Annotated in this window: 54 protein-coding genes (2 of these 54 cut by a window edge); 20 read left to right on the forward strand and 34 right to left on the reverse strand. The window is 66.7% G+C overall.

The features are described from left to right. Together AC1ROX_RS10530 and AC1ROX_RS10535 are read right to left on the reverse strand one after the other, a co-directional pair. Nucleotides 1-119, reverse strand: the start of a protein-coding gene (locus AC1ROX_RS10530; protein ID WP_493125143.1) for an aspartate-semialdehyde dehydrogenase. 901 nt of this gene lie to the left of the window's left edge; 119 of the gene's 1020 nt are visible here — the first part of the coding sequence; the start codon lies at nt 117-119; its stop codon lies off the left edge, out of view. A 235-nt stretch (nt 120-354) separates the two neighbouring features. Then, a complete protein-coding gene (locus AC1ROX_RS10535) occupies nt 355-1194 on the reverse strand; it encodes a TauD/TfdA dioxygenase family protein (RefSeq protein WP_493125145.1) in 840 nt (279 codons plus the stop codon). A gap of 132 nt (nt 1195-1326) precedes the next feature. Between AC1ROX_RS10535 and AC1ROX_RS10540 the strand changes: the two genes are divergently transcribed. Further along, nucleotides 1327-2349: a J domain-containing protein gene (locus AC1ROX_RS10540; protein ID WP_493125147.1), complete on the forward strand. Its 1023-nt coding sequence runs from the start codon at nt 1327-1329 to the stop codon at nt 2347-2349. A gap of 17 nt (nt 2350-2366) precedes the next feature. Here AC1ROX_RS10540 and AC1ROX_RS10545 read toward each other — a convergent pair whose 3' ends face one another. The 3 genes from AC1ROX_RS10545 to AC1ROX_RS10555 all read right to left on the reverse strand — a co-directional run bounded on the left by AC1ROX_RS10545 (nt 2367) and on the right by AC1ROX_RS10555 (nt 5332). Then, a complete protein-coding gene (locus AC1ROX_RS10545; protein WP_493125149.1) occupies nt 2367-3173 on the reverse strand; it encodes an enoyl-CoA hydratase/isomerase family protein in 807 nt (268 codons plus the stop codon). A gap of 10 nt (nt 3174-3183) precedes the next feature. Then, nucleotides 3184-4005 carry an alpha/beta fold hydrolase gene (locus tag AC1ROX_RS10550; RefSeq protein ID WP_493125151.1) on the reverse strand — a complete coding sequence of 274 codons (822 nt, stop codon included), beginning with the start codon at nt 4003-4005 and terminating at the stop codon, nt 3184-3186. Nucleotides 4006-4090: 85 nt separating this feature from the next. After that, a complete protein-coding gene (locus AC1ROX_RS10555; protein WP_493125153.1) occupies nt 4091-5332 on the reverse strand; it encodes a CinA family nicotinamide mononucleotide deamidase-related protein in 1242 nt (413 codons plus the stop codon). Between the two features lie 48 nt (nt 5333-5380). On the opposite strand from AC1ROX_RS10555, the gene AC1ROX_RS10560 reads away from it, so the two are divergent. Beyond that, nucleotides 5381-6097, forward strand: coding sequence for a ribonuclease activity regulator RraA (locus AC1ROX_RS10560; RefSeq protein ID WP_493125155.1), 717 nt, complete (start codon nt 5381-5383; stop codon nt 6095-6097). 15 nt (nt 6098-6112) lie between these two features. Here AC1ROX_RS10560 and AC1ROX_RS10565 read toward each other — a convergent pair whose 3' ends face one another. The 3 genes from AC1ROX_RS10565 to selD are packed head-to-tail and all read right to left on the reverse strand — an operon-like array spanning nt 6113 to nt 8994. Then, nucleotides 6113-6508, reverse strand: a complete 396-nt coding sequence (locus AC1ROX_RS10565; RefSeq protein ID WP_493125157.1) for an OsmC family protein — start codon at nt 6506-6508, stop codon at nt 6113-6115. 54 nt (nt 6509-6562) lie between these two features. Next, nucleotides 6563-6706, reverse strand: a complete 144-nt coding sequence (locus AC1ROX_RS10570) for a hypothetical protein (RefSeq protein ID WP_493125159.1) — start codon at nt 6704-6706, stop codon at nt 6563-6565. Nucleotides 6707-6765: 59 nt separating this feature from the next. Next, nucleotides 6766-8994, reverse strand: a complete 2229-nt coding sequence (gene selD / locus AC1ROX_RS10575; RefSeq protein WP_493125161.1) for a selenide, water dikinase SelD — start codon at nt 8992-8994, stop codon at nt 6766-6768. A gap of 317 nt (nt 8995-9311) precedes the next feature. Here selD and AC1ROX_RS10580 point away from each other — a divergent pair, with 317 nt between their 5' ends. From AC1ROX_RS10580 to AC1ROX_RS10610, 7 genes are all read left to right on the forward strand, one after another. After that, a complete protein-coding gene (locus AC1ROX_RS10580; RefSeq protein WP_493125163.1) occupies nt 9312-10841 on the forward strand; it encodes a hypothetical protein in 1530 nt (509 codons plus the stop codon). Between the two features lie 3 nt (nt 10842-10844). Continuing rightward, entirely contained in the window at nt 10845-11261 is a 417-nt protein-coding gene (locus tag AC1ROX_RS10585) for a VOC family protein (RefSeq protein WP_493125166.1), read from the forward strand. Nucleotides 11262-11426: 165 nt separating this feature from the next. Then, a complete protein-coding gene (locus tag AC1ROX_RS10590) occupies nt 11427-12383 on the forward strand; it encodes an ABC transporter substrate-binding protein (RefSeq protein WP_493125339.1) in 957 nt (318 codons plus the stop codon). Beyond that, nucleotides 12380-14137 (forward strand): cache domain-containing protein, encoded by a 1758-nt coding sequence (locus AC1ROX_RS10595; RefSeq protein ID WP_493125168.1) that lies wholly within the window; start codon nt 12380-12382, stop codon nt 14135-14137. The genes AC1ROX_RS10590 and AC1ROX_RS10595 overlap by 4 nt, the downstream gene beginning before the upstream one ends. Nucleotides 14138-14218: 81 nt before the next feature. Further along, nucleotides 14219-14731 (forward strand): sigma-70 family RNA polymerase sigma factor, encoded by a 513-nt coding sequence (locus AC1ROX_RS10600; protein ID WP_493125170.1) that lies wholly within the window; start codon nt 14219-14221, stop codon nt 14729-14731. A gap of 100 nt (nt 14732-14831) precedes the next feature. Then, complete coding sequence (locus tag AC1ROX_RS10605) at nt 14832-15800, forward strand: FecR family protein (RefSeq protein ID WP_493125172.1); 969 nt, start codon at nt 14832-14834, stop codon at nt 15798-15800. 114 nt (nt 15801-15914) lie between these two features. After that, on the forward strand, nt 15915-18425 hold the full coding sequence (locus AC1ROX_RS10610; protein WP_493125174.1) for a TonB-dependent siderophore receptor: 2511 nt from the start codon (nt 15915-15917) through the stop codon (nt 18423-18425). A 25-nt stretch (nt 18426-18450) separates the two neighbouring features. On the opposite strand, the gene AC1ROX_RS10615 is transcribed toward AC1ROX_RS10610, so the two are convergent. Further along, nucleotides 18451-19176, reverse strand: a complete 726-nt coding sequence (locus AC1ROX_RS10615; RefSeq protein ID WP_493125176.1) for a hypothetical protein — start codon at nt 19174-19176, stop codon at nt 18451-18453. A gap of 117 nt (nt 19177-19293) precedes the next feature. Between AC1ROX_RS10615 and AC1ROX_RS10620 the strand changes: the two genes are divergently transcribed. Next, nucleotides 19294-20505 (forward strand): MFS transporter, encoded by a 1212-nt coding sequence (locus AC1ROX_RS10620; protein WP_493125178.1) that lies wholly within the window; start codon nt 19294-19296, stop codon nt 20503-20505. A gap of 136 nt (nt 20506-20641) precedes the next feature. Next, nucleotides 20642-21205, forward strand: a complete 564-nt coding sequence (locus tag AC1ROX_RS10625) for an HNH endonuclease (protein ID WP_493125180.1) — start codon at nt 20642-20644, stop codon at nt 21203-21205. An 85-nt stretch (nt 21206-21290) separates the two neighbouring features. Here the strand turns inward: AC1ROX_RS10625 and AC1ROX_RS10630 are convergent, their stop codons facing one another. The 3 genes from AC1ROX_RS10630 to AC1ROX_RS10640 are packed head-to-tail and all read right to left on the reverse strand — an operon-like array spanning nt 21291 to nt 22945. Beyond that, on the reverse strand, nt 21291-21854 hold the full coding sequence (locus tag AC1ROX_RS10630) for a demethoxyubiquinone hydroxylase family protein (protein ID WP_493125182.1): 564 nt from the start codon (nt 21852-21854) through the stop codon (nt 21291-21293). Continuing rightward, on the reverse strand, nt 21851-22354 hold the full coding sequence (locus AC1ROX_RS10635) for a disulfide bond formation protein B (RefSeq protein ID WP_493125184.1): 504 nt from the start codon (nt 22352-22354) through the stop codon (nt 21851-21853). Before AC1ROX_RS10635 ends, AC1ROX_RS10630 begins: the two co-directional genes overlap by 4 nt. A 9-nt stretch (nt 22355-22363) precedes the next feature. After that, on the reverse strand, nt 22364-22945 hold the full coding sequence (locus AC1ROX_RS10640) for a YqaA family protein (protein ID WP_493125186.1): 582 nt from the start codon (nt 22943-22945) through the stop codon (nt 22364-22366). 115 nt (nt 22946-23060) lie between these two features. Between AC1ROX_RS10640 and AC1ROX_RS10645 the strand changes: the two genes are divergently transcribed. After that, nucleotides 23061-23516: a YccF domain-containing protein gene (locus AC1ROX_RS10645; protein WP_493125188.1), complete on the forward strand. Its 456-nt coding sequence runs from the start codon at nt 23061-23063 to the stop codon at nt 23514-23516. Between the two features lie 153 nt (nt 23517-23669). Then, nucleotides 23670-28175 carry an ATP-binding protein gene (locus AC1ROX_RS10650; RefSeq protein WP_493125190.1) on the forward strand — a complete coding sequence of 1502 codons (4506 nt, stop codon included), beginning with the start codon at nt 23670-23672 and terminating at the stop codon, nt 28173-28175. Nucleotides 28176-28258: 83 nt separating this feature from the next. On the opposite strand, the gene AC1ROX_RS10655 is transcribed toward AC1ROX_RS10650, so the two are convergent. From AC1ROX_RS10655 to AC1ROX_RS10670, 4 genes are all read right to left on the reverse strand, one after another. Beyond that, entirely contained in the window at nt 28259-28522 is a 264-nt protein-coding gene (locus tag AC1ROX_RS10655; protein ID WP_493125192.1) for a hypothetical protein, read from the reverse strand. An 11-nt stretch (nt 28523-28533) separates the two neighbouring features. Continuing rightward, a complete protein-coding gene (locus AC1ROX_RS10660; protein ID WP_493125194.1) occupies nt 28534-29535 on the reverse strand; it encodes an NAD(P)H-dependent flavin oxidoreductase in 1002 nt (333 codons plus the stop codon). An 82-nt stretch (nt 29536-29617) separates the two neighbouring features. Further along, the gene (locus AC1ROX_RS10665) at nt 29618-30283 is read right to left on the reverse strand and encodes a glutathione S-transferase family protein (RefSeq protein WP_493125196.1); all 666 of its coding nucleotides are present in this window, start codon (nt 30281-30283) and stop codon (nt 29618-29620) included. Nucleotides 30284-30285: 2 nt separating this feature from the next. Further along, nucleotides 30286-31719 carry a carotenoid oxygenase family protein gene (locus AC1ROX_RS10670; protein WP_493125198.1) on the reverse strand — a complete coding sequence of 478 codons (1434 nt, stop codon included), beginning with the start codon at nt 31717-31719 and terminating at the stop codon, nt 30286-30288. An 88-nt stretch (nt 31720-31807) separates the two neighbouring features. On the opposite strand from AC1ROX_RS10670, the gene AC1ROX_RS10675 reads away from it, so the two are divergent. The 3 genes from AC1ROX_RS10675 to AC1ROX_RS10685 all read left to right on the forward strand — a co-directional run bounded on the left by AC1ROX_RS10675 (nt 31808) and on the right by AC1ROX_RS10685 (nt 33755). Further along, nucleotides 31808-32173 carry a hypothetical protein gene (locus AC1ROX_RS10675; RefSeq protein WP_493125200.1) on the forward strand — a complete coding sequence of 122 codons (366 nt, stop codon included), beginning with the start codon at nt 31808-31810 and terminating at the stop codon, nt 32171-32173. Between the two features lie 108 nt (nt 32174-32281). Continuing rightward, nucleotides 32282-33109: a class I SAM-dependent methyltransferase gene (locus AC1ROX_RS10680; RefSeq protein WP_493125202.1), complete on the forward strand. Its 828-nt coding sequence runs from the start codon at nt 32282-32284 to the stop codon at nt 33107-33109. Nucleotides 33110-33143: 34 nt separating this feature from the next. Then, nucleotides 33144-33755, forward strand: a complete 612-nt coding sequence (locus AC1ROX_RS10685; protein WP_493125204.1) for a GNAT family N-acetyltransferase — start codon at nt 33144-33146, stop codon at nt 33753-33755. A 12-nt stretch (nt 33756-33767) separates the two neighbouring features. Here the strand turns inward: AC1ROX_RS10685 and AC1ROX_RS10690 are convergent, their stop codons facing one another. Genes AC1ROX_RS10690 through AC1ROX_RS10705 form a run of 4 tightly spaced genes read right to left on the reverse strand, consistent with a single transcriptional unit; the run spans nt 33768 to nt 37650 of the window. Next, a complete protein-coding gene (locus AC1ROX_RS10690) occupies nt 33768-35066 on the reverse strand; it encodes an MFS transporter (protein WP_493125206.1) in 1299 nt (432 codons plus the stop codon). A gap of 33 nt (nt 35067-35099) precedes the next feature. Beyond that, a complete protein-coding gene (locus AC1ROX_RS10695; RefSeq protein ID WP_493125208.1) occupies nt 35100-36320 on the reverse strand; it encodes a serine hydrolase domain-containing protein in 1221 nt (406 codons plus the stop codon). Beyond that, a complete protein-coding gene (locus AC1ROX_RS10700) occupies nt 36317-36988 on the reverse strand; it encodes an alpha/beta hydrolase (RefSeq protein ID WP_493125210.1) in 672 nt (223 codons plus the stop codon). The genes AC1ROX_RS10695 and AC1ROX_RS10700 overlap by 4 nt, the downstream gene beginning before the upstream one ends. Then, complete coding sequence (locus tag AC1ROX_RS10705) at nt 36985-37650, reverse strand: DNA-3-methyladenine glycosylase family protein (protein WP_493125212.1); 666 nt, start codon at nt 37648-37650, stop codon at nt 36985-36987. Before AC1ROX_RS10705 ends, AC1ROX_RS10700 begins: the two co-directional genes overlap by 4 nt. A gap of 46 nt (nt 37651-37696) precedes the next feature. Here AC1ROX_RS10705 and gluQRS point away from each other — a divergent pair, with 46 nt between their 5' ends. From gluQRS to AC1ROX_RS10720, 3 genes are read left to right on the forward strand one after another with little or no spacing between them, the layout of a single operon-like run. Further along, nucleotides 37697-38560: a tRNA glutamyl-Q(34) synthetase GluQRS gene (gluQRS, locus tag AC1ROX_RS10710; RefSeq protein ID WP_493125214.1), complete on the forward strand. Its 864-nt coding sequence runs from the start codon at nt 37697-37699 to the stop codon at nt 38558-38560. Nucleotides 38561-38570: 10 nt separating this feature from the next. Beyond that, nucleotides 38571-39728 carry an aromatic ring-hydroxylating oxygenase subunit alpha gene (locus tag AC1ROX_RS10715; protein WP_493125216.1) on the forward strand — a complete coding sequence of 386 codons (1158 nt, stop codon included), beginning with the start codon at nt 38571-38573 and terminating at the stop codon, nt 39726-39728. Between the two features lie 5 nt (nt 39729-39733). Next, nucleotides 39734-40141, forward strand: coding sequence for a hypothetical protein (locus AC1ROX_RS10720; RefSeq protein WP_493125218.1), 408 nt, complete (start codon nt 39734-39736; stop codon nt 40139-40141). A gap of 114 nt (nt 40142-40255) precedes the next feature. Here the strand turns inward: AC1ROX_RS10720 and AC1ROX_RS10725 are convergent, their stop codons facing one another. The 13 genes from AC1ROX_RS10725 to AC1ROX_RS10785 form a co-directional block, all read right to left on the reverse strand. Then, nucleotides 40256-40819 (reverse strand): hypothetical protein, encoded by a 564-nt coding sequence (locus tag AC1ROX_RS10725; RefSeq protein WP_493125219.1) that lies wholly within the window; start codon nt 40817-40819, stop codon nt 40256-40258. Next, the gene (locus AC1ROX_RS10730) at nt 40816-41910 is read right to left on the reverse strand and encodes a hypothetical protein (RefSeq protein ID WP_493125221.1); all 1095 of its coding nucleotides are present in this window, start codon (nt 41908-41910) and stop codon (nt 40816-40818) included. Before AC1ROX_RS10730 ends, AC1ROX_RS10725 begins: the two co-directional genes overlap by 4 nt. Before the next feature lie 14 nt (nt 41911-41924). After that, nucleotides 41925-43346, reverse strand: a complete 1422-nt coding sequence (locus tag AC1ROX_RS10735) for an amidase (protein ID WP_493125223.1) — start codon at nt 43344-43346, stop codon at nt 41925-41927. After that, complete coding sequence (locus tag AC1ROX_RS10740; protein WP_493125225.1) at nt 43343-44752, reverse strand: amidase; 1410 nt, start codon at nt 44750-44752, stop codon at nt 43343-43345. The genes AC1ROX_RS10735 and AC1ROX_RS10740 overlap by 4 nt, the downstream gene beginning before the upstream one ends. Beyond that, nucleotides 44749-46158 (reverse strand): tetratricopeptide repeat protein, encoded by a 1410-nt coding sequence (locus tag AC1ROX_RS10745; protein WP_493125227.1) that lies wholly within the window; start codon nt 46156-46158, stop codon nt 44749-44751. Before AC1ROX_RS10745 ends, AC1ROX_RS10740 begins: the two co-directional genes overlap by 4 nt. A gap of 69 nt (nt 46159-46227) precedes the next feature. Further along, nucleotides 46228-47043 carry an ABC transporter permease gene (locus AC1ROX_RS10750; protein WP_493125229.1) on the reverse strand — a complete coding sequence of 272 codons (816 nt, stop codon included), beginning with the start codon at nt 47041-47043 and terminating at the stop codon, nt 46228-46230. After that, complete coding sequence (locus AC1ROX_RS10755; protein WP_493125231.1) at nt 47040-47822, reverse strand: ABC transporter ATP-binding protein; 783 nt, start codon at nt 47820-47822, stop codon at nt 47040-47042. The genes AC1ROX_RS10750 and AC1ROX_RS10755 overlap by 4 nt, the downstream gene beginning before the upstream one ends. A 10-nt stretch (nt 47823-47832) precedes the next feature. Then, nucleotides 47833-48825 (reverse strand): ABC transporter substrate-binding protein, encoded by a 993-nt coding sequence (locus tag AC1ROX_RS10760; RefSeq protein ID WP_493125233.1) that lies wholly within the window; start codon nt 48823-48825, stop codon nt 47833-47835. 49 nt (nt 48826-48874) lie between these two features. Then, nucleotides 48875-50488, reverse strand: coding sequence for an acyl-CoA carboxylase subunit beta (locus AC1ROX_RS10765; RefSeq protein WP_493125235.1), 1614 nt, complete (start codon nt 50486-50488; stop codon nt 48875-48877). Between the two features lie 8 nt (nt 50489-50496). Continuing rightward, nucleotides 50497-50718: a biotin/lipoyl-binding carrier protein gene (locus tag AC1ROX_RS10770; protein WP_493125237.1), complete on the reverse strand. Its 222-nt coding sequence runs from the start codon at nt 50716-50718 to the stop codon at nt 50497-50499. Nucleotides 50719-50729: 11 nt separating this feature from the next. Then, nucleotides 50730-52259: an acyl-CoA carboxylase subunit beta gene (locus AC1ROX_RS10775; RefSeq protein ID WP_493125239.1), complete on the reverse strand. Its 1530-nt coding sequence runs from the start codon at nt 52257-52259 to the stop codon at nt 50730-50732. Then, the gene (locus AC1ROX_RS10780) at nt 52259-53485 is read right to left on the reverse strand and encodes a CaiB/BaiF CoA transferase family protein (RefSeq protein ID WP_493125241.1); all 1227 of its coding nucleotides are present in this window, start codon (nt 53483-53485) and stop codon (nt 52259-52261) included. The genes AC1ROX_RS10775 and AC1ROX_RS10780 overlap by 1 nt, the downstream gene beginning before the upstream one ends. A gap of 14 nt (nt 53486-53499) precedes the next feature. Continuing rightward, a complete protein-coding gene (locus tag AC1ROX_RS10785; RefSeq protein ID WP_493125243.1) occupies nt 53500-54204 on the reverse strand; it encodes a GntR family transcriptional regulator in 705 nt (234 codons plus the stop codon). A gap of 188 nt (nt 54205-54392) precedes the next feature. Here AC1ROX_RS10785 and AC1ROX_RS10790 point away from each other — a divergent pair, with 188 nt between their 5' ends. Continuing rightward, nucleotides 54393-55376: a Bug family tripartite tricarboxylate transporter substrate binding protein gene (locus tag AC1ROX_RS10790; RefSeq protein ID WP_493125245.1), complete on the forward strand. Its 984-nt coding sequence runs from the start codon at nt 54393-54395 to the stop codon at nt 55374-55376. 112 nt (nt 55377-55488) lie between these two features. On the opposite strand, the gene AC1ROX_RS10795 is transcribed toward AC1ROX_RS10790, so the two are convergent. Beyond that, nucleotides 55489-55631, reverse strand: the end of a protein-coding gene (locus AC1ROX_RS10795; protein ID WP_493125247.1) for a hypothetical protein. Its footprint extends 226 nt past the window's final position; only the last 143 of its 369 coding nucleotides appear in the window; its start codon lies off the right edge, out of view; its stop codon occupies nt 55489-55491.

The raw sequence follows: 55631 nt of genomic DNA on the forward strand, positions 1-55631 counted from the left end.
GAGGCGAGCAGGCGCAGCTCCTTCACCGGGAAGCGGCGCTCCGCCAGGCAGCGCAGGAACTCGACGCCGACGGCGCCGGTCGCGCCGACGATTGCCACTGTGAGAGGTCTCGAACTCATGTCTGTCTCCTTCGTTGAAGCCGGGAGACGGACGCCTGGAAAGACAAAGGCCCCGTCCGAAACCGGCGGGGCCTGTGAGGTTGTCCTATGTCACGTTCGACTTTACGCGCACGTCCTCGCCGGCCCACCGAAGGTGGTCGTTTTGGTGGTCGTGGTCGTTTTGGTCGCGAAACGCATCATGGTGCCGAGGATATAAGGCAGGGACCGGGCGGGTGTAAAGTCCCGGCAATTCCACCTAGTTCACGCGCAGGAACGGCTTGTCGCCGCAGACCGTGACCCGGTGCCCGTACCTTCGGTGCGGGAAGTAGTCGAACATCGCGTGGTGCTGGACGCAGCGATTGTCCCAGAAGGCCACGGAGTTGGGCTGCCACTTGAAGCGGCACTGGAACTCCGGCGTCTCGATGTGGCGGTAGAGCATCTCGAGCAGGGCGTCGCTCTCGTGCTTGCGGAGCTGCGGGATGCGCAAGGTGAAGCCGCGATTGACGTAGAGGCCCTGCTTGCCGGTGACCGGATGGGTGCGCACGATCGGGTGCTCGGCGTTGGGGAACTTGATGTCGTCGCGGTCGGTGGCCTTGACGCGATAGTAGTGCGCCTTGGAGCTGTCGTGCAGCGCGGTCAGCCCCTGCAGCATCGCCTTGATCGGCCCGGAGAGCGTGTCGTAGGCGCGGTACATGTTGGCGAACAGCGTGTCGCCGCCGCCCTCGGGTGGCACCTCGGTGAGATGGAGGATCGAGCCCATGGGCGGCTCGAGATCGCACGAGACGTCGCTGTGCCATTCCTCGCCGGCAACGTGCCGCGAGTTCTCGTCGGCCTTGATCACCAGGATCTCGGGATGCTCGGGGAAGGTGATCGGGGCGTTGGGATGGACATGCAGCGGCCCGAAGCGCCGGCCGAACTCCTTGTGCTGCTCGATCGACATCTTCTGGTCGCGAAAGAAGATCACCAGGTTCTCCATCAGCGCATCGTGCACTTCCTGGAACTGCTGGTTGCCCAGCGGCTTGCCGAGATCGACACCGAAAATCTCCGCCCCGATGCACGGCGTCAGCTTGCGCACTTCGATCGACTGATAGGCCATTGGTGTTTCCTCCGTTGCCGAAAGGATAGGCCGGGAGACCTCGCCCGTCCCGCGCAAAAACATTCGATACCTCAAGGCCCTGAGCGAAAAGTGAACCGACGGCGGGCGGAATCCGTTTAGACTACACAAGCGATGAGCATCGACGTCGACCACTACCTGGTGCTGGGCGTGCCGCGGACGGCCGATGCGGCGACGATCCGTGCCGCCTATGTGGGGCTGGCCAAGCGCTATCATCCCGACGTCGCGGTGGGGAATCCCGAGCTCGCGGCCTTCAATTTCCGGCAGATCACCGACGCCTACCAGACGCTGGCCGACCCGGAGAGCCGTGCGCGCTACGACACCAGGCTGCAGGCGGCGCTCGCCGCGGAGCGTGCCCGTCGCGAGCAGGCGGCCCAGGCGGCCGCTGCAGCCCGGGCGGCGAAGGCGGCGCCCAAGGCGAAGATGGCGGAGAAGCTGTTCGGCAAGCTGGCGCCAAAGGCGGTCGCGACACCTACGCCTGAGCCGGTGGCAAGGCGTTCACCCAAGCCGTTCCTGCCGCCGAGGCCCGTGCCACCGCGGCCGGCCCACTTGCTGCATGCCGAAGCGATGGCGCGCCGCCGTGCGGCAATGGTCGTCGCCGTCGTGCTGCTGAGCTTCATCGGGGTCGCCGGCTATCTCGCCACGCGTGCGGTGAAGGGGCCGGGCCTTGAGGCGATGGCGGCCGAGACATCGCGGCCGGTCGAGGCGAAGCCGCCGGCCCGGCCGAAGCCCAAGCCCGTGCCGCCGGTCAACCAGCCGAGCCAGCTCGGTCCGTCCACCTTGCCGTCCCTGGCGCCCATATCGGGCGCATTGGCGGGCCGCCCGGCGGGGCCGAAGCCCGCACCGGCCGAGATCACCGACGGCCAGTCGGTCTGCATCGCCGACGACGGCGCCAAGTTCGCCATCATCAACCGCCGCGGCGAGCCCGCCGTGATCTACAACGGCGCGCCGCCGGTGCGCGCCTCGGTCCAGTTCTCCGACCGCTATCTCGTCCTGCTGACCGGCATCGTGCCCAGCGACACGATCATGATCGGCATCCAGCGCGGCCAGGAAAACGGCACCCACGTCTATTACGCCGATCCCCGCGGCGCGATCGTCCAGACGGTCGGCGCGCGATGCGAGGGACAGGTCTATTAGCGGACCGGCGCGAAGCGCTACTTCTTCTTCACGCTCTCCAGCGTCGGCAGGCGATAGCGGTCTTCCGGATCGTTCCAGCCCTTGAAGTTGGGCTTGCGCTTCTCGGCGAAGGCGGCGCGCGACTCCATGAGGTCGCTCTTGGCGCCGTGATCGTGCAGCGCGTCAGCCAGTTGCTGCATCTCCGGGCCAGGCGCCGGACGCATCTGGCGCATCATGTGGACCGTGTTGACGCGTGATGCGGGCGGCAGCGTGAGCAGGTGCTCGGCCATCGACATCGCCGTCGGCATCAGCTCGGCGGCATCGACCAGGCGGTTCACGAAACCGATCTCGTAGAAGCGCTGCGCGGTGAAGCGGAAGCCCAGCGCCATTTCCATCGCCACCGGATAGGGCAGGTTGGCGATGTGGCCGTGATTGTAGCCGCCCAGCAGCCAGCGCTTGGCCTCCGAGACCTCGAACACCGCTTCGCGCACGGCGACACGAAGATCGGTACGCTCGACCAGCATGAAGCCGCCGCCCATGGCGAAGCCGTTGACCGCGGCGATCACCGGCTTCTCGAGCTTGCCCGTCATGAACGGATCCTCGATCTCGGGACGGCGGCCGCCCGGCGCGCCGTCCTTCAGCGATTCCTTCATGTCCTCGCCGGCGCAGAAGCCACGGCCGGCGCCGGTGAAGATCGCAACCTCGAGGTCCTTGGCCTTGCGGAACTCGTTCCACGCCGCCGACAGCTCGGTCCTCATCTCGTGATTGAGCGCGTTCAGCCGGTCCGGCCGGTTCATGCGCACGACGAAGATCTGCCCGTGCTTCTCGGTTTCGACGACAGCCATGTTCTGTTCCCTATCCCTTGATGAACGCCAGAAGATCGGCGTTGAGCTCGTCCTTGTTCTGGGTCGCGAGCCCGTGACTTCCCTTCGGATAGACCTTGAGCGTCGCGCCCTTCACGATCGTGGCCGACGAGCGGCCGCCGGCATCGATCGGGACGATCTGGTCGTCGTCGCCGTGGATGACGAACGTCGGCACGTCGAACTTCTTCAGGTCCTCGGTGAAGTCGGTCTCGGAGAAGGCCTTGATGCAGTCGAGCAGCGGCTTCAGCCCGCCCATCATGCCCTGCAGCCAGAAGAAGTCGCGCGTGCCCTGGCTGACCTTGGCGCCGTCGCGGTTGGCGCCGTAGAACGGCGTCGTCAGGTCCTTGAAGAACTGCGAACGGTCGTCGCTCACGCCCTTGCGGATGCCGTCGAACACCTCGATCGGAAGACCGCCGGGATTGGCCGCGGTCTTGAGCATGAGGGGCGGCACGGCGCTGACCAGTACGGCCTTCGAGACGCGCTTGGTGCCGTGGCGGCCGATATAGCGGGCGACCTCGCCGCCGCAGGTCGAATGGCCGACCATCGCCGCGCCCTTGAGGTCGAGTGCCTCGAACAATGCCGCGAGATCGTCGGCGTAGGTGTCCATCTCGTTGCCGTCCCAGGTCTGGCCCGAGCGTCCGTGGCCACGGCGATCGTGCGCGATCACGCGGAAGCCGTGACTGGCCAGGAACACCATCTGGTCTTCCCAGGCATCCGCCGTCAGCGGCCAGCCGTGGCTGAAGGTGACGACGGGACCCTTGCCCCAGTCCTTGTAGTAGATGTCAGTGCCGTCGCGTGTCTTGATGAAGGGCATGTGACGCTCCTCTCGCTGCGGGATGGATTTCGACGCGGGAGAATGCACCAGCCGTGAGGCCGGTGCGAGTAGACGTTGGGTGGAGCTAGCGCCGCTCGAAATCGATGCGTTCGTCGACCGGCAGGCCAAGCAGGTGACGGCGCAGGCAGTCGAGGCCGAGTTCGGTCGCGCCGATGCGAACCCAGTCGCGGCCGCCGACCAGGCGGGCCTGGCGTGTGACGGCGCCGTTGGTGTCGGCGAGGCCGATGCAGATCGTGCCACCCATGTCCGGCCGGTCGGCGCCCTCGTCGAGTTCGAGCAGTACGACAAGCGCGTGGCTGGCGCCGCTCGATGCGCGCAGCGATTTGGCGACGGATGCCGCTGCGTCGGGCGTGACACCGGTCGCGCCAAGCTCCGAGAGGTCGCGCGCGATGACACCGCGGCGGAAGGCGCGCTCGGCGCCGGCCAGCGGGGCGAGGCGGGCGGCGAGGTGGCCGCCGGTGATCATCTCGGCGGTGGCGAGAGTCGATCCGCTTTCCAGCAGCTTGCCCAGGATCACGCCTTCGATGGTCTGTTCGTCCTCGGCGACGATGAAGTTGCCCAGCCGCTTGCGCACCTCGGCCTCGGCCGGGTCGAGCAGGGCCGCCAGCGCCGTCTCATTGTCAGCGCGCAAGGCGAGCTTGGTCTCGAGCTGCGGGTAATGCGCCTGGAAGCCGAGCTTGATGCCGCCTTCCTCCTTGAACACCTCCATGTCGCCCAGCATCTGGTCGGCGCGCGATTCGCCGATGCCGAATGTGTGGAAGCGCTTCAGCTTCGTCACGCCCGTGATGCCGCTCATCGCCAGGATGCGCGGGATCACCTGTTCGTCGACCATGCGGCGCATCTCGCGCGGCACGCCGGGGGTGAAGAAGAAGCGCGCCTTGCCGATGGTGACCGCGAAGCCGCAGGCGGTGCCGATGGGATTGTCGATGAACTCGGCATTGGCCGGGAGCATCGCCTGCTTCACGTTGTTGGGCGGCATGACCCGGCCGCGCCGCGCATAGGATTCCTCCATGCGCGTCATCCAGTAGTCGCTTCGCACCAGCTCGACGCCGCAGGCTTGGGCCGCGACCTCCTGCGAGAGATCGTCGACCGTGGGCCCCAGCCCGCCGTTCACGATCACCGCATCGGCACGCTCGCCGGCCTGGTGGAAGGCCTTGAGGAGACTCTCGCGATCGTCGCCGACCGTGCTGCCCCAGTGGACGCCCAGCCCGACCTCGACGAGGCGGCGGGCCATGTGGCTGTAGTTGGTGTTGATGGTTTTGCCGGTGAGGATCTCGTCGCCGGTACAGAGGATTTCAACGCGCATGCCTGGAATTATCGGCTAACGTTTGGCGGAAAGCGAGGGAGAGAAACCATGAACGTCCTGTCATCCGATCTGCGAGAGGCGTTGGCCAAGGTCGGCACCTCGACTCTGACCGGCGTGCTGAACAAGCGCGGCCTGCGCAGCATGACCCTATATGACGTGTGGCCGATCCGCCCCGAGCAGCCGCGTATGGTCGGCCTCGCCTTCACGATGCGCTTCATCCCCTCGCGCGAAGACAAGGACGGGCCGACCTCGACCAACCGGTCGATAGTCCAGCCTCAGGCAATGGAGGAGTGCCCGCCGGGTCACGTGCTGATGATCGACTCACGCGGCGATTCGCGGGCGGCGTCGGCGGGCGATCTCTATGTCGGCCGGTTGAAGGCGCGTGGCGCGGCGGGCGTCGTCACCGACGGCGGCTTTCGCGACACCGACGGGGTGCACAAGACCGGCCTGCCGGCCTATCACCGCCGCCCGTCCTCGCCGCCCAGCCCGATCGCGCATCGCCCGGTCGACCTCAACCTGCCGATCGCCTGCGGTGGGGTCGCGATCTATCCCGGCGACGTGATCGTCGGCGACCGCGACGCGGTGCTCGTGATCCCGCCCGACATCGTCGAGGCAGTCGCCCAGGAAGCGCTCGACGCCTATCACTACGAGGAATTCGCCGAAGCCGAGGTGGCGCGCGGCCGCTCGCTCAAGGGCCTGTTCCCGGTGGCGGGCGAGGAGGCGAAGCGCGACTACGAAGCGTGGAAGGCCCGGGGGAAGAAATAGCCCCGTCTTCTCGGGCTATGCCAGCGACGTCCTGATCTCCAGCCCGTTCTTCAGCGTGAGTGTGACTGGTGTGCGCTCGGCGATGTCGGCCATGCGCTTCTTCTGTTCGTCGTCGACGGCGCCCTCGATGGTCAGCACACGGTCGATGCGCTGCTTGTCGCCGTCGCGGCTGAAATGGATGTCGGCGTGGACGGCCGTCACCGGCCACTGCTTGCGCTCGGCATACATGCGGAGCGTGATGACGGTGCAGGCGCCCAATGCCGAGGTCAGGAGATCGTAGGGGGCGGGGCCGGCATCCTTGCCGCCCAGCTCCGGCCCTTCGTCAGCCGTGAGCTTGTGATGTCCGGCATGGCCGGTTGCGATGGCGGTTGCGTAGTTGGTCGAGCCGATGCTTGCCCTTGCGTGTGCCATGTCGTGGCCTCCCGATGCGTTGAGGGCCCGATCACGGGCCCTCTTCGCATCAGCCTAGCCGCGCTTGCGACGGGAAGCTGCCTTCTTCACGGCCTTCTTTGCCGCAGTCTTCTTCACGGCGGTCTTGGCCTTGCCGACGGCCTTCTTCACCGCCTTCTTGGCGACCTTCTTCTTCGCAACCTTCTTCTTCGCAGCCATTCAATTCTCCCTGTGCAAATCGCGAGAGGGCAAACGCCGCACCTCGCACAAGGTTGCATCTAGCGCGCGAGTCGTATGCTTGTCTCGTTTTCTTTGCGTATGCGTACCGTCCCGACATGAGTCATGTCGTCGCTGATCGGCGCATCGTGCGGCAGTGCAGCAAGCAGACCGCCGGCGGTTTGCGGATCGAACAGCAAGGGCAACTTCGCATGCGATGACGCGCGCTCGATGCCGTCGATGAGATGACGTGCGCGTAGATTCTCCGGCTGCAGCGAACTCGCGAAGCCTTGCGCGAATAGCTCGATTGCACCGGGAAGCACCGGCAGCGCGTCGAGATCGAGATCGACAGCGACATTGTCGCCGCTGGCGCGGATCATTTCGGCGAGGTGGCCGGCGAGACCGAAGCCCGTCACATCGGTGCAGGCATGCGCACCGGCAGCGACGAGCGCGTGCGCAGCAGCGCCCGACGGCGTGCGCATCGACGCGAGCGCACTGTCGATCCAGCTCGCTTTCGCCATGCCACGCATCGCGGCGGCGAAGATCACGCCGGTGCCGAGCTTCTTGGTCAGCACAAGCTTGTCGCCGGGTTTCAGCCCGCCCTTGCGCAGCGCCTGCGAGGCGACGACGAGCCCGTTCACCGAAAAACCCAGCGCCGCCTCGGGGCCTTCGCCGGAATGGCCGCCAATCAGTGCGCAGCCCGCGCCGTCGAGGATGCGTCTCGCGCCTGCGAGCATCTGGAAGAGATCCTCTTCCATCAGTCGCTCGGCCGCCGCCGGCACGACCGCGAGCGCGAGCGCGCTGTGCGGCTTGGCGCCCATCGCCCACACATCGCCCAGCGCATGGACGGCTGCGACTTCACCGAAGGTGAAGGGATCGTCGATGAAGGTGCGGAAGAAATCGACCGACTGGACCAGCGCCTGTCCCGCCGGCACCTCGATCATCGCTGCATCGTCGGGCGCGTCGAGGCCGATGGTGACGCTGGAAGCGGGGGACGGACCGAGCCGCTGCAATACTCGGTCGAGCGTGCCCGCGCCGACTTTCGCGCCGCAGCCGCCGCAGCGCATGCCGATATCGGCCAGCAGGCGCTTGGCCTCGGCATCGGCCAGCGCCGGATCGGGCGGTGCGGTGCGGGCCGTCATGTCCATCGGCTTCGCCGGCGGCTCGCGATACATGCGCATCCACTTGCGATCGATATGGTCCTTCCAGCGCCACACCCAGGCGCCCTCGATGGCCCACGAGCCGCGCGTCGCCACTGCGTGTCCGTCGCCGGTGCCGAGGATCGAGAGGTAGCGGCTCTGCGGCGTGAAGGGCTGCGGCGTCTGACCGAGTAACGCACGACGCAGGTTCTCGGCCAATGGCGGACCATGGCGCACGGCGAAGACGCCGGCCTTGGGACGCGGATGCGCGGTCACACTGGCGCAGTCGCCGGCTGCGAACACGCTGGCATCGCCGCTCGATGCCAAGGTCGGCTCCACGGCGAAGAAGCCGCGATCATCGAGCGGCATGCCGGTGCCGGCGAACCATTCGGCCGCGCTGGCCTGCGTCACCACGAACACGTCGTCGACCGGCACGCTCTCGCCGGTCTCGAGATGAATCGCATCGGCGTCGATGCGGGTCGTGGCGGCATTCTCCAGCAGCCGCACCCCGCGTCGCTTGAAGATCGCGCGCATGCGTTGCCGCGCGGCTTCCGCCTGGCCCGACAGGATCTCGCCCTTGGTGGCGAGCGTCACCGAGACCTGGGCGTTGCGTGCCACCTCGCGCAGGCGATGATCGATGGCCAGCGCCAGCTCGACGCCGCCCGCGCCACCGCCGATCACGGCGATGCGCAGCGCCCCTTGCCAGTCCTTCACCCGTTCGAGGAAGCCCAGCCACCGCCGGCCGAGTTCGGCGATCGGCTTCACCGGCGTCGCATGCTCGGCCGCGCCGGCAATCGCGCCCATGCTGGGCGAGGAGCCTACATCGAGCGAGACGAGATCGTAGGAGACCGGCGGGCGATCCTTCAGCAACACCTGCCGGTTGATGCGATCGAGTCCGACCGCCTCGGCATGGATCAGCCGCGCGCCGCTCCAGGCGCAGAGCCGCGCCAGGTCGATATGGCACTCGTCGAAGGAATAGGTGCCGGCCACGAAGCCCGGGATCATGCCGGAGTAGGGCGTCTCGATGTCCCGTCCGATCAGCGTCACCCGCACACCGGGCATCGGCTTCATGCCGAAGCTCTTCACGACATGGACATGCGAGTGGCCACCGCCCACCAGCACGAGATCCTTGAGAAGGGGCGCCGCCTGCATCGTGATTTCCTATAGCGCATAGCCCCCGGAATCGCTCCCGGAGTGGGGGAGGGCCTGTCCGTTTCGTTCGTTTCGTTTATTTCGTTTATTTCGTTTGTGCTTCTCGACGATGTCGCTGGCGCAGGGTCGGAACGAGCACACGATCGATGCCAAGGAAGGTCATGGTCGTGCAGCGTCCATGCGGCACCTTGGGAGCAGGCGCTGGCCATCTCTTCGATTCCTTTTCAAATCATGTCGCTCTAGTAGCGTTTCCGGAAATTATGATGTATATCAATTGATTAGGGGCGGTTGTTGCCCTCGTTTCGGAGCGCGTCTGTATGGCCGTCACCTCGGGCGTCTCGGTTTCTCCCGACCATCATGAGGACGGTACGGCGCTGTCGGCTCCGCGGACGGCCTGGTCGCTCTCCTGGCCGCTGGTGCTGGGACTTCTCCTCTTCATCTGTCTCGCCAACGGCAGCGGGCTGCCGCTGCTGGCCGATCCCGACAGCCATTGGCACATTGCCGTCGGCAACTGGATGCTGGCCAAGGGCGCCGTGCCGACGGCCGATCCTTTCTCCTTCACCTTCGCGGGCCAGCCATGGATCGCGAAGGAATGGCTGTCGCAACTGCTGATGGCCGTTGCCTTCAAGCTGGGCGGCTGGGGCGGCGTCACCGTGCTGGCCGCGGGCGCGCTCGCCGTGTCCTTCGCGCTGATGCTGCGGCTGCTGCTGCGCGACCTGCGTCCGCTGCCGGCCGCGGTGTTTGCGCTGGCGGCCATCGCGATGACCTTGCCGCACTTCCATGCGCGACCCGCCGTGCTGGCCTTTCCGTTCATGCTGATCTGGATGGCGGGTCTCGTGCGCGCCGTCGAGGAACGCCGCGCGCCCGCACCGCTGCTGCTGCTCGCCATGCTGCTGTGGGCCAATCTCCACGGCAGCTTCATCATGGGCCTGCTGCTGGGCGGCGCCTTCGCGGTCGAGGCGTTGCTGGGCGCGCGCGACGACCGTGAGCGCAAGACACTGTTCGCCGGCTGGACGAAGTTCGGCGCGGCCTCGTTCCTCGTGGCCTGCCTCACGCCCTACGGCCCGGAATCGATCTGGGTGACGCTGCGCATCTTCGCGATGGGCGACACGCTGGCCTTCATCTCGGAATGGCGGTCGCCCGACTTCCAGAAGGCGCCGCTGCAGGAGCTGGTGCTGCTGATCGCGCTCTACGCCGCCCTGTCACGCGGGCTGAAGCTGCCGTTGCTGCGGCTGCTGATCGTGCTGGGCCTGCTGCATCTCTATCTGCGTTACGCCCACAATGCCGAGCTGCTGGCCATGCTGGCGCCGCTGGCGCTGGCACCCTTGCTGGCGCGGCAGTGGCCGGCGCTGCGGCCCGATCCCACCGCCGGCAACGGCACGTCGCTCGGCGAGCAGGCCGCCGCGCTGGCGCTGCCGGCCGGCCGGGCCGCTGTCGCCATGGGAGTCGCCTGCTGCGCGCTGATCGCACTCGGCCTCGTGCGCTATGGCGGCATCGTCCCGCCGCTCTCGACCATGCCGTCGACGGCCATGGCCTATGTGAAGCAGGCCGGGATCGGCGGCCGCGTGCTCAACCACTACGACTTCGGCGGCTATCTCATCCATGCCGGCGTGCCGACCTTCATCGATGGCCGCGGCGAGCTCTATGGCCGCGACTTCATCAAGCGCTATGCCGACACGATCGGCCTGCGCGGCGGCGAATCGCTGGAGCAGCTGCTTGAGCGCAACCGCATCGACTGGACCTTCATGCCGCCCGACCAGCCGGCCAACCGCTTGCTGGCCCGCCTGCCGGGCTGGCGCCAGGCCTATGCCGACGAGGCGGCCGTGATCTTCGTGCGGGAGCGCTGAGCCGTGAACTTTCCGGCGATGTGTCCCGACATTCCCGTCGCCGACCTCGCCGCCGCGCTCGCCTATTACCGCGACAAGCTCGGCTTCACCGTCGACTGGTCGGCCGACGGGATCGGCCTCGCCTGCGTCTCGCGCGGCGCCACGCGGATGTTCCTGTCGAACGCTGCTTTCCGCAGACCGCTCGGCGTGCGCGGCCCGATCCTGCTGTGGCTGAACCTCGACGGCCGCGCCGAGATCGACGCGCTTTACCGCGAATGGCTCGCCGCCGGCGCCAAACTCTCCGGCTCGCCCGCGTCACATCCCGACGCCAAACTCTACGAATTCTTCGCCCAGGACATCGACGGCAACTACATCCGCGTCTTCTACGACTATGCCTGGGAAGGACGCGAGGGCGACTCCGAAAGCCGCACGCTTCAGTAGAACGCCGCTTGATTTCTCCGCCCCTTTGCGCGAAGGGGCTGCTTTCCGAGGCCCGGCCACGTCGCTATCGTTCCGGGTGACGGCGCGACGTTGATGGGAGAATCGACCGTGCGTGTCAGGCAGCCAGCGGCAGACGGCGGAGCGCGACTGAGACGGCGCGCGGCGATGGTGCTGTTCGGCGGCGTCGCCGGCTGGACGGTCGCCGCGCGCGCCCAGTCCATGCCCGTCATCGGCTATCTCGGCTCCGAGACCCAGGAACGCTACCGCAGCCGCCTCGAGGCCTTCCGCCAGGGGCTGGCGGAAGCGGGCTATATCGAGGGGCGCAACGTCGCCATCACCTACAAGTGGGCGGAGGGCCGGTACAGCCAGTTGCCGGCGCTGGCGAAGGAGCTGGCGGCGCAGAACGTCAACGTGATCGTGGCGGCGGGCGGCGCCGAGGTGGCGCTGGCGGCCAAGGCTGCAACCTCGACCATTCCCATCGTGTTCGAGATGGGCGGCGATCCCATCGCGCTCGGCGTGGTCACGAGCCTGTCGCGGCCGGGCGGCAACCTTACCGGCGTGTCGAGCCTCAGCGTCGAGGTTTCGCGCAAGCGCCTGGAGTTCATGCGCGAGCTGCGGCCGGTCACCAGGAAGTTCGCCGTCGCGATGAACCCGACCAGCCCGACCTCGGGCGCGCAGCTCAAGAACCTGCAGGCGGCCGCGGAAGCGCTGGGCGTCGAGCTCCTCGTGTTGAACGGCAGCAGCGAGGCGGAATTCCCCGGCATGTTCAGCGCCGTGCGCGAAAGCGGGGCGGGCGGGCTGGTCTTCAGCTCCGATCCCTATTTCGCCTATCGCAGCCCGCAGCTTGCGGCGCTCTCGGTCCGCCATGCCGTGCCGGCGATGACCCAGTCGCGCGACTTCCCGCTGGCCGGCGGCCTGATGAGCTATGGCGGCGACTTCAGCCAGTCGCATCGCCAGACCGGGCTCTATGCCGGCCGCATCCTGAAGGGCGAGAAGCCGGCCGAGCTGCCGGTGCAGCGGGTCACGCGGGTCGAGCTGTTCATCAACATGAAGGCCGCCGACAATCTCGGCATCTCCTTCCCGCCCTCGATCCTGGGCAGTGCCGACCGGGTGATCGAATGACCCTCCAGCCGACCGGGGCGCCTGCGAAGCACCGGTCGCTCTTCTGGAAATATTTTCGCGCGCTGTTCGCCGCGGTCGTCGCGCCGCTGATGATCGCGGGCGCCGGCGAAGCCTGGTTCGGCTATCGCGACCAGCGCACCCGGCTGAGCGAGCTGCTCGATGCCGAAGCACGCCTGGCCGCGGTCAAGATCCACGACTTCATCGAGGGCATCCAGGAGCAGCTCGGCTGGACCGTGCAATTGCCGTGGACCGGCAATGCCGACGACAGGCGCATGCTCGACGCGATGCGCCTGCTGCGCCAGGTGCCGGCGGTCGAAAGCCTCACCCTGGTCGACGGCACCGGCCGCGAGCGGCTGTTCGTGTCGCGCATCGGCCTCAACCGGGTCGAAGGCGGCGCGGACCGCGCCTCGACGGCGGCGGTGACGGGCGCGCGCGTGGATCGCGTCTGGTTCGGCCCGGTGACGTTCCAGAACGATTCCGAGCCCTTCATGACCATCGCCGTCGCCGGCAACCGCGCTGCCGTCGGCGTGGCCATTGCCGAGGTCAACCTGAAGTTCATCTGGGAGGTCGTCTCCGGCATCGGCGTGGGGCGCACGGGCGAGGCTTTCGTGCTCGACGGGCCGGGCCGCCTGGTGGCCCATCCCGACATCAGCCTGGTGCTGCGCGCCGACCGGGCCGCGCAGGCGCCGCTCCAGGCGTTGCGAACCGCCATCCAGGCCCGCGCGCCGGGACAGGCCGCGGCCGGTCAGGACATCACCGGCAAGACGGTCATCGCGGCGATGGCCCAGATTCCCGGCGTCGACTGGCAGGTCGTCGTGAAGCAGCCGATCGCGGAGGCCTACGCGCCGATCTATGCAGCCCTTTGGCGGCTGGGCTTCCTGATGGTCGCCGGCGGGCTGATCGCCGCCGCGCTCGCCTCCTGGCTGTCGCGGCGCATGGTCGAGCCCATCCGCGTGCTGGAGGACGGTGTCGCGCGCATCGGTGCCGGCCAGTTCGACCATCGGATCAGCCTCGCGACCAGCGACGAGTTCGAGCGGCTCGCGACGCGGTTCAACGAGATGGCGGGGGAGCTGGCGGTCTCGCGCGAGCGCTCGGAACGGATCAGCCGGCTGAAGCGCTTCCTCGCCCCGCAGGTGGCCGAGCTGATCGACCGCACCGGCGACGAGCATGTGCTCGACGGCCGCCGGGTCGAGGTGGTGGTGATCTTCTGCGACCTGCGCGGCTTCACCTCGTTCTCGGCCCATGCCGAGCCCGAGGAGATCATCGACGTGCTGCGCGAATACTACGACGCGCTGGAGAAGGTGGTGAGCGCGCACGGCGCGACCCTGGTCAATTTCTTCGGCGACGGCGTGATGGTGCTGCTCAACGCGCCGGTCGCCTGTCCCGATCCGGAGCTGCGCGCCGCCCAGCTGGCGATCGACATGCAGGCCAGCGTGCAGAAGCTGCTGGTGCAATGGCGGGTGCTGCATCCCGAGCTGGGCTTCGGCATCGGCCTGGCGATGGGCCCGGCCACGGTCGGCCGGATCGGCTCCGGCGGCCGCCTCAACTACACCGCGATCGGCAACGTCGTGAACCTCGCCTCGCGCCTCTGTTCGAGCGCCGCCGATTCCGAGATCCTCGTCGACCTCGTCGCCGCCGCCGCGATCGGCATGCGGGTGCCGCTGATCCAGAAGGACTCGCGGATGATGAAGGGCTTCGACCGGCCGGTGCCGGTGTTCGTCGTCGATGTGAGTGCTGCGCAGCGCATCACGTGAGAGAGATCCTGTGCGCTTGTCTGGAGATCGCGCGCCGCTTATAGAGTCGGCTAATGCGAACCATTCGCAATATGGAAAGCGATGCCGCCGGCTGAGCAGGCCCTGGCCATCTACATCGAGCATCGGACCGACCTGCTGAACTATGCCAGCGGGATCGTGCGCGATCGCGCGAGCGCCGAGGATGTCGTGCAGGAAGCGTGGCTGCGCTTCTCGGCGCGGGCCCGCGAGGGCGACGACATCGCCCAGCCGACCAATTATCTCTACGCGATCGTCCGCAATCTGGCGCTCGACTGGTTGAGCCGCGCCTCGCGCAACGCCCCGCAGGCTGTCTCGGAGAGCATCCTCGAGAGCGTGCCGTCCGACGCACCCTCGGCCGAAAGCGTCCTCTATTATCGCGACGAACTGCGCGTGCTCGAAGAGCTGGTGTCCGAGCTGCCGGAGCGTACGCAGAGCGCCTTCAGGATGTACCGGGTCGAGCGGCGCCCGCTGAAGGACGTCGCCGAACGGCTGGGCGTTTCGATCCCGCGGGCCCACAAGATGGTGCAGGATGCCGTCCTCCACTGCACGCTCCGCATCAACGGGCCGGAAGAGTGAAAGGGCATTTTCGGGGCGGCGCATTAAAACGCCGGGATGCCGACCGTCTAGTCAGAGAGCCGCGCGCCTGTCGCGTGTCGTTGTCGAGGAGCCAGGGGTCTTGAACGCAACGCCAGCCAGGAGCCAACCGCTGCGGGCCGAAGTGGTCGAGTGGTTGATGCGGCTCGACGCGGCGCCGCAGGATGCGAACCTGCGTGCGCAGTTCGAGGCGTGGCTGGCGGAGAGCGACAAGCGCCGTGCGGCCTATGCCGTCGTGGAGCCGGTCTGGCGCCTGTCGACCAACCTCGCGCCGCCGGTGGCGCCCGCTGCCGTTTCACCCCTCGTGGAGGCCCGGCGCGTGAAACGGCCGTGGCGCCGTGCCGTCGCCGTCACGATGGGGGCGATGGCGGCAGGTCTTGCGCTGATCTTCCTGCCGGCGATCCAGCTTCACCTGCGTGCCGATCATCTCACGGGCATAGCCGAACAGCGCGACCTGACGCTCGAGGACGGCAGCAAGGTCGCGCTCGATGCCGGCAGCGCCATCGCCGTGCGCTATGTCGCTCAGCGGCGCGAGATCGAACTGCTCTCCGGCCAGGCCTTCTTCGAGGTCATGCCAAACCGGGAACGTCCCTTCGTGGTGACGGCTGACGGCGTAACCGTGACGGTGACGGGCACCGCGTTCAGCGTAGGCACATCCGGCAGCGGCATCACGGTCGCGGTGCGGTCCGGGACTGTCGACGTTGCGGCTGATGGAAGCCGGGGATTGATCGCCAGCCTCTCACGCGGCGAGCGCCTGCAGGTGAGCGCAGATCGCAAGATTGCGAGAGGGCAGGTCTCGGCGGACGATGTTGCCTCCTGGCGCGGCCGCCAACTCGTCGTCTACGACACGCCCGTGCGCGAGGTCGTCGAGCAACTCGGTCGCTATCGCCGCGGTGCGATCGTGTTCCGCGACGGCGCCATCGCAAATCGTCTCGTCACCGGCATGATCGACCTGCGCCGGCCCAGCGAGGCCCTGCAGGCGCTCGTCGACCTGCAACAGGGATCGTTGATCGAGATCACACCGTATCTGTCGATTATTTCTTCGCGCTGATCGCGGCGGACGATTGCGTCGCTCGAAGTTTTTTTGAGAGCACTCGTTAATTCGCGCAAGGCTTCTCCGTCGTTCCCCCGAAGGCCGCTTCGTGCCGGCCATCCGACGTTACCCGTGATCCCACCGGCACGGCTTTCGGGGGAGTGTGCCTTGCGTTCGTCTACCGGTATGTCGCGCGTTGCGGCGTTGTCGTTTGTTGCCACCCTTGCGGTTGCTGCAGGTGCGAGTGGCCAGGCTGTGACGCAGGAAGAACCCTTGGCCGCGAGCCTTCTGGTTGCGCAGAACGCCACGATCAATTTCAACATTCCAGCCCAGAGCCTCGCAACGGCACTGACGACCTTTGGCCGGCAATCCGGCATCCAGGTTTTGGTCGATTCGTCTTCGGTGTCGGGCAAGACGAGCGCCACCGTTACCGGCGCGATGACCGCTGCTCAGGCATTGCAGCAACTGCTCGAAGGCACGGGCGTGACCTATCGCTTCACCTCGCCGACCGCCTTCACCGTCGGCGGTGCCGGGCCGGCTGGATCCGGTGCGCTGCAGCTCGACCCGTTGCAGGTGCAGGGCGTCTTCCCGATTCCGTCACAGGCGATGATCGACAATGTGCCGCCGCCCTATGCCGGCGGGCAGGTTGCGACGGGCGGCCAGCTCGGCTTGCTGGGCAATCGGGGTGTGATGGACACGCCCTTCAATCAAACCAGCTACACGGCCAAGAAGGCGAAGGACCAGCAGGCGAAGACGGTCGTGGATGTCCTGATCGACGACCCTTCCGTCCGCATCACACGCGCCGAAAACTCGCCTGGCGGCGACAATATCTCGATCCGGGGCTTCAACGTGCCCTCCAGCTCGTGGTCGTATGGCGGGCTCTACGGCATGCTCCCGGCCTATACGCAGTCGGCTGAAATGGCGGAACGTATCGAGGTCCTGAAAGGCCCGAGCGTCCTCCTGAACGGCATGCCCCCCGGAGGCGCCATCGGCGGCACGGTCAACGTCGTCCCGAAGCGAGCCCCGGACGAGGAGCTGAGTCAGGTGACGGCCAAGTACCTGTCGGCCGGCCAGTTCGGCGGGCATGTCGATGTCGGACGACGGTTCGGTCCGGAGAAGGAGTTTGGCGTTCGCTTCAACGGCGTTTTCAACGCGGGCCAGACGGACGTTAGATACAGCGCCGATCAAAGGGCACTCGCGTTGCTCGGCCTGGATTATCGCGGCAGCGGCTTCAGAGTGTCGGCGGATCTGGGCTTCCAGTCCCAGTACACGTCCGGCGTTACGCCCTACCTCAGCCTCGGTGCCGGCGTGCAGTTGCCCTATGCGCCGAATGTCCGAAGCAATCCCACGGCCCAGCCCTGGGGCTTCGTGGCCCGCAAGGATGCCTTTGCCGTCGGCCGTGTCGAAGTCGACATCGAGGAAAACGTGACCGCCTACCTGAATGTCGGCGTGCACGATTTCCGGATCGGAGGCCTTTATTCGGCCCTGACGACGATCACCAATTTCAACGGCGCTGCGACAGGCAACAACCCGTTCAACATCAGCGTCTACCAGCAGTATTTCACCGCAGAGGGCGGCATCCGCGCCATCGCCGACACCGGCCCCATCAATCATGAGATGGCCATTACGGCGACGACCTACACGCAACGCAACGGTTCGGGAATCTCGCTCGGCTCCGGCACCTATTCGACCAACATCTACAATCCGACCGTGCTTGCGCAGCCGTCCATCACAGGGTCGGCGGCTCCATTGGCATCGACCCAGAGCCTGTCGAGTTTTGGGATTGCAGACACCCTCTCTGCCCTGAACAAGCGGGTTCAGTTGACAGTCGGCGGGCGCATCCAGCAAGTCGCCTCCGCGAACTACAATGTCGCCGGTGCACAGACGCAGTCGTACAGCCAGGATGCGTTCAGCCCCGCCGTGGCCTTCGTCGTGAAGCCCCTGGAGAACGTTTCGATCTACGGCAACTATATCCAGGGTCTGCAGCAAGGCGCCGTCGTGGCGCCGCCCTTCGCCAACGCCGGCACGGCGTTCCCACCTTATATGTCGACCCAGTTCGAAGCCGGCGTGAAGGTCGATTGGGGCAAGCTCACCACGACGGCGAGCCTCTTCCAGATCACGCAGCCCAGCATCCTGACCAATCTGGTGAGCAACACGCAGTTCCTCGGCGGCCAGCAGGTCAATCAGGGCCTGGAGCTCAACGTGTTCGGCGAGCCGGTAAAGGGCGTGCGCCTGCTCGGTGGCGCAATGTTCCTCAATCCCGTCCTGACCCAGACTCAGAACGGGACGTTCAACGGCTGGATCGCGCCTTTCTCTCCGCAATTCACGTTGAACCTGAGCGGGGAGGTCGACATCCCTTATTTGCCGGGGCTGACGTTGACGGGGCGCGCGATCTACACGGGCGAGCAGTATATCGACGCGACGACCTATCCGCGCCGAACCATGCCGAACTGGACGCGATTCGACATCGGCGCGCGCTACGCCTTCGACAATCCCGGTGCCAAGGGCAAGTTGCTGGTGGCGAGGCTCGACGTGCAGAACCTGCTGGATGCCAACTACTGGGCCGGTAGCGACACGTCGTCGACGTTCATGCTCCTTGGCGCGCCGCGGTCGTTCCGCCTTTCGCTGACGGCGGATTTTTGAGAGGCGACGACGGGCTCAGCGCGCGCTACTCCCTCAGCACGATCCACGTGCAGTGGCCGAGCGCGCACAGTCGTCCCGACTCCGTGTAGAGCGCCGTGCCCGAATAGAGCTTGCGGCCCTCGGCGCCGATGCGCCAGCCGACGACGGCGCAGCGTTCGCCGACCTTTGGGCGGTCGAGCACCTTGGCGGTCATGCGGCCGGTAAGGGCCGGCCGCACGTCGTCGGGATCCTGGGCGGCCCAGGCGCCCGGACAGTCGAGCGTGCCCCACAGGAACTCCGGGCGGATGCGGCCGTCGCTGTCGGCGTGGTTGGCGTGCGGCACGTAGCAGGAGAGGGAGGTGCCGTTGCCCGAGCTGCTGCCGAACACGCGCAGGCCGTCGCCCACGCCGCGGCTGCGGCCACAGACGAGGCACCATTGGAAATCGCTGCCCTCGCCACTGCCGCCCACCGCGTCCTGGTGCATCACCTCGGACCAGTCCGACGGGAGTTTCGGCGGATCGAGATGGTCGACCTTGCCGGCGCGCGCCTCGCAGATCAGCGTGTCGCCCTCGCGCAGCATCAGCGCCGCGTCCTCGCGCACGAGGTGCATCTTCGTCTCGATGGGGATCGGCGCGCGGAGCGTGATCTCGACCGCACCGTCGCCGCCGAACGCCTTGGCGTAACGCTCGGCCAGCATGCCGGCGACATAGCCACCATTGCCCGAGAGACGCGGGCCGTTGAAGCCGATCGGGATGATGAGAGAGTCGTCCACCTTGGCTCCTCGCAGCGTGAAATGGCCGCCGAAGCTGCCGCGCGCATGCGGAGAATGCAAGCCTGCCGGGCCGTCTCTCGGCTTGCATCGCAGGCTGCGCTCGTCGAGGTTGGGACGATGGGTTCGGCTTTGCCGTGGGCGCTCGTGGCGCTGTGTTTTGCGCTCGGCGTGGCTAGTCGCTCGATCAGCGACACATTCCTCGTCTTCGTGCCCGCCCTTCAGCACGCCTTCGATGCCAATCGCGGCTCGGTCACGCTGATCTACAGTTTCGCCTTGTTGGTCGGCGGCACCGCCGCGCCGATCACGGGCTGGATCCTCGATCGCTTCGGGCTGCGCGCGCTGACCGTGTTCGGCGTGATCGCGGCCGCGGCCAGCACCGCCGTCGCCTCGCAGGCCACCCATCTCTGGCATCTCTACCTCTCGCTCGGCGTGATGATGGGTTTCGGCGCGGCGTCGCTGTCGGGCATTCTCTCGTCGTCGCTGATCGGCCGCTGGTTCCCGGCCAATCGCCTGGGCGTGCCGCTGGCCGTCTCCTGGTCCGCGTCCGGCGTCGGCGCCATGGCGACCTTCCCGGCGGCGCAGTACCTGATCGAGACCGATGGCTGGCGCCATGCCTATCTCGTCTTCGGCGCGGTGAGTGCGCTGTTCATCCCGCTGCTGCTGGTGCTGCCATGGAAGAGGATCGAGCGCGGCGCACCAGGCCTCGCAAAGCTGCGCGAGACGGCGGCGCCCGGCATCACCGTGCGCGAAGCGCTGCGCGACTGGCCGTTCTGGGCACTCACCTCGTCGTTTGCGTTGACCTCGATCGGCATCTTCTCGCTGATGCCGCAGACCATGGTCTATCTGCTCGAGCGCGGCATGGAGGGGCCCTATGCGGCACGGGCGATGGCGGTCGCGGGCTTCCTGACGCCGCTCGGCATGATCGGCTTTTCGTGGCTGGCCGACCGGGGCGGCCGCCGGCTGGCGGCGATCCTGGCCTATGCCTGCTCGATCGCGGGCGTCGGCGCGCTCGCGATGGTGCGCGGGCCGGGCGACGATTTCTGGCTGTGGACCTTCGTCTTCCTGTTCGGTGGCAGCATGGGCTCGCGCGGGCCAATGATCTCGACCCTCGCGACCCTGCGTTATCGCGGCGCCCATTTCGGGCGCATCTACGGGTTGATCGCCATCGGCATGGGGTTGGGCGGCTTTTTAGGCGCCTGGATCGGCGGCGTGCTGCACGATCTTACCGGCGGCTATGCCGCGGTCATGGTGCTCTCGGTGCTGGCACTGGCGACGGCCGCTGCCACCCTGGGTTCCGAGGCCGGGGCCCGGGAGCGTCTCAGTCGATAGGAAGAGACGCCGCATGACATGTCGGTGACGGTGGCCGCAGCATATTGTGTTTTTCCGCAAGTCCGGCCACTATGGCCGGCATGTTGGACCGGATGGATTTTCCAAGTAGTCCCACTCTGCGGCGGCGGGCCTAGCCGTGACGCCCGGCCTTGAGTCCTGCCATGCGCTGGTGCTCAACGCCGATTTTCGGCCCCTGTCGTATTTTCCGCTGTCGGTCTGGTCCTGGCAGGATGCTGTGAAGGCCGTCTTCCTCGACCGGGTCTGCGTCGTCTCCGAATACGAGCGCAAGATCCACAGCCCGACCTTCGAGATGCGGCTGCCCAGTGTCATCGCGCTGAAAGAATACGTGCCGGCGGCGCGCCGACCGGCCTTCACGCGGTTCAACGTCTTCCTGCGCGACCGCTTCTGCTGTCAGTATTGCAGCGGCGACTTCGCCACGAATGAACTCACCTTCGACCACGTGATCCCCAAGTCGCGCGGCGGCCGCACGAGCTGGCAGAACGTCGTGACGGCGTGCAGCCCGTGCAATTTGCAGAAGGGCAACATGCTGCTCAAGGAGAGCGGCCTGGTCCTGCGCACCGTGCCGGCCGAACCCTCGACGCAAATGCTGCAGGAGCACGGCCGTGCCTTCCCGCCAGGATACCTGCACGAGAGCTGGCGCGATTTTCTCTACTGGGACAGCGAGCTGGATCAGGGCTAAGTCATTGGAGCGCGCAACTCCAGTTGCGCTCAAGCTCGGTCGACGGCCAGCATATGAGCGCAACTGGAGTTGCGCGCTCCCTTGTTCAAATCCTCGTCGACAGCCAGATCGCCAGGCGCGAGCCGGTCTTGATCACGGCCGACAGCGCCTCATAGCCAACCGCCTGTTCGGCACCGGCGGCGAGTGCCTCGTCGCGATGCTCCATCTCTTCGGCGCGGAACTTCTCGACGGTCGTGCGCAGGTCCTTCTCGTCGTCGCCGAGCTTTGCCGCCTGCTGCGCGTAATGCTCCTCGATCGTCTCCTCGACGGCCACGGTGCAGGCCATCGCGGCCTTGTCGCCCATCAGCGCGGTCGCGGCGCCCAGCGCGAAGCCTGCGACGTTCCATAGCGGCGACAGCACGGTCGGCCGCACGCGGCGCTCGACCAGCAGCTTGTCGAACACCTTGTTGTGCTGGCGCTCCTGCGCCGCCATGTGCTGGATGCGGCGCCCGGTCTCGCTGTTGCTGCGGCCGGTCCAGCGAAGTGCTGCGAGCTGGCCCTCGTAGATGCGCACGGCGCCGAACTCGCCGGCCTGGTCGACGCGGATCGTGCGCTCGACCAGCTCGCGGGCGTCGGGATCGCCGGGATTGCGGTTGTCTCCGGTTTTCATGTTCTGGCCACCCGTGAAAGGGAAGAAGCGAGACCGATGGCGAGGATCGCCGACAGGATCGCATTCCAGCCGGCCATCGAGATGCCGAGCAGCGACCACACGACCGCGTCGCAGCGCACCATCTTGGCCCCGAAAAGATACTTCTTCAGCTCCTCCGGCGACAGGCCCGTCGGCACGGTCCCGGTGCAGGATTGCGGACCCGCCCACCAGCGATACTCTACGCCGGCATGGAAGATGCCGATCGCCGAGCTGACAGCGATGGCGGCAATGGCGACCACCATGAAGCCGGTGGCGAGACGCGGCCGGCCCGACGAGGCGAAGGCGGCGAGGCCTGCGACCATGGCCACCATGTGCGGCCAGCGCTGCCAGTGGCACATCTCGCAGGGCGGGAAGCCCATCGCATACTGGAAGAAGAGGGCGCCGCCGATCATGACGCCGCTGCCGAGCAGGGCGATCAGGCCGAGCTGGCTGGGGAGGGGGAGGCGCTGCGTGGCAGCCATGGAGCGAACCTAGAAGAGGAAGCGGACGACGACGAAGCCGCCGATCAGGGCGAACAGGAAGATCCAGGTGAGCAGAGTCAGGCGCTTCTCGATGAAGGCCCGGATCGGCTCGCCGAACTTCCACAGCAAGGCTGCCACGAGGAAGAAGCGCAGGCCACGCGTCACGATGGACGCCCACATGAACGTGAACAGGTCGAAATGCGCGGCCCCTGAAGCAATGGTCACCAGCTTGTAGGGGATCGGCGTCAGGCCCTTGATGAGGATGATCCAGGTCCCGTACTCGTCGAACCCGGCGCGGAAGGCGGCGAGGCCGGATTGCAGCCCGTAGGTCTTCACCACCCAGGCGCCCAGCGTCTCGAAGAAGAAGTAGCCGATGGCGTAGCCGAACAGGCCGCCCAGCACCGAGCAGACGGTGCAGACCAAGGCGATCTTGAACGCCTTGTCCCGGTTGGCCAGCACCATCGGCACCAGCATCACATCCGGCGGGATGGGAAAGAACGAACTCTCCATGAAGGAGACCACACCCATCGCAGGGATGGCGTTCTTGTGTTGGGCGAGGCGGATTACCCAGTCATACAGGCGGCGGATCATGTGGTGGGTTTCTAGCCCGCCAGCCGGGGTGAGGCGAGGGACCTTTCATGGAAGCGCCCCTGGAATGGCGGGCTCCGGTTTGCCAAAGTCGTGACCTGAAACAGCAAGGGGCCACATGCGGACGTTGGGCAACATCCTCTGGCACTTCCCGTTCTTCGGATTCCTGACGGCTGCCTTCTACTGGCTGCTCGGGCTGCTGCTGACGGCCCTGCTCGTGACGGCGCCCATCGGATTGGGGCTGATGGAGTTCGGCAAGTTCCTCCTGGCGCCGTTCGGACAGGCGATGGTGAGCAACGAAGATCTCCAGGTGCAGCGGAACAGCGCGTGGCAGGCCTACTCGACGATCGTGATGATCCTCTACCTCCCGTTCGGGGTGATCTTCGTGATCGTGAGCGCGATCCACGCGGCTGCGCTCTGCATATCGATCGTGGGCATTCCCGTCGCGCTCGTCATCGCCAAGTCGCTCGGAACGCTGCTCAACCCGGTGAACAAGGTCTGCGTTTCCGCCGCCGTCGCCGAGGAGTTGGAACGGCGCAGGGCCGGTGGCGACATCGCGAAGTATATGGGCTGACGCGCTTCGCAACCATGAGCCGGAAACTTTCCGGGGCGCGCGGCGTTTGTCAGGGACCGCACGGTGTCTTTCCTTTCCATTCGGCCCGATAAGTTGCAGATTTCACACCCTCTTTTTTGACTTCGAGCCTCTCAGCCCAGCGCCCGGAAGACGATGACGGACACCGCCGATCGGCCGCCACCCACCGAAGATCCCGCCCTTCTGTTCCTCGCCGGAGGCGGTGAGTTGGGAGCCCTGATCCGGGCCTACGATTGGTCGCGCAATCCGCTGGGACCGCCCGCCGCCTGGCCGCAGAGCCTGAAGACCGCCATCCGCATCATGCTCACCTCGCGCCAGCCCATCTGGATCGGCTGGGGGCCGGAGCTGATCTACCTCTACAACGACGCCTACAAGTCGATCATCGGCGGCAAGCATCCCGAAGCGCTGGGCAAGCCGACCCGGGAAGTCTGGAAGGAGATCTGGACGGACATCGGCCCGCTGCTCGACACCGCAATGGGCGGCGTCGAGGGCATCTATGTCGAGGAGCTGCTGCTGCTGATGGAGCGCAACGGCTATCCCGAGGAGACCTACTACACCTTCTCCTACAGCCCGATCCCCGACGATGACGGCACACCGGGCGGTATCATCTGCGCCAACACGGCCGACACCGATCGCGTGATCGGCGAACGGCAGGTGGCCGTCCTGCGCGAGCTCGCCGCGCGGACCGTCGATTCCCGCAGCTGGGAAGAAGCCTGTCGCCAGAGCTTGGCGGCTCTTTCGGGCAATCCCCGAGACCTCACTTTTGCGTTGCTCTACGTCGTGCAGGCGGGCGGCGCCGAGGCGCTGTTGGCCGCCCATCGTGGGCTGCCGGAGGAGCATCCCGCCCTCGTCGAAACGCTGAGATTCGGCAACGGCTCGGCCTCGCACTCTCCCTGGCCGATCGACGATCTGTCGGCGGACCAGCCACCACGGCTCGTCGACCTCGCCCAGGTGTTCGGCGCCACGGTGCCGGGCCGGGTCTGGGACCGGCCGACCACGGCGGCGGCGGTCGTGGCCGTGCCGGCGACGCGCGAGACGGGACGGTCGGGCTTCCTGATCGTGGGCCTCAGCCCCTATCGCCTGTTCGACGACTCCTACAGCGAATTCCTGCAACTGGCGGCGAGCCAGATCGCGGCGGCGATCGCCAGCGCCGACGCCTACCAGGAGGAGAGACGCCGGGTCGAGGCGCTGGCCGAACTCGACCGCGCCAAGACCACCTTCTTCTCCAACGTCAGCCACGAATTCCGCACGCCGCTCACGCTCATGCTGGGCCCGCTCGAGGAGGTGCTGAACGGCGAGGTCTCGCTCGAAGAGGCGCGGCAGCATGCGATGCTCGCACATCGCAACGGCAACCGGCTGCTGCGCCTGGTCAACAGCCTGCTCGACTTCTCGCGCATCGAGGCGGGCCGCGTGCAGGCCTCCTACCGGCCGACCGATCTTGCCCAGTTCAGCACGGGTATCGCATCGAGCTTCCGGGCGACCATCGAGAGGGCCGACCTCGAGCTGGTGCTGGATTGCCCGCCTCTGCCGCAGCCTGTCTATGTCGATCGCGAGATGTGGGAAAAGGTTCTGCTGAACCTGCTCTCGAACGCCTTCAAGTTCACCTTTGCCGGCGAGATCGCTGTCTCGATCCGGACCTCGTCCGATCGCCGGTCCGCCATCGTCGAGGTGCGCGATACCGGCATCGGCATTCCCGCGGAGGAGCTGCCGCGGCTGTTCGAGCGCTTCCATCGCGTCCAGGGCGCGCAGAGCCGCAGCTTCGAGGGCAGCGGCATAGGCCTCGCGCTTGTGCAGGAGCTGGTCAAGCTGCATGGCGGCGAGATCGGCGTCGAGAGCACGGTCGGACAGGGGACGCGCTTCACCGTCACGCTGCCTTTCGGCCGCACCCATCTCCCGGGCGGCCAGGTGGTCGACCATGCCGATCTCGCGGCCGACGTCGCGCGGGCGCAGGAATATGTCGACGAGGCGCTGGCCTGGCTGCCCAACGTCGAACCAGCCGGCGATCTGTCGTCTACGATGTTGGGCGGCTCCTTGCCGGCCGGAAAGGGTGGAGCCGGCAAGCGTATCGTGCTGGCCGACGACAATGCCGACATGCGCTCCTATGTCGGCCGGCTGCTCGTCGCGGAAGGCTACGAGGTCGATGCCGTCGCCGATGGAAATGCGGCGCTGGCGGCCGTTCAGCGCCAGGTGCCCGACCTGGTCCTGTCGGACGTGATGATGCCGGGCCTCGACGGGTTCGGCCTGCTGAGGGCGATCCGCTCGGAAGGCGCCACGGCGGGCGTGCCGATCATCCTCCTGTCGGCGCGGGCCGGCGAGGAGGCCAAGGTCGAGGGGCTGGACGCAGGCGCCGACGACTATCTCGTGAAGCCCTTCGCCGCGCGCGAACTGCTGGCGCGGGTCAACGCGAACATCCAGATGGCCGCACTGCGCCGCGAGGCCAACCGCGCGATCTTCGAGAGCGAGCAGCGCTTCCTGATGACCCGGGACCGCCTGTCGCTGGCGCTGTCCACCGGCCGCACCTCGGTGTTCGAATGGGCCGTCGATAGCGATCGCCTGGTCTTCTCGGGCCCGCTCGCCGAGGTGTTTGGCGTCCCGCAAAGCGAAGCCGAGAGCGGCCTGCCGCTCAGCGTCTTCGTCGAGGGGATCGCGCCGGAGGATCGCGACCGCGTCATGGCGGCGATCGGCAAGTCGATCGATTCCGGCGAGATCTACCAGGAGGAGTATCGCGTCATAGGCTCTGGGACGACGCGTGTGGTGATGGCGCGCGGCCGGGTCGAGGCCGGCGAGGACGGCGCCAAGCGCATGGTCGGCGTCGTGATCGACATCACCGAGGCCAAGGCCGCCGAGGATGTCATTCGCGAGAGCCGCGCGGCGCTGGAGGTGATCGGCGAGGCGTCGGCGGCCATCTCGGGCGATCTCGATCTCGAACGCCTGGTGCAGAAGATCACCGACGCCTGCGTCGCTGTCACGGGCGCCGAGTTCGGCGCTTTCTTCTACAACGTGGTCGACAAGGCAGGGGAACGCTACACGCTCTATACGCTGTCGGGCGTGCCGCGCGAGGCCTTCGCGAAATTCCCGATGCCGCGCAACACCGCGATCTTCGAGCCGACCTTCTCCGGCACCGGGGTCGTGATCTCCGACGACATCACCCGGGACCCGCGCTACGGCCAGTCGGCGCCCTGGCACGGCATGCCGCCGGGGCATCTGCCCGTGCGCAGCTACCTCGCGGTGCCGGTACGGTCGCGCAATGGCGAGGTGCTGGGCGGGCTCTTCCTCGGCCATTCGACGGTCGGCGTGTTTGGCGAGCTCGCGAAGGACCGTGTCGTGGGCTTGGCGAGCCAGGCCGCCGTCGCGATGGACAATGCCCGCCTGTTCCAGGAGAACGCGCGCGAGCTGGAGCAACGGCGCAAGGCCGAAGCCTCGCTGAAGGCGCTGAACGAGACGCTGGAACAACGCGTCGCCAGCGAGGTCGAGGAACGCAGCAAGGCGGAGGAGGCGCTGCGCCAGGCGCAGAAGATGGAGGCGGTCGGCCAGCTCACCGGCGGCGTCGCGCACGATTTCAACAACCTGCTGACCATCATCATCGGCGGCCTCGAAACGGTGCGGCGCGCCAAGCCGGCTGAGACGGCGCGGGTCCAGCGCGCCGTCGACATGGCGCTGCAGGGTGCCCAGCGCGCCGCCAGCCTGACGTCGCGGCTGCTGGCCTTCTCGCGGCGGCAGCCACTGGCGCCCAAGCCGATCGAGCTCAATGTGCTGGTGCGCGACATGACCGAGCTGCTGCACCGGACGCTCGGCGAGCATATCGAGCTCGAAGGCGTGCTGGCGCCGCGCCTCTGGCCGATCGAGGCCGATCAGAACCAGCTCGAAAGCGCGCTGATCAATCTCGCGGTCAATGCGCGCGACGCCATGCCCGAGGGCGGCAAGCTCACCATCGAGACGGTGAATACCGCGCTCGACGAATCCTATGTCGCGACCGACGCAGAGGTGAAGCCCGGGCAGTATGTCGCCATCTCCGTCAGCGACAGTGGCCACGGTATGAGCGGCGAGACGCTGACGCATGCCTTCGAGCCGTTCTTCACGACCAAGGAAGTGGGGCGCGGCACCGGCCTTGGACTCAGCATGGTCTATGGCTTCGTGAAGCAGTCCGGCGGACATGTGACGATCTACAGCGAGCCGGGGCAGGGCACGACGGTCCGCATGTACTTCCCGCGCTACTTCGGGACCGCGACCGAAGTCGACGACGATGCGGCCGCCATCGTGCCGACGGGCAGCGAAGGCGAGGTCGTGCTGGTGGTCGAGGACAATGAGGATGTCCGGTCCTACAGCTCGATGGTGCTGAGGGAACTCGGCTACCAGGTGCTCGAAGCCGGCGAGGCCGAGACGGCGCTGGCGATCCTGCGCGGGCCGTCGCGCATCGATCTCCTGTTCACCGACGTCGTGCTGCCCGGCAAGAGCGGCCGCATACTGGCCGACGCGGCCGCCGGGTTGCGGCCCGGCTTGAAGGTGCTGTTCACCACCGGCTATTCCCGCAACGCCATCGTCCATCACGGCCGCCTCGACGCCGGCGTCCAGCTGATCACGAAGCCGTTCACCTTCGAACAGCTCGCCGCGCGGGTTCGCGATATTCTGGATATGAACTGAGAGGAAAGGATCCTTCGCTGCGCTCAGGATGACAAGAATGGGTGTCATCCTGAGCGCAGCGAAGGATCCTTAAGTCATGAGGCTCAATGCCTCGACCGGCCCGTCCGGGGTGTCGGCCTCGCGGCGGGACCCTTTTCCAGCCGTTCGATGCGTTGCTCGAAGCTCTGCTGCATCTTCTCCAGGCGTTGCTGGAGCTGCTGGTCCTGGACGTTCAGCTGTTGGAGCTGCTGTGACAGGGCGTTGATCGAGCGCTGCAGCTCGCTCAGGCGGCTGTCCATGCTCTGCGCCGCGGCGATGCCGGGCGCCAGGAGCAGGGCCAGCATGGCGACGGGGCGGAGCAGTCGCAACGGAGCGCCCGCTACTCGGCGGCCTGCTTGAGCTGGGTCGGCACCGTCTCGCCGGCGAAGAGCGCGGCGCGGGCGGCGTCGTACTCGGCCTTGAGGCGGGCAACGATCTCGGCAGCCGGCGGGGCGTCGAAGATCTGGCCGACGCCCTGGCCGGCGCCCCAGATGTCGCGCCACGCCTTGGCCTTGGTGTTGCCGCCCGAGCCGAAGTTCATCTTGCTCTTGTCGGCTTCCGGCAGCGCCTCGGGATCGAGGCCGGCGGCCGCGACGCTGCGCTTCATGTAGTTGCCGTGCACGCCGGTGAAGAGGTTGGTGTAGACGATCTCCTCGCCCGTCGAATCGATGATGCACTGCTTGTTGGCGTCGGTGGCGTTGCCTTCCTTGCTCGCGGTGAAGCGCGTGCCGAGATAGGCGAGGTCGGCACCCATCGCCTGGGCCGCCAGCACCGAGGCGCCGTTGGAGATCGAGCCCGACAGAAGGATGGTGCCGTCGTAGAACTGGCGCACTTCCGGCACCAGCGCGAAGGGTGAGAGGCGGCCGGCATGGCCGCCGGCGCCGGCGCAGACCAGGATCAGCCCGTCGACGCCGGCCTTCAGCGCGCGCTTGGCGTGCGCCACGTTAGTCACGTCATGGAACACCAGGCAGCCGTAGCGATGCGCCGAGACGACGACGTCGTCGGGCGCGCGCAGCGACGTGATCTGGATCGGCACCTTGTACTTTTCGCACATGTCGACATCGTGCTGCAGACGGTCGTTCGAACTGTGCACGATCTGGTTCACGGCAAACGGCGCCACCTTCTTCTCGGGGTGCTTGGCCTTATACTCGGCCAGCTCTCCCGTGATGCGCTTCAGCCACTCCTCGAGCATTTCCTTGGGCCGCGCGTTCAGCGCCGGGAAGGAGCCGACGACGCCCGCCTTGCACTGCTCGATGACGAGGTCCGGGTTGGACACGATGAACAGCGGCGCGCCGACCACCGGGATCGAGAGGTTGTCGCGCAGCAGGGCGGGAAGGGCCATCGTTTCGCTCCTTGGATCGTCTGTTCGTCGTGTTGCCTTGAGGGCCTAGCACGGCCGCCACTCATTTTCCCCGGCTTTTTCGCTACTTCGCCAGCTCGTAGGCGCCGCCCTTTTCCAGGGCCTTCTTGTAGGCCGGGCGGGCGTGAATCCGGTCGAGGAAGCCTTTCAGCTTCGGCATCTTGTTCACCATCGGCGAGCGTGCCGTGGCGGCTTCCAGTGGGAAGCTCATCTGGATGTCGGCGGCCGTGAACTCGGGCCCGGCGAACCATTCGCGCCGCGCCAGCTCGCCTTCCAGGAAGGCGAAGTGGTTGGAGATCTGCGGCCCCAGCAGCGTCTTGTCGGCGCCATTCGAGATGGCGCGCGCCACTGGCCGCATGAAGAAGGGCACGCGCGAGGGGATGCGGCCGAACACCAGCTTCATGAACAGGAGCGGCATCAGCGAGCCCTCCGCGTAGTGCATGAAATAGGTGTAGTGCAATCGCTCCGGCGTTCCGGCGGCCGGGGTGAACCGGCCGCCGCCATAGGTCTCCGACAGGTATTCCAGGATCGCGCCCGATTCCGCCAGCACCTTGTCGCCGTCGCTGATGACCGGCGACTTGCCCAGCGGATGGATGCTGCGCAATTCGTCCGGCGCCTGCATCGAGGGCTGGCGCTGGTAGCGCTTCACCTCGTAGGGCAGGCCGAGCTCTTCCAGCATCCAGAGGATGCGCTGGGAGCGCGAGTTGTTCAGGTGATGGACGGTGATCATGGTCAGAGCGTACCGGGCCGCCAGTTGCCGTGGAAGCCCGCCGGGACGCGGCTGCTGAGATGGGCCAGCGCCACCGGGCCCTTGGCGATGTCCGTCGCCTCGAACACCGCGAGGTCGCTGCGGCCCTCGGCCGAGCGGAAGATGGTCGCCAGCACCCAGCCGTCGCCTTCGGCCGCCGTGTCGTGGCGCGGCACGAACACCGGCTCGCCGAACCGGTCGTCGTCGCCCGCCTGCCAGGTGGCGTTGCTGCCCTTCTTCAGGTCGTAGTGGGTGATGCCTTCGCTGCGGCGGATGCCGGCATGGGCGATGTTGCCCGACACGATCCAGCCGTGGCGGTAGTCGCTCATGCAAAAGCGCTCGTCGAAGCGCGGGAATTCGCCGGCGCGGTCGTCGAGCTGCTCCTCGCGGAAGGTGTTGCCGTGGCCGTCGAGGTCGAAGGTCCAGCGGAACAGCCGCGCCGCCGGCGGCTCCTGGGTCGAGGGCGAGCCGTCGGGCAGCGGGAACAGTGGCGCCACGTCGTACTTCATGACGTCGATCACGACCTTGCCGTCGTCGGTCTCGAAATGGTTCATCGGATGGAAGACGTAGGAGGGCGGTGCGGTCACCCACTTCACGTCGGCCACCGACCCCTTGCGCGGGATGAAGGCGATGTGCGTGCCCTTGTCCGGCTCCCAGGCGAACGGCGGCAGCCCGCCCAGCGCGCGCTCCATCGACGAGGTCAGCGGGAAGATCGGCACGACAATCCAGTTCTTGGTCACGGCGAAGTCGTGGATCATCGAGGGGAAGGGTCCTTCGAGGATTTCGGCGCGCGTCACGGTGCCGTCGGCAGTGACGGTTTGGAGGCTGACTTCCTTGGTGAAGCGGCCCTTGGCCGAATAGCCGAAGAAGATCATTTCGCCGGTCTCGGGATCGAACTTGGGGTGCGCCGTGAACGGCCCGACGAGCTTGTCGCCGAATGTCTCGTAGCCGCCGTCCTTGGGGCCGACCGGCATCAGGCTCGCCGGATCGAGTGAGAAGGGGGCGTGCGCCTCTTCCAGCGCCAGAAGCTTGCCGCCGTGCCAGACGATGTTGGTGTTGGCGATGGTCGAGTTCAGCGCGAACACGCGCGGGTCGGTGTAGCGCGGATTGCCGAACGTGCCGGACAGGCCCTCGCCCTCCTCGTTCTCGATCTTCCACTTGGGCGTCCGCACCCACCGGTTCTTGTAGGAGACGTTGCCGTTCTCGATGTGGAAGGCGTGGATCATGCCGTCGCCGCCGAACCAGTGATAGGGCCCGCGCGGCGCGAACTGCGGATTCGGCCCGTTGCGGTAGAGCGTGCCCAGGAGTTCCTTCGGCATCTCGCCGGTGATGTGCAGATGGCCCGCATCGGCCTCGGTGTTGACCGGTGCGTAGTAGCCTTTGAGGAACGGATTGTCGGTCGGAAACGGCTTTGCCATGGTGAGGCTCCTTCTGGGTAACGCCGTGTATCTATCCGACGTTATAGATACACGGCGTTTCCCGCAAGGGTCGAATTGAGGACTTTCCATGAAGGTGTCCCGTACATTGTGGAGCGTTCCTCAGGAGCGTAACCTCCGGCAATCGAGCAAAAGCATGTCGCCAATTTCCAGCGTCCTTACGACCGTCAATGCGCCGTACAGCAAAAAGCTGGACGCGCGGGCGCTCGCCCATTGCCTGACGCATCCGGAGGCGGCAAAGGCTGCTCCCGGCCAGATGTCGGCATTCTTCGGTGAGGTCGAACCCGACCTGCAAAAGGCATTTGCCAGCGAATTCCATATCAGCGAGGCGATGCTGATCGCGGCCGCAAGGGCATTTGGCGAGTATTCGGGCGAGCTGTATCCACTCGCCAATGCCACCCGATTTTACCGTTGCTGGAGCAATCCGGCGGCGTAGGGACGGCGTGACTTGAATGCTGAAACCCGAGCCGCCCACCAAGGCGGCTTTTGTTTGGTCTCATAAACATAACTGCCTCGGTGACCGGCTCTCTTCGACGGAGCAGTCATGAGTGAGAACAGACATCGCAAGACATCGTTGGGTGCGGCGTCCGATTTCTCGGGGATCGCAATGCGCTATGACGCGACCCGAGATCTACCGCAGGAACGTCTCCTGGCGTGTTACGCCCGGCTGGTCGAGCGTGGGCTGCTACTGGCCCAGAGTACGATCCTCGATGCAGGATGCGGGACCGGGCAACTGTCGCTGCCGCTCGCCGCGGAAGGCTACGAGGTGCTAGGCATCGACATCGCAGCGGAGATGATCGCGATCGCGCAGGCCAAGGTCCCGCCGGAGTGGCGCGCCCGCTATGCCGTGGGTGACGTGCGGGACATTGCCCTAGAGACGCACAGTATCGATGCCGTCGTCGTGTCGAAGCTGTTCCAGCACGTCGAGGATTGGAAGGGCGCCTGCCGCGAGCTGATCCGGGTCGCAAAGCCCGGCGCCTGCATCGTCCAGATCAACGAGCGCGGGGCGTTCGGCAATGCCGTTCGCCGTCATTTCTCACGACGTGCTGACGAGCTGGGCTATGCGGGCCGTTACCTCGGCCTGAATCCGCACGAGAGATCGGAACTCGTCACGCATATGGAGGCCGAGGGCTGCGAGACGATCCCGTTCGACGCGTCCGATCTTCGCTGGGCGATGGACATCAGCTACGGCGAGGCGATCGGCCGGCTTCAGGACCGGCTCTATGCCGAATTCTGGTACTTGCCGGAGGATGTGCACGGCCGACTCATCTCCGAGACGATCGCCTGGATCGACACTCGTCCGAAGGGGCGCGATACCGTCGATCACCTGACGCCCTATCTCTACGTCGAGGTGTTCCGGACGCCGACCTAGCTCAACATACTCGAGATGGGTTAATTACACGCGCATGAGCAACACAAATCCCGTCCTGCCGCCTGGCTATTCCCCCGTTCCTGCGGGTCATGTCGCCACTGCGGTGACGAGCCTCGAAATGTTGAGCCGGCTGCCGCAGCGTGTGGCGCAACCGTTCCCGCCGGGCGTGACCTTGCAACCGCTGGAGCGGACGGTCGACGCTTATCGCGCGCTCTATCGCGCAGTGGGAACGGACTGGCTGTGGTTCTCGCGGTTGGTCATGGCGGACGGGAAGCTGCAGGCGATCCTCGACAATCCTGAGGTGGAGTTCCTTGTGTTGCGCAAGGACGGGCGTGACGCCGGGATCCTGGAACTGGACTTCAGCCAGCCCGGCGAATGCGAACTCGCCTTCTTCGGCGTGGCGCCGGAAATGGTGGGCACAGGGGTCGGCCGCACGCTGATGAACGAGGCGATCGCGCGGGCCTGGGCACGTCCGATCAAGCGGTTCTGGGTGCATACCTGTTCGCTCGACCATCCCGCGGCGCTCGATTTCTACCGGCGGTCTGGCTTCGTGCCCTATGCCTTCCAGGTCGAGGTGTTCCCCGATCCGCGTCTCACCGGCGCCCTGCCGCGCGACTGCGCCCGGCACGTTCCGCTGCTGGGCTGACGCCGGCCGATTCTATTCGTCCACGTGCGGCGCAGCGGCGTCGGCGGCTTCGCGGGTTTCGGCGCGGCGATAGTAGACGTGGCCGATGATGCCGATGGCCAGGATGATGAGGCCGCAGCCGAGCTGCGTGGCGACGGCGCCCAGCATCTCGAAGAACCAGGTGGCGACCAGGCTGGAGACCAGCATGGCGCCGGCCATGATCACGAGGCGCAGGCGGAACACGCGGGCGATCTCGTGACCGTGGAACACCGTCTGCATGCGGGTGATCATCGGCACGAAGAAGAACGGACCGCCCAGTCCCGCGAGCAATGCGCCGGCCATCATGGCGGGCAGCAGCGCTTCCGCGGGCAGCCACCATACCGCGACGGCGAGGAACGAGAAGCCGAGGCCCATGGCGACGTAGCCCAGGAACATGGTCGAGTAGGGCCGGCGCAGGCGCACCGAGCCCGCGATGATGTTGCCGGTGACGTCGCCCACGCCGTAAGCGCCCATCACCAGCGCGTAGGCGGCGAGGTCGCCGAAGCCCAGGAAGGTCGGGCGATATTCGGTGACGATCAGCGCGATGGCGAGGCTCAACGCCACCATCCACGGTCCGTTCAGGATCGCGTTGGTGATCAGGATCGTGCCGATGCGCTTCTCGCGCGACATCAGCCGGAAGCCGGCGGTCAGCGCCTCCCAGGCGCCGCGCCAGCCCGGCGCGATGCGCACCGGATCGCCCAGCCCGCCGCCGGTCAGCCGGTCGCGCGCCACGTAGAGCGCATAGCCGGAGATGATGAAGCCGATGGCGGTTGCCGTCAGGAAATGGATCACGGGGAGGAAGATATGCAGCAGCGCCGCCACCATCGGCCCGAGGAGGCGGGCGATGCGGTAGGTGGCGTCGAACAGGCCGTTGATCGCCTGCTGCTCGTCGCGATTGGGCACCAGGGTCGGGATGGTCGATTGCAGCGCCGGCGAGAAGACCATGCGCAGGGCGGCGAGCCCGACCGAGGAGAAGATGAGCAGCGTGATCGACAGGCCCGAGATGTAGAAGCCGACCACCGGCAGGAACGCGAAGGCGGCACTCCAGGCGCGCGAGCCGATCATCGCGCGGTCGGGCCGCCAGCGGTCGAACACCACGCCGCCGAACAGGCCGGCGACCAGCATGGCGACGTACTGCACGCCGGTGACGAGGCCGGCCATGTTGCCCGCCACCTCGACCGCCAGCCAGACGCTGGCGACGCGGAACAGGTCCTCGCCGATCGTCGAGGTACAAAGGCCCGACCAGACGATCTGGACGGCGCGGTCCTTCAGCGGGCGGAAGACGGGGAGCATGAGCTCAGCGCTCCGCCGTCGTGAAGACCCGGATCACTTCACCCAAACCCCGCCATCCTTGTTCCTGTAGCCGAGGCTGAGATAGGCCGCATCGACCAGCGACTGGCCGCGCTCGTTCATCAGCAGTCCGGGTCCCATGCGGTTCATCGTGTAGCCGAAGGACATCCCCGCGACCGGATCGGCGAATCCCAGCGAGCCGCCGGCGCCGACATGGCCGAAGGCGGCGCTGCTCATGATGACGCTGTCGCAATCCTCGCCCCACAGCTTCGCGGCCAGGCTGCGCTTGCGATTGTCCATCGACTTCATGAAGCCCAGCGCAAAGCGCGTCGGGATGCGCAGGGTGGCGTCGTCGTGTGTCGCCATCGAGACCTCGCCCATGCGCGCGAGCGTCGTGGTATCGACCAGGTCGCCGCCGCCGTTGGCCAGAGGTGCGTACATGCCCGCAAGGCCGCGCGCATTCGTGATGCCGTTGGCGGCGCCGATCTCGGCGGCATGGCCGGCGCGCGTATTGGCACCGCCCGAGCGCCAGGCACCGTTGTTGAAGTAGAAGAGGGCGGCCGCCGATTCCTTGTTGGTCGCGAGATCGCGCATGAAGGGCGTCACCGCATCGGCCGCCTTGTAGACATGCGGCACGATCGGCGCGACCCGCGGCTCGATCGCCTCGGGGAGGCCGATCCAGAAATCGAGTCCCAGCGGCCCGGCGATCTCCTCGCGGAAGAAGGTGCCCAGCGTTTTGCCACTCGCGCGCCGCACCATCTCGCCCACGGTCCAGCCGAAGGTGAAGCCGTGATAGCCGTTGCGCGTGCCGGGCTCCCAGAATGGCGCCTCGGCCGCCAGCCGCTCGGTCATGTAGGCCCAGTCGTAGGGCCCGTCGTCCTTCACCTTCGCACGCACGGCTGGCACGGCCGAGGAATGGTCGAGCATCATGCGCGTCGTCACGCGCTCCTTGCCGTGCTGCGCAAACTCCGGCCACAGCTCGGCGACCGGCGCGTCGAGATCGAGTTCGCCGCGGCTCGCCAGGACATGCGCGCACAAGGCCGTGGCGCCCTTGGTGCAGGAGAAGACGATGCTCACCGTGTCGCGCGTCCACGGTGCGCTGCTCTTGGGATCAGCGACGCCGCCCCACAGGTCGACGACGGTCTCGCCACCCACCGTCAGGCAGACCGAAGCGCCGATCTCGCCCTTGTCCTTGAGGTTCTTCTCGAAGGCCTCGGCAACCCGCTCGAAGCCCGACCGGCAGGTGCCCTGCGTCATTGCTTCGGCACCGGCAGCTTGAACGCCTCGAGCACGAAGCGCGCGCAATGCGACAGGCCGGTCTGGTCGATCCCGTGGCCGACGCCGGGCGCGATGTGCACGCCGACCTGAACACCATTTTCCTGCAGCGTGTGCGCGGCGCGTTGCGTCAGCACGGCCGGCAGCATCTCGTCGCTGTCGCCATGGATCAGCAGGACCGGCGGCTTCGACTTGATCTCGCTCTTGAGCGCGTCGGGCGCGGCCAGCATGCCGGAGAAGCCGACGATGCCCGCGAGCGGCTTGGCGCGGCGCAGACCGATATGCAGCGCCATCATCGTGCCCTGGCTGAAACCGATCAGCACGGTCTTGCTCTCGTCGAGCCCGTACTGCGCCATCGTGTCGTCGAGGAACTGTTCAGCAAACGGCGCGGCCGAGCGCACGCCCGCCGCCGCGACCTCGGGATCGAGGCGCGAGATGCCGAACCACTGGAAGCCCATCGGATTGCCCTCGCACGGATAGGGCGCGTTGGGCGCGTGGAACACCACGTCGGGCATCAGCGGCGCCAGCACGGGCGCGAGGCCGATCAGGTCGTTGCCGTCGGCGCCGTAGCCGTGCAGCAGGATCACGAGATGGCCGGGCTTGCCGCCGGCGTGCGGGCCGTGGCTCGGTCCTTCGAGCTTCTTGGTCATGTTGCTTTCTTCTCCCTTGCGCTCCAGTCCGGCATGTTGCGGCGATAGTGCCAGAGCACCAAGGCGGCTGCGCTACGCCAGGGCCGCCAGGCCTCGGCGATTTTGAGAAGCCGCTTTGCGTCGGGACGGGTGCGTAACTTCTTGAGATGTTGCGCGGCGACCACAAGCCCGAGATCGAGGCCCGGCATGATGTCGGGGCGGCCATGCGCGAACATCAGGTAGATCTCGGCCGTCCACGGGCCGATGCCCTTGGCCTGCGTCAGCATCGCAATGGCCGCGGCATCGTCGAGTTCGTGCAGTGCATCGAACGCGATGCGGCCTTCGACGATGTCGCTGGCGAGGCTGCGGCCGTACTTCATCTTGGCGCCCGAGAGGCCCACGGCGCGCAGCTGCTCGTCGCTCATCGCCAGGAAATCCGCCGGCAGCATCGAGGGTACGGCCGCTTCGAGCCGGAGCCAGATGCTGCGCGCGGCATGAACCGAGACCTGCTGACCGACGATCGAACGCATCAGCCCGCCATAGCCGGTCGGCATCTCGCGCAATTCGGGATGTCCCGCTTCGGCGAGTGCGCGGGCGATGTCGGGATCCGCGTCCGCCAACTCGCGCAGCGCCTTCTTGAGGGTCTTCTTGTCGAGGACGACCGGAGTTGTCGCTTTGGCCATGGCTCCCGCCATAGCACGCGGCGAGGGGCCGCTGTAACGTCGGATCATGACCGCCGTCACGCGTTTTGCCCCCAGCCCGACAGGCGAACTTCATCTCGGCAGCGCTTACTCGGCCCGCATCGCCTGGCAACGCGCGCGAGCCGTAGCCGGCACCTTCCTGGTGCGCATCGAGGATATCGACATCCGCCGCTGCCGCCGCGAGTACGAGACGGCGATGCTGGCCGACCTGCAATGGCTGGGGCTTGCCTGGGATGGCGAGGTGCGGCGGCAATCCGACCATTTCGCCGATTACGGCCGCGTCCTGGACCAGCTCGACGCGCGGGGCCTGGTCTATCCCTGTTTCTGCACGCGGGCCGATATCGCGGCCTCCACAAGTGCCCCGCACCCGACGGCGATGGGGCCGGACGGACCGCTCTATCCCGGCACCTGCCGGCATCTGTCGAGCGAGGAGCGACGCCAGCGCATCGCGGCCGGCGTCGAGCACTGCATGCGCTTCCATGCGGCGCGGGCGGCCGAGCAGGCGGGACCTTATTCCTTCTTCGACGAGGCGCTGGGCCGGATCGAAGGCCAGCCGCTGCTGCTGGGCGACTTCGTGATCGCCCGCAAGGACACGCCGACCAGCTACCATCTCTCGGTCACGGTCGACGACCATCTGCAGGGTGTGACCCTGGTGACGCGCGGCGTCGACCTGCTGCCCTCGACGCATGTCCACGCCCTGCTGCAGACGCTGCTGGGTTACGCTGCGCCGCAATATGCGCATCACCCGCTGCTGACCGACGCCACCGGCCGCCGCTTCGCCAAGCGCGACCGCGACCTCACGATCCGGGCGTTGCGCGAGAGCGGGAGGACTCCCGCCCAGGTGTTCGAGATGATCGATGGTTGGAGTTGCGCGGCTCCCGTGAAGGGCTGACACTTCGGGCATGGACCGAAACGAACAACTGGCCGTCGGGAGGCGGCTGCTCGGCCATATCGACGGCCGCACCACCGATCTCGCCGACGCATTGTTCCGCAATCGTGTCGACGCCTATTCGAGCCGCGAGCGCGCCAACCGCGAGCGCGAGGCGCTGTTCCGTAGTCTGCCGCTGTTCATGGGCCTGTCCTCGCGCCTGTCCAAGGTCGGCGACTACATCACGGAGGACGTGGCCGGCATGCCGGTGCTGCTGGTGCGTGGGCTCGACGGCCAGGTGCGCGCCTTCGCCAACATCTGCCGCCATCGCGGCGCGCCGGTCGCCGAGGGCTGCGGCAACGCCCGCGCCTTCGTTTGCCCCTATCATGGCTGGACTTATGACTCTCAGGGCAAGCTGCTGGGCGTAACCGACAAGGTGGGTTTTGCCGGCCTCGACCTCGGCGCGCACGGGCTGGTGCGGCTCGCGGCCGGCGAGAAGCACGGCATGATCTTTTTACGCGCGACACCTGTGGGAGCAGGAGAGAGTGCGGAGATCGACGTCGATGCGGTGCTGGGCTCCTTCGTGCCCGACTTCGCAGCGCTGCAGCCCGAGACCTATCCACTCTATTCGGTCGAGCGCATCACGCCGCGCATCAACTGGAAGTTCGCCGTCGACACCTTCCTCGAGGGCTATCACATCCCGTACCTGCACCGGAAAACCATCGCGCCGTACTTCATCGGCAATTGCGGCACCTTCGACGGCGCGGGCCGCCACGGCCGCATGTGCGTGCCGCGCACTTCGATCGACGCGGTGCGGTCGGTGCCCGAAGGCGAGCGCAATTTCCGTTCGCACATCATCGCCATCTACCAGCTCTTCCCCAACGCGATCCTGATCTGGCAGGTCGACCATATCGAGATCTGGCGCGCCTTCCCCGACCGCGACGATCCCAGCCGCTGCGACATCGAATTCTCGCTCTACCGTCCCGCCGACAGCGACCGGCCGGAGAAGCATTGGGCCAAGAACCGCGACATCGCCATCCGCACCGTGATGGAAGAGGACTTCCCGCTGGGCGAGCGCATGCAGATCGGCTTCGAATCCGGCGCCACCGAGGAAGTCATCTACGGCCGCAACGAGCCGTCGCTGGTCCACTTCCACAGCGCGATCCGCAGCGCATTGGGTGTGGCCGCCTAGCCCAGATGAACACCAGTCGAACCACGCGCGTTGCGCTGGTGCTCAGCGTGATTCTCTTCGCTGCCAGCCTGACACAGGACGCGTTCTGCGTTTCCGGCATCTGTTCGGACTGGCCGGGCTGGAGCATCCTGCTGTTCGGCGTGCTGGGTCATACGAGCTGGTTCGCCAACCCGCTGCTCGGCGTCTCCTGGATCGCCGCACTGTTCAGCCGCCGCATCCCGGCCCTGATCCTGTCGCTCGCCGCGTTGCTGCTCGCCGGATCGTTCATGCTCGAGACGAGCGTGATCACCAACGAGGCCGGCATGGCCAATCCGGTGACCGGCCTGCGCGAAGGCTACTGGCTGTGGCTGGCGAGCATGGTCTTTGCCGTGGTTGCGGCGGTCTTCGCACGCAAGGTGCCGGTGAAGTTATAGTGGGATTCGGAAAGGTCCTTCGCTGCGCTCAGGATGACAATGGTGGTGGGATTGGCGCAGTGCGCCAGTTCTGAAATAGCTGTCATCCTGAGCGAAGCGAAGGACCTTTATCTCCTATCGTCCCTCCAGCTGCTTGTTGATCCACACCTGCACGGTGTTCGACTCCAGGAACTCGCGCGCGATCTTTCGTTTCAGCAGGTCGCGGGTGTTGCCGTCGATAATCGCGGTGATGACATCGCATTTGTAGGGCACCGCGACGACCTCGCCATAGCGCAGGGACTTGTTATTGCGGCGGTGGACGTAGACGCGAGCCCATCCCACGAGGTCGGTGACTCGAAGGCGCTCGCCGGGGCCGACGGGTTCGAAACGTGGGTCGAGGAGGCGGATGTCGACCGCGCGTTCGAGGGCCGCGTCGCTCGCGATGCCCTCCGGGCAGTCGCCGCTGGCGCCGAGGCCATTCAAGGTCAGCCAGACATAGACGTCGTGATCGTCGCCGCTATAGGCGCGGCCGGCCGGTACCCGGTCGGTCGAGAGCGGCCATGTGAAAGGCCGCCAGCCGAATTTGTCGGTCGGGCCCAGTGCCACCTGTCGCTCCGCGAACCAGGCCAGCACAGCCAGCGCCGCGACCTGAGCCACGCCAAGCGCGATGTAGATCCGCGTTTGGCGGCTGAGCTTCATATAGACTTCAGAGCCTTGAAGCGTGTGTCCGAATAGCCAAAGGGGCTACGCCTGGGCGTGTCGCGAAGCCAGTCGAGATGCTGGCCAAACACGATGTCAGACATCCAATAGGCTTCGTCGGCATTTCGCGCGATTATCTCAGCGTAACCAGAATGGTCTTCCTTGCGAATCGTAGGGCGGTCGTAAGCTGACGGCATGGCGTCCTGGATGTCGATCAACGCAAAAAGCAGCTCCTCGCGCAGATCGAGGCTCGGGTCCGCGAACAGGCCGACGGGGGCTGATCTGAACTCCTCGAAATATCCGGCGAGTGTGTCTGCCCCGGCAAGCGTGGGCTGCACGCTTCTGGAAATGCCCAGCCAGCTGCCTGAGGAGAATGTAAAGGCCGCTTTGCGGTTCACATACCCATAGTAAGGCTGAGGGTAGTAATCTTCGCGCATGAAGCTTTGGACGATCTGCTGATGGAAAAGCGCGGCGTTGCCGTCTTGACGCACGAATCTCGGCGCATGCACGAGTTGCGACTCAAGGGATACCGATTTGTCGAGACGAGGTACGGCGCCGAGGATCGTCTTCAGTTCCACGACCGGCGCGACACTCGGAGGCGCTACGTAGTGCCAAGTCAGCGGACGGGAATCGAGTGGAAACAGGTTGATTCGGTCGCTCCAATAAGGAGCGTTCCGGCCGGTCCCGGACACCAGATCGACATGCCCTGTTGTCGACGTGAGGGTGAATGACGGCTTCCAGACTGCATTCTGCCAGCCCCCAAGCAATCGAACCAAGTGACTGTCGACGGTATCGCAAAGCCATACCGGCAGGGCATCGGGCAGGAAGAACGCCAGCCTGCGCCAGAGAGCGTAGTCGTTCGCAACATCGCGCATAAGGCGACTGTTGAAATCGACTTGGAGCGTGGTTTCTCCGATGACGGATACGACGATGGACGTGTCGACGTCCGGGTCGCGGTACCGGAAATGATGATCCGGTCCCGCCGACGTGCCGGTCAGCCGTAGCGTCTGGTCCGATACGATGTCGCGGAGCGTCCGGCGACCATCCTCGAAGCAGAAATGGCCCCAGATGACTTCGGATGTACCGGTCATCTGGGACCTCGTCCTCAGATCTGATGCGCCATCGGCGGCGCCGGGATCGGGCGGACCCGCTCGTAGGCGGCGGCGGCGCGCAGGACCAGGGCGTCCTTGGCGTGGCCGCTCACGATCTGCAGGCCGATCGGCATGCCCTCGCGATCGAGGCCGCAAGGAATGGTGGCGGCCGGCTGGCGCGTCAGGTTGAAGGTCAGCGTGAAGGGCGTCCAGCCGATGTCGACGCCGTCACCGCCCCAGGCCGCATTCTCGTTCACCGCGAAGGCGGTCATCGGCATGGTCGGGGTCAGCAGCAGGTCGTACTTGGCCATGAACTGGTTCATGATTGCCGAGATCGCCTGGCGCTGGTGGATGGCGGTGACGACCGCCTCCTGGCCGAGATTGGCGCCGTATTCGGCGGCCGCCACCAGGCCCGGATCCATCAACTCGCGCTTCTCGGGGCTGAAGCTCTTCAGCAGGATGGCGACGTTCGACTGCCAGTGCGCGTTCAGCACCTTGCGCGGATCCATGCCCATGAAGTCGGGCGAATCCTCGACGATCTTGGCGCCCAGCGTCTTGAACACCTTCACGGCCTGCTCGACCGCCACGGTGACGTCGCGGTCGATCTTCTCGCGCTCGATGAAGCCCAGGTTCGGCGAGTAGGCGATGCGCAGGCCTTTCACGCCCTTGTCGAAGCCCTTGAGATAGTCCTCGGCATCGTCGGGACGGCCATAGGGATCGCGCGGGTCGGGGCGGGCGATCACGTTCATCATCATCGCCGCGTCGAGCACGGTGCGCGTCATCGGGCCGATATGCGAGAGCGTGCCCTGCGCCGAAACGGGCCACAGCGGCACGCGCGCCTGCGTGGGCTTCAGGCCGAAGATGCCCGAGAAGGAGCAGGGGATGCGGACCGAACCCGCGCCGTCGGTGCCGATGGCGAGGTTGCCCATGCCGACCGCCTCGGCCGCGGTGCCGCCGCCGGAGGAGCCGCCGGGGGTCCGGCCGACTTTCCACGGATTGTGCGTGGCGCCGAACAGCTTGGAATCGGTGACGCCCTTCCAGCCATATTCCGGCGAGGTCGTCTTGCCGAGCAGCACCGTGCCGGCTTCGCGCAGCCGCTGCGCCACCGGCGCGTCGACGTTGAAGGGGCCGTCGGGATCGGTGGCGAGGCTGCCCATGCGCGTGGGCATGCCCTTGGTCAGCACCATGTCCTTGATGGTGATTGGCACGCCGTCGATGTCGGAGAGGCGCTTGCCGCCTTTCTTCCAGCGCTTCTCCGAGGCGCGCGCCTGGCGCATCGCCGTGTCGGGATCGAGATGCTGGAAGGCGTTGAGCTGGCCGTTGAAGGCATCGACGCGGGCCAGCGCGGCCTTGGCCGCCTCGACCGGAGAGGCCTTGCGGGCCTTGAAGAGTTTCACCAGCTCATGGGCCGGCATCATCGCAAGGTCGGCAGTCATCGGTCGGTCTCCGGAAGGACAGGGAATTTCAAAGGCTGGGTCTGGGCATAGGCCGCGGCGGCGCGCAGCACCAGCGCGTCGTTGTAGTGGGCGGACACGATCTGCAGGCCGACGGGCAGCCCGAGCCGCGACAGGCCGCACGGCACCGTCGCCGCGGGATGACGCGTCAGGTTGAACTGCGGCGTGTAGGGCGACCACATGACGTTGCCCTTGCCGTCGGGCCCGACCGGCAGGTTCTTGCCCGCCTCGAAGGGCTGCACCGCGACGGTGGGCGTGATCAGCAGGTCGTATTTCGTGAAGAACAGGTTCCAGGCGATGGCAAGATCGCGCCGCGCCACCTGCGCGTTCACCACCTCCTGCACCGTATAGCGCAGGCCGGCCTTCGCGCCGGCCAGCAGGCTCGGGTCGAACTCGCCGTGGCGCTCCTCCGGGAAGAGCTGCAGCAGGCGCTGCAGCGCGGTCAGCCAGTGGATGACGAAGGAACGGCTCGCCTCGTCGAACGAGAAGGGCGCTCCCACTTCCTCGACCGTGCAGCCCAGCTCCTCGAACCGGCGCGCCGCCTTGGTCACCATCGATGCGACCTCGATGTCGAGCGGATGGTCGCCGAAGCGGAGCGCGAAGCCGATCTTCAGGCCCTTCAGCTTCTTGTCGAGCTTCCTGCTGTAGTCGGTGTCGTCCCCGGGCAGGGCATGGGCGTCGCGCGGATCGGGCTGGGCGATGACGTTCATCATCAGCGCCGCGTCGAGGGCGGTGCGCGCCATCGGGCCGGTGTTGGAGAGGTCGCCGGTCATCGAGGGCGGCCAGGCCGGCACGCGGCCGAACGTGGCCTTGAGGCCGACCAGCCCGTTGAAGCTCGCGGGAATGCGCACCGAGCCGCCGCCGTCGGTGCCGATGGCGATCGGGCCGAGGCCGGCCGCGACTGCGGCACCGGCGCCGCCCGAGGAGCCGCCCGGCGTATGGTCGAGGTTCCAGGGGTTGCGCGTGATTCCGTGCAGCGGGGAGTCGGTCACGCCCTTGTGGCCGTACTCCGAGCTGGTGCTCTGCGCGAAGATGAGGGCGCCCGCCTTGCGCAGCCGCGCGACGGCGGGCGCATCGGCATCGACCGGCTTCTTGTCGGTGAGCTTGCTGCCCATCGAGGCGGGCCAGCCCTGGACACGCACCAATTCCTTGATCGAGACCGGCACACCGTCGAGGGCCGAGCGCTGCTCGCCCTTGTGCCAGCGCTTTTCGGAGGCGCGTGCCGCCTCCAGCGCCGCTTCGCCGTCGATGTGGCAGAACGCGTTGACGGTCGGCGCGAGCTGCTCGGCCCGCGCCAGTACGGCCCGCATCGTCTCGACCGGCGAGGCCTTGCCCTTCTCGTAGAGCTTGCCGAGTTCGGCGGCGCTCGCCTGTGTCAGATCCCTCATGCAGCGACTCCCGTCGATCGTGTTGTGGCGGCGCGATACTGGCGGGCGAGCTGTTCGGCCTGGTATTCGGCGGCCAGCGCCTGTTCTGTGCGGCCCACCTTGCGATAGAGATCGGCCAGCGCCCGCTTGGTCGCGGCCACGGAGGGGCGCTCGCGCTCGTCGGCCTGCAGGATCGCCAGCGCGGCGTCGTTCCAGCCGGCGCGGGTGAGCGCGTCGAGGTGGATGGCGCCGAACAAAGCGCGTTGCGCGATCGAGCCGCCGAGCGAGCGCAGGTGCGGCATGGCCCTGCCGATCAGCTGCGCCGCCGCCGGCATGTCGCCCGTCGCATGAGCGGCGAGGCCGTGCGCCATCGGCACCACGCAATCAGCCCAGGTCTCGCGCTCGAACGGCTTGGCGCTTTCCGCCCGGTCCTCGAGGCTCGCCAGCATTTCGGTGACGGCGCTGCGCTCGCCGGCGCGCGCCAGCCCGTAGAGATAGTGCACGTCGTGGAAGGCCGAGAGATGTTCGTGCAGGCGTGGCTTGAGATAGGTCGCGAGGTCGGCCCAGCGGGCACCGACATCGACGCCGCGCAACTCGAGCCGCGCCAGCAGCGAGACGGCGTTGGCCTGGTCCTCGCAGAACTCCTTCCACACGCCCCAGACGTGGCTGTCGTACAGCGCCAGCGCCTCGCCGGTGCGATCGAGGTCGATCAGGAACAGCGCCAGATGCCACCAGTTGTGCGTCTGCATGAAGGAGTTGCAGTCGCTCCAGGTTTCGGACACGGACGTGAGGAAGGCGACGCCCTCCAGCATCCGGCCGCGCGCTTCCAGGCAATGGGCGATGGCGTGATGCGCCCAGGGGTCGTTGCGGTCGAGCGCCAGCCCCTTGCGCGCGGCGGCCTCGGCCTCGTCGAGGCGATGGCACTCTTCGAGGCCGAAGGCATACATGCCCCAGACGAAGCGGTTGTCTTCGTTGGCGGCGACCAGTTTCTCGCCGATATCGAGCAGCGTCTCGGCCTCGCCGCGGTTGAAGGCCAGCAGCTGCGCCAGCTTGCCGGCCAGCAGGTCGCGCGGCCATTCGGCGACGATCTTACGGAATTGTTGCAGGCTACGGTCGGTGTCGCCTGCAACCCAGGCCTCGATGGCGACGAGCCATGCGACTTCGCGGTCCGTGGCGCCCGCCGTCATCGTCTGCGCCCGGGCGAGGTAGCGCGCGGCGGCGGCCTGGCCTTCGGGCGAGTACATGGACAGGACGAGGCTCGCCGCCAGCAGCGGCAGCATCGGGCACTTTTCTTCCCTGTCGGCGGCGGCGATGAAGTCGGCGAACCGCTTGCCGAAGCCCAGCCATTCCTGCGTGACGAAATTCAGTGCAGCGACCGCATCTTCGTCCGCATTGCCCAGCTCCAACCCTTGCCCGTCCCGCGCCACGCCGTTCCCCTGATCTTTACGGGAACGAGTTTCGCATGCCCTGCAGTCGGTGGTCGAGACGACGGATCGCTAATTCTTCTCCAACCCGTCCCGGATCAGGCCCCAGCGCATGGTCGTGCGGACCTCGATCGGGCGCAGGATGAGGCGGTCCATGGCCAGCCAGACGAGGCCGATGGTCAGCATGCCGACCACGATGCGCGGCGACTGGAAGTATTGCTGGGCGTTGAAGATCGCGTAGCCCAGGCCGTCGGTGCTGGCGATCATCTCGCCGCCGACCAGCGAACGGAAGCCGAAGGCGATGCCCAGGCGAATGCCGGTCATCAGGTTGGGCAGGGTCGCGGGGAAGATCACGTGCCGCACGACGGCGGCGCGGCCGGCGCCCAGCGTCTGCACGGCCTCGATCAGTACCGGCTGGACCATGCGGATGCCGGTCAGCAGGTTGTGAAGCACCGGGAAGAAGATCGACATCACGATGATGAACAGGACCGCGCCCTGACCCAGCCCGAACCACAGGATGGCGAAGGGGATCCAGGCGAGGCCGGGGATGGCCTGCAGCAGGTTGACCAGCGGATCGAAGAAGTTGCGAGTGATGCGGCTCAGGCCCATCAGGTAGCCGAGCGGGATGGCGATCACGCAACTGATGACGAAGCCCAGCAGCAGGCTCTTCATGCTGACCCAGAGATTGGCCAGCAGCACGCCCGACATCGTGTCGGCCACGAAGGCATTGGCGACCTCGAGCGGCGAGGGGAACAGGACGCGCGGCCAGATGTCGGCCGAGGACAGCGCCTGCCACGCCAGGATGCCGACGGCGAACGGGACGATCTCGCTGGGGATGTAGTCGCGCCAGTCGCGGCGCTTGCGGGGAGTGGTTGCGGCGACGCTCATATCTTGTCGTGACCGTTCGAATGGATGCTGTGCGTGAGCTGGTCGCGATAGGTGGCGAACCGTTCGTCGCGCACCACGTCGTCCCATTTGCGCGGGCGCGGCAGGTCGATCGTAAGGTCGGCGACGATGCGGCCGGGCCGGCCGGAGAGGGCGACCACGCGGTCGGAGAGGAACACGGCCTCCTCGATCGCGTGGGTGATGAACAACACGGTCGTGCGTTCCTGCGTCGTGATCGCCGTCAACTCCTCCTGCAGGTGCTGGCGCGTCATGGCGTCGACGGCGGCGAAGGGCTCGTCCATCAGCAGCACCGTCGGATTGTTGGCCAGCACCCGCGCCACGGCGGCGCGCTGGCGCATGCCGCCGGAGAGCTGGTGGGGGTATTTCTTCTCGAAGCCGGTGAGGCCGACCAGGTCGACGAAGCGCTGGGTGATCTGCTGGCGCTGCGCCTTGTCCATGCCCTTGAGGCGCAGGCCGAACTCGATATTGGCCTCCGTCGTCTTCCACGGCAGCAGCGCATATTCCTGGAACACCATGCCGCGGTCGGCGCCCGGACCGGTCACCTTGTTGCCCGAGACCAGGATCTCGCCCGAGGTCGGCTTGTCGAGACCGGCGACGATGCGCAGGAAAGTCGACTTTCCGCAGCCCGAGGGGCCGATGACCGAGACGAATTCGTTGGCGCGCACGGACAGGGACAGTCCCTGCAGCGCCACGACATTGTCCTTCTCGACCGTGTCGAAGTAGGTCTTCGACACGTCGTTCGCGACGAGGATGTCCGTCATTGCGTGGCCGCTACTCGAGCAGCTTGGGATACTTGGCCTTCACTTCGGCCGTGATCTTGTTCAGCGCACCGAGATAATCAGCGGGCTTCACCGGGTTGGGGATCAGCTTCTCGGCCGCCAGGTAGTCGGCGGTGGTCTGCAGCGACTTTGCCGTGAAGTCATCGATCAGCGGATTGTACTGCAGCACGTTGAACGAGACCTCGACGATGCGCGGCTCGACCTTGAGGAACTCCGCCTCGATGGCGGCGGCTTCCTTCGGGTTCTTGCGGACCCATTGCTGCGATTCCCACAGCGCCGCCACCGCGTCGATCATCTTGCCCGGGTTGGCGGCCGCCCACTTGTCGGTGATCAGGAAGAGACCGCCGCCCTGCACGTACTTGCCCATGCGCATGAGCAGCACGCCCTGGCCCGCCATCTTCTCCTCGGTCAAGGTCAGGAAGGGCTCGAGGCCCGCCATCGCATCGACCGCGCCGGAGATCAGCATCTGGCCCATGTTGCCGTAGTTGGCGTTGACCCGCCCGATCGCATTCCGCGGCAGGCCGGCATCCTGGATGATCTGGTCGAGGCCCTGGGCCGGCGCCGTGCCCTGCGGGACGGCGACCTTCTTGCCCTTGAGGTCCTTCGCCGAGGCGATGTTGGCGTCCTTGCGCACCAGGATGCCGTAGGAATCGCCGCCCTTGGCGTACATCGCATAGGCCTTGAACGGCAGGCCGGTGGCCCAGGAGACGACCGTCGATTCGACGCCGCCGCCCGACCAGTCGACCTGGCCGGCGGCCAGCGCCTGGTTGGCCTGCACGCCGGTCGCGAGCGGCATCACCTCGACGTCGAAGCCGTACTTGGCGTAGATGCCCTGCTTCACGCCGACATAGAAGGCGGCCTGCGAGGCGGTGGTGAGGATGCCGAAGCGCACCTTGACCTTGTCCTGCGCCGAAGCGGCGCCGGCGATCAGCAATGCGCCCGATGCCAGGATCGCGGCGCGTATCGCAGTCTTCAATCGTCCCATCGTGACCTCCTGTTCCTGTTGTCGACTTTTTGTCGTTGGGCGCTTGGCCTCAGGGGCGTACGCCGTATTTTGCTTTTGGCCCCAAGGTCGTGCGCAGCCGTGCCTGGGCGGCGTCGATGAAGCGGCAAAGATAGGGGCGGGTCTCGCGCGGGTCGATGATCTCCTCGACGCCGAAGGCCTCGGCGGTGCGGAAGGGCGAGGCCATGGAGCGCAGCTCCTCCTCGATCTCGCGCTCGCGCGCCTTGGGATCGGCGGCGCCGGCGATGTCGCGGCGGAAGGCGGCGGCGACGCCGCCCTCGATCGGCAGCGAGCCCCATTCGGCCGAAGGCCAGGCGATCTTGAGGTCGAGCCCGTTCTTGTCGGTCGTGCCCATGCCGGCCATGCCGTAGCACTTGCGGATGACGACCGTGTACATCGGCACGCTGGCCTGCAGCCCGACATAGACCGCGCGCATGCCCTCGCGCAGCGTCGCGGCCGCCTCGGCGTCGCGCCCGACCATGAAGCCCGGCACGTCGACCAGGAACACCAGCGGGATATGGAAGCAGTCGCAAAGCTCGACGAAATGGATCTGCTTGCGCGCCGCCTTCACGTCCATGGCGCCGCCATAGACCATGGGGTTGTTGGCGATGACGCCCACGACCTTGCCGTTCATGCGCGCCAGTACGGTGATCAGGCCCTTGCCGTAGGTCGGCTGGATCTCGAACACCGAGCCGCGATCGACGACATGCTCGATCAGCTTGCGCATGTTGTAGGGCCGGCGACGGTCGCGCGGCACGATGCTCAGAAGCTCCTCGTCGCAGCGATCCACCGGATCGGTGCAGGCGACTTCCGGCGGCATCTCCCAGACGTTCTGCGGCATGTAGGAGAGGAAGCGCTTCACCTGCGCGAAGCAGGCTTCTTCTGTATCAACTCTGTTGTCGATCGTGCCGGCGAGATCGACGGCGATCTGCGGTCCACCCAGCTCTTCTTTGGTGAGCTTCTGGCCCAGCGAGCGCTCGACCACGGGCGGGCCGGCAGCAAAGACCTGGCTGATTCCGTCGACCATGACGGACCAGTGCGAAAGGATGGCGCGTCCGGCAGGTCCGCCCGCCGCGGTGCCAAGCACGGCGCACACGACCGGCACCTTGCCTAAAAGCTCGACCGAGCGCTCGAAGCCGTGGACGCCGGGGAAAACGGCATGGCCGCGCTTGTTGATCGAGGTCACGCTGCCGCCGGCGCCGTCGATCAGGTTCACGAGTGGAATACGGTAGCTCGCGGCGAGATCCTCGACGAAGCCGCCCTGGCCGCCTTTCTTGCGATCGCCCGACCAACTCGCGCCGCCGCGGATGGTGAAATCCTCGCCGCCAACGGCGACAGGACGGCCGTCGATATTGGCGAGGCCCATCACATAGGGCGCAGGCTGCACGCCGGTGACGGTGGGACCATCATACTTGCCGTGACCGGTGAGCGTGCCGACCTCCTGGAACGAGCCATGGTCGACCAGGCCTGCGACTCGCTCGCGGATGGTGAGGCGGCCGCGCTCGCGGTGACGCGCGACGGCTTCCTCGCCGCCCAGCGCCTTCGCGTAGGTGCGGCGGCGGCGCAGCTCCTCGACCTCCGGGCCCCAATCCTTCGGAGGGGGAGCAGCCTGCACCGCCGCCTTCTCGTTCGCGTCGCCGCTCACCTTGGCAGTCACTTCGAGAGCACGGCCACGACCTGGCCCTCGTTGACCGCCTCGGTCTCGGCGACCGTGAATTTCTCGACCTTGCCGCCATCCTCGGCGATGACGGGGATCTCCATCTTCATCGACTCGAGGATCATCAAGGTGCCGCCCGGCTCGATCGTCTCGCCGACCTGCGTGATGATCTTCCACACCGAGCCCGACACTTCCGCCTTGATCTGGATCGTCGCCATTCGTCTGTCTCCTAGAAGCTCGTCGGCCAGGCACGCATCAGATGCTCGCCGACGCCGTTGGTCAGGCGTTGGCGGTGCACCTCGAGCATGCGGATGAGGTAGTCGCGGGTTTCGTGCGGCTGGATGACGGACTGCACGGCGTAGATCGCGGCGATCCCCCAGGCCTCGCTGTCCTTGTTCATCTGCGCGAAGGCCTCGTCGAAGCCCGGCTCGCCCGGCGACAGGCCGTGTACGATCTTCACGGCGAAGGTCGGATCCATGAAGCTCACCTCGGCGCTCGGCCAGGCCGCTACCTCGTCGGAGTTCCGCCCGCCGCCCATGTTGAGATAGGCCTGGCCGTAGCTCTTGCGCAGGATGATCGAGATCTTCGGCACCGTGCAGAGCTGCAGCGCCTGCATGAAGTTCATGATCTTACCGGGTGCGCGGCGACGCTCGGCCTCGACGCCGATCGAGAAGCCGGGATTGTCGACCAGCATGACGATCGGGATGTTGAAGCTGTCGCACAGCACCAGGAAGCTCGTGATCTTCTCGCAGGCGTCGGTGTCCATCGCGCCGCCGCGCGCCAGCGGATTGTTGGCGACGATGCCGACGGTGCGGCCGTCGAGCCGCGCGAGGCCGGTGACCGCCACCTTGGCGAAGCGCGGCTTAAGCTCGAAGAAGGAACCGGCATCGACGAAGGCGCGGATGATAGTGCGCACGTCGTAGACCTGCGTGCGCCGCTCGGGCAGCAGTTTGGCGATGTTCGCCATGTTGGCGCCGGAGCCTTCGGTTACCGGATGGACCGGCGGCGCTTCCTTGTGATGGCTCGGCAGGTAGGAGAGGAAGGTGCGGATCGCCTGCAGTGCTTCCTCTTCGGTCTCGGCGACATAGTCGGCGAAGCCCGTCACCTCGGCATGGACCTGCCAGCCGCCCATGACCTGCGGATCGACGTCTTCCTTGATGGCGAGCGACGCGAGCTGCGCGCTCGACACCGCCAGCACGGCGCCCTTGCGCAGCACGCAGAAGTCCGAGAGCACGGCGTACCAGGAGGAGGAGCCGTAGGAGAGGCCCAAGGTCGCCGAGGCCCACGGCGTCTCGCGCATGCGGGCATATTGCGTCGGATCGTTGCCCAGCAGCGCGCCCATGCCGCGCGCGCCCATGTGATCGGGCATGCGTGCGCCGGAGGATTCACCCAGAAAGACCATCGGCAGGCCGCGGCTGGTGGCGACCCGCTTCATGTGACCGATCTTGCGGCCGTTGGTGGCGCCGGAGGAGGCGCCCATCACCGTGAAGTCGTTGGCGACGACGGCGCATTCGCGGCCGTCGATCTTGGCAAAGCCCGCGACCTTGCCGTCGGCCGGCGAACGGTCGTGATCCTCGGGCCGGCTGCCCGAGGTGCCGAACAGGCCCGACTCGATGAAGGTGCCGGCATCGACCAGCTTGGCGACGCGCTCACGCGCGTTGAGTACGCCCGATGCGGCGCGGCGCGCCAGCTTCTCCGGCCCGCCCATCGCCTCGGCCTTGGCTTTCCTCTCGGCGTAGACCTCGTCCATCGTAGCCATCAGTTCGGGTCTCCCGTTGCGATCACGCCGCTCTTCGTCAGTTCGTCGATGCGCGCATCGGCAAGCCCGAGCACATCGCGCAGCACCTCGCGCGAATCCTGGCCGACGTCGCGTCCGGCATGGCGCACGACGCCGGGCGTATCGGACAGGCGCGGCACGACGCCGGCCATCGCGACCTCGCCCATATGCTGGTCGGGCGCCTTCACGATGGCGTTGCGCGCGCGGTAGTGCGGATCGTTGAAGATGTCGGCAACGGTGAAGATGCGCGTCGCCGGCACCTGCGCCTTGTGCAGGATCGCCTCGATCTCCTCGAGATTCAGCTTGCCCGTCCATTCGGAGACGATGGCGTCGAGCGCCTCGTGCTGCTCGTTGCGTTCCATCGCGTTGGCGAAGCGCGGATCCTTGGCGAGTTCCGGCTGGCCCATCGCCTCGACGAGGCGGCGGAACAGATTGTCCGCCATCGCGGTGATATGGATGTAGGTGCCGTCAGCGGTCGGGTAGAGGTTGTTGGGCGTGGAGCCGATCAGGCGTGAGCCGGTGCGCTCCGGCACGAATCCCAATTTGTCGTAGGCCGGGATCCACACTTCCATGAAGTTGAAGGCGCTCTCGAACAGCGTCGCGTCGATGCACTGGCCGCGGCCTGTCTTGTCGCGTGCCATCAGCGCCATCACCGCGCCATAGGCGCCGTGCAGCCCGGCGATGTAATCGGTCATCGACACGCCGACCCGAGACGGCGCGCGGTCGGGATCGCCGGTGAGATGGCGCAGGCCGCTCACCGCCTCGCACACGACGCCATAGCCCGGCCGGCGTGAGTAGGGGCCGTCCTGGCCGAAGCCCGAGATGCGCACCATGACGAGGCGCGGATTGATCTTCGACAGGTCCTCCCAGCCGAGGCCCCACTTCTCCAGCGTGCCGGGCTTGAAGTTCTCGACCACGATATCGACCTTGGTCGCGAGATCGCGGATCAGGGCGCGGCCTTCCACATTGTGCAGGTCGATCGAGACCAGCCGCTTGTTGCGGAAGATGCTGGCGGCATAGAGCGAGCGGCCCTCGAACTGCTTGCCCATGGTGCGCACGGGATCGCCGTCGGCCGGCTCGACCTTGATCACCTCGGCGCCGAAATCGGCCAGCATGCGGCCGCAGAAAGGGCCGGCCACGGTCGAGCCGATCTCGAGCACGCGATAGCCGGCGAGGGGACCCTGTCTTTCTGTCGTCGGATCGGTCACGCCGGGATCGCCTTTCACAACACGTATTTCTGGAAGCGCCGCAGGGATTCCTTGGCGTTCTGGAGGTTGATGCGCTTCAGCCGCTCGGCGGCCTCGCCATCGCCCGTGCGCATCGCCGCCACCACGGCGCGATGCTCGGACAGGCCTTCCTTGGCGCGGCCGGGCAGGATGACGATCCGCCGGATCACCACGTTGGTCTTCTCGTAGATGCTGTCGAGCATGCGCGCGGCCACCGGATTGCGCGCCCATTCGATGATGCGGCGGCGGAAGCGCTCGTAGACGACGATGAAGGCGTCGAAGTCGCGGTTCGCCACGAACTCATCCATCGGCGCACCGAACAGCTCGACGAACTCGTCCCAGGTCTCGGGCGGTGCGTTCTCGGTGGCCAAGCGCACGCACAAGCCTTCGAGGACCTGGCGCACGTCGTAGAGATGGAACACGTGATCCAATTCGAGCCGCGATACGACGGCGCCGCGATTGGGGATCCGGTCGATCAGGCCGCGGCTTTCGAGGACACCCAGCACCTCGCGGATGCGCGTGCGCGGCACGGCGAATTCGGCGGCCAGCTCCTGCTCGCCGAGCTTTGCGCCGGGCGCTACGTCGTGGCGCGCGATGCGCTCGCGCAACGCCTGGACGATGTCCTGGACCGAGGAGGCGGTGCTGCTCTTGCGCGCGCGCGTCTTCGCTCTGGTCTTAAGGGTGACGACCCTGCCCGACATTTTATCGGCCTTATGTTTCCTTCCCTATGCAATAGGATACTCGGGCTGGAGTCGAGTCAACAAACTTGTTGCCAATCTTGTCACCAGGAAATCGACTGTCAAAATTCAGACAGAAAAAGAAAATACGGATTGTCCAAGCGCCGTGGGAAGCGGTGTAAGAAATGAAGAGTTCAAGGGAGCAAGGAAAAATGAAACGCCGCCATCTGTTCGGGTCCGCTGCGGCCCTGGCCATCGCCCCTGCGCTCGCGCCCTCGATCGCGCGCGCTCAGGCCTATCCCGACAAGCCGATTCGCTTCGTCGTGCCTTACGCGCCGGGCGGCGCCACCGACACGTCGGCGCGAATCGCGGCCGAGTATCTGACGAACAAGTTCGGCCAGCAGGTGCTGGTCGACAACAAGCAGGGCGGCGGGACGATCATCGGCACCGAGATCGTCGCCAAGGCCAGGCCCGACGGCTACACGATCCTGCTGGCCCCGGCGCCGGTCGCGACCAACACGTCGTTCGGCCTGAAGCTGCCCTACGATCCGGTGAAGGAGCTGGCGCCGGTCGGCAGTTACGTCGACATGCCGCTGCTGCTCGCCTGCAATCCCAACGCGCCCTACAAGACGATGGCCGAGTTCATCGCCTGGGCCAAGACGCAGTCCGCGCCGATCCCCTACGCCTCGGCCGGCAATGCCAGCATGCCGCATCTGTGGGGTGAGCAGCTCAAGATGGAAACCGGCATCAAGCTTGAGCATATCGGCTACAAAGGCAGCGCCGATGCGCTGAAGGACGTGCTGGGCGGGCACGTGATGCTGTTCTCCGACACGCTGCTGCCGAGCGGCCTGGCGGTGAAGGACGGCAGGCTGCGCGGCCTGGTTGTCGCGTCGGCCAAGCGCGTGCCCATGCTGCCCGATGTGCCGACGGTGGCGGAGGTTGGCTTGCCGGCCAACCTGACGGGCGCGGTGTTCTTCGGCGTGATGGCGCCGGGCGGTACACCCGAGCCGATCATCGCGAAGCTGAACGCCGCCTTCAACGAAGTGCTCGCCGATCCCGCGACCGCCAAGAAGCTCGTCGACCTTGGCTTCGTGCTGGTCGGCGGCAGCGCCGCCGACTACGGCAAGCGCCTCGCCGCCGAGACCGAGAAGTGGCGCAAGGTCATCAAGGAAGCGAACATCTCGCCGCCGGCGTGATCACATGCACCTTGTCATCCCGAGCGTAAGCGAGGGACCTTTATTCGGTCGCAGTTAAAGGTCCCTCGCTTACGCTCGGGATGACAATGGTTGTTGGCGCTGGCGTGGTGCGTCAGCTCTTCGGCGACCCACCTAAAAAACAAAAAATACTACCCGTCTTGTTCGCGCAGATATGGCTGCGCCCATCCGGCGCCAGCTCCTTCAGCACGACCTTCGGCGGCACCTGTACCCAGCGGCCGTCGAGCAGCGCGTACC

Source organism: Reyranella sp. GW821-FHT14A01, assembly GCF_058803965.1.

Coding starts and splice junctions, on each gene's coding strand:
- AC1ROX_RS10735 (WP_493125223.1), bottom strand. CDS start 43,346: ATGACTGCCGACCTTGCGATGATGCCGGCCCATGAGCTGGTGAAACTC.
- AC1ROX_RS10690 (WP_493125206.1), bottom strand. CDS start 35,066: ATGCTCCCCGTCTTCCGCCCGCTGAAGGACCGCGCCGTCCAGATCGTC.
- AC1ROX_RS10565 (WP_493125157.1), bottom strand. CDS start 6,508: ATGGCACACGCAAGGGCAAGCATCGGCTCGACCAACTACGCAACCGCC.
- AC1ROX_RS10670 (WP_493125198.1), bottom strand. CDS start 31,719: ATGGCAAAGCCGTTTCCGACCGACAATCCGTTCCTCAAAGGCTACTAC.
- AC1ROX_RS10715 (WP_493125216.1), top strand. CDS start 38,571: ATGGACCGAAACGAACAACTGGCCGTCGGGAGGCGGCTGCTCGGCCAT.
- AC1ROX_RS10695 (WP_493125208.1), bottom strand. CDS start 36,320: ATGACGCAGGGCACCTGCCGGTCGGGCTTCGAGCGGGTTGCCGAGGCC.
- AC1ROX_RS10560 (WP_493125155.1), top strand. CDS start 5,381: ATGAACGTCCTGTCATCCGATCTGCGAGAGGCGTTGGCCAAGGTCGGC.
- AC1ROX_RS10555 (WP_493125153.1), bottom strand. CDS start 5,332: ATGCGCGTTGAAATCCTCTGTACCGGCGACGAGATCCTCACCGGCAAA.
- AC1ROX_RS10755 (WP_493125231.1), bottom strand. CDS start 47,822: ATGACGGACATCCTCGTCGCGAACGACGTGTCGAAGACCTACTTCGAC.
- AC1ROX_RS10730 (WP_493125221.1), bottom strand. CDS start 41,910: ATGACCGGTACATCCGAAGTCATCTGGGGCCATTTCTGCTTCGAGGAT.
- AC1ROX_RS10630 (WP_493125182.1), bottom strand. CDS start 21,854: ATGAAAACCGGAGACAACCGCAATCCCGGCGATCCCGACGCCCGCGAG.
- AC1ROX_RS10740 (WP_493125225.1), bottom strand. CDS start 44,752: ATGAGGGATCTGACACAGGCGAGCGCCGCCGAACTCGGCAAGCTCTAC.
- AC1ROX_RS10640 (WP_493125186.1), bottom strand. CDS start 22,945: ATGATCCGCCGCCTGTATGACTGGGTAATCCGCCTCGCCCAACACAAG.
- AC1ROX_RS10750 (WP_493125229.1), bottom strand. CDS start 47,043: ATGAGCGTCGCCGCAACCACTCCCCGCAAGCGCCGCGACTGGCGCGAC.
- selD (WP_493125161.1), bottom strand. CDS start 8,994: ATGCAGGCGGCGCCCCTTCTCAAGGATCTCGTGCTGGTGGGCGGTGGC.
- AC1ROX_RS10595 (WP_493125168.1), top strand. CDS start 12,380: ATGACCCTCCAGCCGACCGGGGCGCCTGCGAAGCACCGGTCGCTCTTC.
- AC1ROX_RS10600 (WP_493125170.1), top strand. CDS start 14,219: ATGCCGCCGGCTGAGCAGGCCCTGGCCATCTACATCGAGCATCGGACC.
- gluQRS (WP_493125214.1), top strand. CDS start 37,697: ATGACCGCCGTCACGCGTTTTGCCCCCAGCCCGACAGGCGAACTTCAT.
- AC1ROX_RS10775 (WP_493125239.1), bottom strand. CDS start 52,259: ATGGCTACGATGGACGAGGTCTACGCCGAGAGGAAAGCCAAGGCCGAG.
- AC1ROX_RS10705 (WP_493125212.1), bottom strand. CDS start 37,650: ATGGCCAAAGCGACAACTCCGGTCGTCCTCGACAAGAAGACCCTCAAG.
- AC1ROX_RS10785 (WP_493125243.1), bottom strand. CDS start 54,204: ATGTCGGGCAGGGTCGTCACCCTTAAGACCAGAGCGAAGACGCGCGCG.
- AC1ROX_RS10770 (WP_493125237.1), bottom strand. CDS start 50,718: ATGGCGACGATCCAGATCAAGGCGGAAGTGTCGGGCTCGGTGTGGAAG.
- AC1ROX_RS10760 (WP_493125233.1), bottom strand. CDS start 48,825: ATGGGACGATTGAAGACTGCGATACGCGCCGCGATCCTGGCATCGGGC.
- AC1ROX_RS10540 (WP_493125147.1), top strand. CDS start 1,327: ATGAGCATCGACGTCGACCACTACCTGGTGCTGGGCGTGCCGCGGACG.
- AC1ROX_RS10725 (WP_493125219.1), bottom strand. CDS start 40,819: ATGAAGCTCAGCCGCCAAACGCGGATCTACATCGCGCTTGGCGTGGCT.
- AC1ROX_RS10535 (WP_493125145.1), bottom strand. CDS start 1,194: ATGGCCTATCAGTCGATCGAAGTGCGCAAGCTGACGCCGTGCATCGGG.
- AC1ROX_RS10580 (WP_493125163.1), top strand. CDS start 9,312: ATGGCCGTCACCTCGGGCGTCTCGGTTTCTCCCGACCATCATGAGGAC.
- AC1ROX_RS10620 (WP_493125178.1), top strand. CDS start 19,294: ATGGGTTCGGCTTTGCCGTGGGCGCTCGTGGCGCTGTGTTTTGCGCTC.
- AC1ROX_RS10790 (WP_493125245.1), top strand. CDS start 54,393: ATGAAACGCCGCCATCTGTTCGGGTCCGCTGCGGCCCTGGCCATCGCC.
- AC1ROX_RS10665 (WP_493125196.1), bottom strand. CDS start 30,283: ATGATCACCGTCCATCACCTGAACAACTCGCGCTCCCAGCGCATCCTC.
- AC1ROX_RS10675 (WP_493125200.1), top strand. CDS start 31,808: ATGAAGGTGTCCCGTACATTGTGGAGCGTTCCTCAGGAGCGTAACCTC.
- AC1ROX_RS10590 (WP_493125339.1), top strand. CDS start 11,427: ATGGTGCTGTTCGGCGGCGTCGCCGGCTGGACGGTCGCCGCGCGCGCC.
- AC1ROX_RS10685 (WP_493125204.1), top strand. CDS start 33,144: ATGAGCAACACAAATCCCGTCCTGCCGCCTGGCTATTCCCCCGTTCCT.
- AC1ROX_RS10660 (WP_493125194.1), bottom strand. CDS start 29,535: ATGGCCCTTCCCGCCCTGCTGCGCGACAACCTCTCGATCCCGGTGGTC.
- AC1ROX_RS10635 (WP_493125184.1), bottom strand. CDS start 22,354: ATGGCTGCCACGCAGCGCCTCCCCCTCCCCAGCCAGCTCGGCCTGATC.
- AC1ROX_RS10700 (WP_493125210.1), bottom strand. CDS start 36,988: ATGACCAAGAAGCTCGAAGGACCGAGCCACGGCCCGCACGCCGGCGGC.
- AC1ROX_RS10650 (WP_493125190.1), top strand. CDS start 23,670: ATGACGGACACCGCCGATCGGCCGCCACCCACCGAAGATCCCGCCCTT.
- AC1ROX_RS10645 (WP_493125188.1), top strand. CDS start 23,061: ATGCGGACGTTGGGCAACATCCTCTGGCACTTCCCGTTCTTCGGATTC.
- AC1ROX_RS10550 (WP_493125151.1), bottom strand. CDS start 4,005: ATGCCCTTCATCAAGACACGCGACGGCACTGACATCTACTACAAGGAC.
- AC1ROX_RS10720 (WP_493125218.1), top strand. CDS start 39,734: ATGAACACCAGTCGAACCACGCGCGTTGCGCTGGTGCTCAGCGTGATT.
- AC1ROX_RS10545 (WP_493125149.1), bottom strand. CDS start 3,173: ATGGCTGTCGTCGAAACCGAGAAGCACGGGCAGATCTTCGTCGTGCGC.
- AC1ROX_RS10680 (WP_493125202.1), top strand. CDS start 32,282: ATGAGTGAGAACAGACATCGCAAGACATCGTTGGGTGCGGCGTCCGAT.
- AC1ROX_RS10570 (WP_493125159.1), bottom strand. CDS start 6,706: ATGGCTGCGAAGAAGAAGGTTGCGAAGAAGAAGGTCGCCAAGAAGGCG.